General features: G+C 45.4%; 54 protein-coding genes and 1 riboswitch (2 of these 55 running past the window's edge). Of the genes, 31 read left to right on the plus strand and 23 right to left on the minus strand.

The annotated features are described in order from the left end of the window. Positions 1–35: the start of a DUF3549 family protein gene (locus FS373_RS01125; RefSeq protein ID WP_152828878.1), read on the minus strand. 979 nt of this gene lie to the left of the window's left edge; 35 of the gene's 1,014 nt are visible here — the first part of the coding sequence; it begins with the start codon at positions 33–35; its stop codon lies beyond the left edge, outside the window. A gap of 147 nt (positions 36–182) precedes the next feature. Here FS373_RS01125 and FS373_RS01130 point away from each other — a divergent pair, with 147 nt between their 5' ends. Then, positions 183–503: a YqcC family protein gene (locus FS373_RS01130; protein ID WP_152828879.1), complete on the plus strand. Its 321-nt coding sequence runs from the start codon at positions 183–185 to the stop codon at positions 501–503. 22 nt (positions 504–525) lie between these two features. Further along, the gene (gene truC, locus FS373_RS01135) at positions 526–1,344 is read left to right on the plus strand and encodes a tRNA pseudouridine(65) synthase TruC (RefSeq protein ID WP_144049060.1); all 819 of its coding nucleotides are present in this window, start codon (positions 526–528) and stop codon (positions 1,342–1,344) included. Here truC and FS373_RS01140 read toward each other — a convergent pair. Next, positions 1,341–1,526, minus strand: coding sequence for a hypothetical protein (locus tag FS373_RS01140; RefSeq protein ID WP_152828880.1), 186 nt, complete (start codon positions 1,524–1,526; stop codon positions 1,341–1,343). The two genes, truC and FS373_RS01140, sit on opposite strands and share 4 nt — an antisense overlap. Before the next feature lie 100 nt (positions 1,527–1,626). Here FS373_RS01140 and FS373_RS01145 point away from each other — a divergent pair, with 100 nt between their 5' ends. The 3 genes from FS373_RS01145 to purU all read left to right on the plus strand — a co-directional run bounded on the left by FS373_RS01145 (position 1,627) and on the right by purU (position 4,415). Continuing rightward, on the plus strand, positions 1,627–2,091 hold the full coding sequence (locus FS373_RS01145; RefSeq protein WP_144047484.1) for a flavodoxin: 465 nt from the start codon (positions 1,627–1,629) through the stop codon (positions 2,089–2,091). Next, positions 2,043–3,512, plus strand: a complete 1,470-nt coding sequence (locus FS373_RS01150) for a PTS transporter subunit EIIC (protein WP_144047483.1) — start codon at positions 2,043–2,045, stop codon at positions 3,510–3,512. Before FS373_RS01145 ends, FS373_RS01150 begins: the two co-directional genes overlap by 49 nt. Positions 3,513–3,581: 69 nt before the next feature. Then, positions 3,582–4,415, plus strand: a complete 834-nt coding sequence (gene purU, locus FS373_RS01155; protein WP_144047482.1) for a formyltetrahydrofolate deformylase — start codon at positions 3,582–3,584, stop codon at positions 4,413–4,415. Positions 4,416–4,479: 64 nt separating this feature from the next. Here the strand turns inward: purU and FS373_RS01160 are convergent, their stop codons facing one another. The 5 genes from FS373_RS01160 to map form a co-directional block, all read right to left on the minus strand. After that, positions 4,480–4,824 (minus strand): DUF3718 domain-containing protein, encoded by a 345-nt coding sequence (locus tag FS373_RS01160; RefSeq protein WP_144047481.1) that lies wholly within the window; start codon positions 4,822–4,824, stop codon positions 4,480–4,482. Positions 4,825–5,199: 375 nt separating this feature from the next. Continuing rightward, a complete protein-coding gene (locus FS373_RS01165) occupies positions 5,200–5,544 on the minus strand; it encodes a DUF3718 domain-containing protein (RefSeq protein WP_144047480.1) in 345 nt (114 codons plus the stop codon). A gap of 242 nt (positions 5,545–5,786) precedes the next feature. Continuing rightward, the gene (gene dapD, locus FS373_RS01170) at positions 5,787–6,611 is read right to left on the minus strand and encodes a 2,3,4,5-tetrahydropyridine-2,6-dicarboxylate N-succinyltransferase (RefSeq protein WP_144047479.1); all 825 of its coding nucleotides are present in this window, start codon (positions 6,609–6,611) and stop codon (positions 5,787–5,789) included. Between the two features lie 66 nt (positions 6,612–6,677). Then, positions 6,678–9,257 carry a bifunctional uridylyltransferase/uridylyl-removing protein GlnD gene (glnD, locus tag FS373_RS01175; protein WP_152828881.1) on the minus strand — a complete coding sequence of 860 codons (2,580 nt, stop codon included), beginning with the start codon at positions 9,255–9,257 and terminating at the stop codon, positions 6,678–6,680. A gap of 91 nt (positions 9,258–9,348) precedes the next feature. Beyond that, on the minus strand, positions 9,349–10,146 hold the full coding sequence (map, locus tag FS373_RS01180; RefSeq protein ID WP_144047477.1) for a type I methionyl aminopeptidase: 798 nt from the start codon (positions 10,144–10,146) through the stop codon (positions 9,349–9,351). A 339-nt stretch (positions 10,147–10,485) separates the two neighbouring features. Here map and rpsB point away from each other — a divergent pair, with 339 nt between their 5' ends. The 17 genes from rpsB to tilS all read left to right on the plus strand — a co-directional run bounded on the left by rpsB (position 10,486) and on the right by tilS (position 30,306). Beyond that, positions 10,486–11,214, plus strand: a complete 729-nt coding sequence (gene rpsB, locus FS373_RS01185) for a 30S ribosomal protein S2 (protein WP_144047476.1) — start codon at positions 10,486–10,488, stop codon at positions 11,212–11,214. A 116-nt stretch (positions 11,215–11,330) separates the two neighbouring features. Then, complete coding sequence (tsf, locus tag FS373_RS01190; RefSeq protein ID WP_144047475.1) at positions 11,331–12,179, plus strand: translation elongation factor Ts; 849 nt, start codon at positions 11,331–11,333, stop codon at positions 12,177–12,179. Positions 12,180–12,268: 89 nt separating this feature from the next. Continuing rightward, entirely contained in the window at positions 12,269–13,009 is a 741-nt protein-coding gene (gene pyrH, locus FS373_RS01195; protein ID WP_144047474.1) for a UMP kinase, read from the plus strand. 98 nt (positions 13,010–13,107) lie between these two features. Beyond that, entirely contained in the window at positions 13,108–13,665 is a 558-nt protein-coding gene (gene frr, locus FS373_RS01200; protein ID WP_144047473.1) for a ribosome recycling factor, read from the plus strand. Between the two features lie 79 nt (positions 13,666–13,744). Further along, positions 13,745–14,539: a polyprenyl diphosphate synthase gene (gene uppS / locus FS373_RS01205; RefSeq protein ID WP_144047472.1), complete on the plus strand. Its 795-nt coding sequence runs from the start codon at positions 13,745–13,747 to the stop codon at positions 14,537–14,539. A 19-nt stretch (positions 14,540–14,558) separates the two neighbouring features. After that, positions 14,559–15,416, plus strand: coding sequence for a phosphatidate cytidylyltransferase (locus tag FS373_RS01210; RefSeq protein WP_144047471.1), 858 nt, complete (start codon positions 14,559–14,561; stop codon positions 15,414–15,416). A gap of 4 nt (positions 15,417–15,420) precedes the next feature. Continuing rightward, positions 15,421–16,608 carry a 1-deoxy-D-xylulose-5-phosphate reductoisomerase gene (ispC, locus tag FS373_RS01215; RefSeq protein ID WP_144047470.1) on the plus strand — a complete coding sequence of 396 codons (1,188 nt, stop codon included), beginning with the start codon at positions 15,421–15,423 and terminating at the stop codon, positions 16,606–16,608. 18 nt (positions 16,609–16,626) lie between these two features. Further along, the gene (rseP, locus tag FS373_RS01220; protein WP_144047469.1) at positions 16,627–17,994 is read left to right on the plus strand and encodes a sigma E protease regulator RseP; all 1,368 of its coding nucleotides are present in this window, start codon (positions 16,627–16,629) and stop codon (positions 17,992–17,994) included. A 31-nt stretch (positions 17,995–18,025) separates the two neighbouring features. Beyond that, on the plus strand, positions 18,026–20,509 hold the full coding sequence (gene bamA, locus FS373_RS01225; RefSeq protein WP_144047468.1) for an outer membrane protein assembly factor BamA: 2,484 nt from the start codon (positions 18,026–18,028) through the stop codon (positions 20,507–20,509). A gap of 81 nt (positions 20,510–20,590) precedes the next feature. Further along, on the plus strand, positions 20,591–21,085 hold the full coding sequence (locus tag FS373_RS01230) for an OmpH family outer membrane protein (protein WP_144049059.1): 495 nt from the start codon (positions 20,591–20,593) through the stop codon (positions 21,083–21,085). A gap of 19 nt (positions 21,086–21,104) precedes the next feature. Further along, positions 21,105–22,130 (plus strand): UDP-3-O-(3-hydroxymyristoyl)glucosamine N-acyltransferase, encoded by a 1,026-nt coding sequence (gene lpxD / locus FS373_RS01235; protein ID WP_152828882.1) that lies wholly within the window; start codon positions 21,105–21,107, stop codon positions 22,128–22,130. A 28-nt stretch (positions 22,131–22,158) separates the two neighbouring features. Next, entirely contained in the window at positions 22,159–22,617 is a 459-nt protein-coding gene (gene fabZ / locus FS373_RS01240) for a 3-hydroxyacyl-ACP dehydratase FabZ (protein ID WP_144047467.1), read from the plus strand. Then, the gene (gene lpxA, locus FS373_RS01245; RefSeq protein WP_144047466.1) at positions 22,614–23,381 is read left to right on the plus strand and encodes an acyl-ACP--UDP-N-acetylglucosamine O-acyltransferase; all 768 of its coding nucleotides are present in this window, start codon (positions 22,614–22,616) and stop codon (positions 23,379–23,381) included. The genes fabZ and lpxA overlap by 4 nt, the downstream gene beginning before the upstream one ends. A gap of 72 nt (positions 23,382–23,453) precedes the next feature. Beyond that, positions 23,454–24,599, plus strand: coding sequence for a lipid-A-disaccharide synthase (lpxB, locus tag FS373_RS01250; protein WP_144047465.1), 1,146 nt, complete (start codon positions 23,454–23,456; stop codon positions 24,597–24,599). A gap of 43 nt (positions 24,600–24,642) precedes the next feature. After that, on the plus strand, positions 24,643–25,299 hold the full coding sequence (gene rnhB / locus FS373_RS01255) for a ribonuclease HII (RefSeq protein ID WP_144047464.1): 657 nt from the start codon (positions 24,643–24,645) through the stop codon (positions 25,297–25,299). 122 nt (positions 25,300–25,421) lie between these two features. After that, positions 25,422–28,895 (plus strand): DNA polymerase III subunit alpha, encoded by a 3,474-nt coding sequence (dnaE, locus tag FS373_RS01260; protein ID WP_144047463.1) that lies wholly within the window; start codon positions 25,422–25,424, stop codon positions 28,893–28,895. A 1-nt stretch (position 28,896) separates the two neighbouring features. After that, positions 28,897–30,306 carry a tRNA lysidine(34) synthetase TilS gene (gene tilS / locus FS373_RS01265; RefSeq protein ID WP_152828883.1) on the plus strand — a complete coding sequence of 470 codons (1,410 nt, stop codon included), beginning with the start codon at positions 28,897–28,899 and terminating at the stop codon, positions 30,304–30,306. A 78-nt stretch (positions 30,307–30,384) separates the two neighbouring features. Here the strand turns inward: tilS and FS373_RS01270 are convergent, their stop codons facing one another. Beyond that, complete coding sequence (locus tag FS373_RS01270; RefSeq protein WP_185977086.1) at positions 30,385–31,266, minus strand: GGDEF domain-containing protein; 882 nt, start codon at positions 31,264–31,266, stop codon at positions 30,385–30,387. 184 nt (positions 31,267–31,450) lie between these two features. On the opposite strand from FS373_RS01270, the gene FS373_RS01275 reads away from it, so the two are divergent. From FS373_RS01275 to FS373_RS01285, 3 genes are all read left to right on the plus strand, one after another. After that, positions 31,451–33,400, plus strand: coding sequence for a monovalent cation:proton antiporter family protein (locus tag FS373_RS01275; RefSeq protein WP_144047461.1), 1,950 nt, complete (start codon positions 31,451–31,453; stop codon positions 33,398–33,400). Between the two features lie 138 nt (positions 33,401–33,538). Next, on the plus strand, positions 33,539–35,413 hold the full coding sequence (locus tag FS373_RS01280) for a DUF885 domain-containing protein (protein WP_144047460.1): 1,875 nt from the start codon (positions 33,539–33,541) through the stop codon (positions 35,411–35,413). A 384-nt stretch (positions 35,414–35,797) separates the two neighbouring features. Next, on the plus strand, positions 35,798–36,532 hold the full coding sequence (locus tag FS373_RS01285; protein WP_229380949.1) for an SGNH/GDSL hydrolase family protein: 735 nt from the start codon (positions 35,798–35,800) through the stop codon (positions 36,530–36,532). Between the two features lie 116 nt (positions 36,533–36,648). Here FS373_RS01285 and FS373_RS01290 read toward each other — a convergent pair whose 3' ends face one another. The 6 genes from FS373_RS01290 to FS373_RS31795 all read right to left on the minus strand — a co-directional run bounded on the left by FS373_RS01290 (position 36,649) and on the right by FS373_RS31795 (position 41,531). Beyond that, on the minus strand, positions 36,649–37,776 hold the full coding sequence (locus FS373_RS01290; protein WP_144047458.1) for a patatin-like phospholipase family protein: 1,128 nt from the start codon (positions 37,774–37,776) through the stop codon (positions 36,649–36,651). 183 nt (positions 37,777–37,959) lie between these two features. Continuing rightward, positions 37,960–39,669: a proline--tRNA ligase gene (locus tag FS373_RS01295; RefSeq protein ID WP_152828884.1), complete on the minus strand. Its 1,710-nt coding sequence runs from the start codon at positions 39,667–39,669 to the stop codon at positions 37,960–37,962. 129 nt (positions 39,670–39,798) lie between these two features. After that, on the minus strand, positions 39,799–40,359 hold the full coding sequence (locus tag FS373_RS31785) for a methyl-accepting chemotaxis protein (RefSeq protein WP_229380948.1): 561 nt from the start codon (positions 40,357–40,359) through the stop codon (positions 39,799–39,801). Positions 40,360–40,419: 60 nt separating this feature from the next. After that, on the minus strand, positions 40,420–40,551 hold the full coding sequence (locus FS373_RS32395; RefSeq protein WP_265575318.1) for a hypothetical protein: 132 nt from the start codon (positions 40,549–40,551) through the stop codon (positions 40,420–40,422). 26 nt (positions 40,552–40,577) lie between these two features. Beyond that, complete coding sequence (locus FS373_RS31790; protein ID WP_221937433.1) at positions 40,578–40,772, minus strand: HAMP domain-containing protein; 195 nt, start codon at positions 40,770–40,772, stop codon at positions 40,578–40,580. A gap of 261 nt (positions 40,773–41,033) precedes the next feature. After that, the gene (locus FS373_RS31795; protein ID WP_227992501.1) at positions 41,034–41,531 is read right to left on the minus strand and encodes a hypothetical protein; all 498 of its coding nucleotides are present in this window, start codon (positions 41,529–41,531) and stop codon (positions 41,034–41,036) included. An 834-nt stretch (positions 41,532–42,365) separates the two neighbouring features. On the opposite strand from FS373_RS31795, the gene FS373_RS01310 reads away from it, so the two are divergent. Continuing rightward, positions 42,366–42,998, plus strand: coding sequence for a class I SAM-dependent methyltransferase (locus FS373_RS01310; protein ID WP_152828885.1), 633 nt, complete (start codon positions 42,366–42,368; stop codon positions 42,996–42,998). A gap of 354 nt (positions 42,999–43,352) precedes the next feature. On the opposite strand, the gene FS373_RS01320 is transcribed toward FS373_RS01310, so the two are convergent. The 6 genes from FS373_RS01320 to FS373_RS01345 all read right to left on the minus strand — a co-directional run bounded on the left by FS373_RS01320 (position 43,353) and on the right by FS373_RS01345 (position 50,252). Beyond that, on the minus strand, positions 43,353–43,967 hold the full coding sequence (locus FS373_RS01320) for an acyltransferase (RefSeq protein WP_144047451.1): 615 nt from the start codon (positions 43,965–43,967) through the stop codon (positions 43,353–43,355). A gap of 15 nt (positions 43,968–43,982) precedes the next feature. Continuing rightward, positions 43,983–44,747 (minus strand): tRNA (N6-threonylcarbamoyladenosine(37)-N6)-methyltransferase TrmO, encoded by a 765-nt coding sequence (tsaA, locus tag FS373_RS01325; protein WP_144047450.1) that lies wholly within the window; start codon positions 44,745–44,747, stop codon positions 43,983–43,985. Between the two features lie 40 nt (positions 44,748–44,787). Further along, on the minus strand, positions 44,788–45,174 hold the full coding sequence (rcsF, locus tag FS373_RS01330) for an Rcs stress response system protein RcsF (RefSeq protein ID WP_144047449.1): 387 nt from the start codon (positions 45,172–45,174) through the stop codon (positions 44,788–44,790). An 83-nt stretch (positions 45,175–45,257) separates the two neighbouring features. Continuing rightward, a complete protein-coding gene (locus FS373_RS01335) occupies positions 45,258–46,535 on the minus strand; it encodes an amidohydrolase family protein (protein WP_416221749.1) in 1,278 nt (425 codons plus the stop codon). 83 nt (positions 46,536–46,618) lie between these two features. Continuing rightward, on the minus strand, positions 46,619–49,693 hold the full coding sequence (locus tag FS373_RS01340; protein WP_152828886.1) for an amidohydrolase family protein: 3,075 nt from the start codon (positions 49,691–49,693) through the stop codon (positions 46,619–46,621). Between the two features lie 166 nt (positions 49,694–49,859). Further along, positions 49,860–50,252, minus strand: coding sequence for an H-NS family nucleoid-associated regulatory protein (locus FS373_RS01345; protein ID WP_144047447.1), 393 nt, complete (start codon positions 50,250–50,252; stop codon positions 49,860–49,862). A gap of 305 nt (positions 50,253–50,557) precedes the next feature. Between FS373_RS01345 and FS373_RS01350 the strand changes: the two genes are divergently transcribed. From FS373_RS01350 to FS373_RS01365, 4 genes are all read left to right on the plus strand, one after another. Beyond that, the gene (locus FS373_RS01350) at positions 50,558–51,307 is read left to right on the plus strand and encodes an electron transfer flavoprotein subunit beta/FixA family protein (RefSeq protein ID WP_144047446.1); all 750 of its coding nucleotides are present in this window, start codon (positions 50,558–50,560) and stop codon (positions 51,305–51,307) included. Next, on the plus strand, positions 51,307–52,230 hold the full coding sequence (locus FS373_RS01355) for an electron transfer flavoprotein subunit alpha/FixB family protein (protein ID WP_144047445.1): 924 nt from the start codon (positions 51,307–51,309) through the stop codon (positions 52,228–52,230). Before FS373_RS01350 ends, FS373_RS01355 begins: the two co-directional genes overlap by 1 nt. A gap of 204 nt (positions 52,231–52,434) precedes the next feature. Continuing rightward, a riboswitch (Lysine riboswitch) is annotated at positions 52,435–52,652 on the plus strand. Positions 52,653–52,730: 78 nt separating this feature from the next. Beyond that, a complete protein-coding gene (locus tag FS373_RS01360) occupies positions 52,731–54,299 on the plus strand; it encodes a Na+/H+ antiporter NhaC family protein (RefSeq protein ID WP_144047444.1) in 1,569 nt (522 codons plus the stop codon). Positions 54,300–54,507: 208 nt separating this feature from the next. Next, complete coding sequence (locus FS373_RS01365; RefSeq protein WP_144047443.1) at positions 54,508–55,086, plus strand: thymidine kinase; 579 nt, start codon at positions 54,508–54,510, stop codon at positions 55,084–55,086. Between the two features lie 43 nt (positions 55,087–55,129). Here FS373_RS01365 and FS373_RS01370 read toward each other — a convergent pair whose 3' ends face one another. After that, the gene (locus tag FS373_RS01370; protein WP_144047442.1) at positions 55,130–55,564 is read right to left on the minus strand and encodes a hypothetical protein; all 435 of its coding nucleotides are present in this window, start codon (positions 55,562–55,564) and stop codon (positions 55,130–55,132) included. Positions 55,565–55,797: 233 nt separating this feature from the next. Between FS373_RS01370 and FS373_RS01375 the strand changes: the two genes are divergently transcribed. Next, complete coding sequence (locus FS373_RS01375) at positions 55,798–56,328, plus strand: TlpA family protein disulfide reductase (protein ID WP_144047441.1); 531 nt, start codon at positions 55,798–55,800, stop codon at positions 56,326–56,328. Between the two features lie 38 nt (positions 56,329–56,366). On the opposite strand, the gene FS373_RS01380 is transcribed toward FS373_RS01375, so the two are convergent. Further along, complete coding sequence (locus FS373_RS01380) at positions 56,367–56,933, minus strand: type II secretion system protein (protein ID WP_322619448.1); 567 nt, start codon at positions 56,931–56,933, stop codon at positions 56,367–56,369. A gap of 200 nt (positions 56,934–57,133) precedes the next feature. Beyond that, a protein-coding gene (locus FS373_RS01385; RefSeq protein ID WP_152828888.1) for a hypothetical protein crosses the window boundary here: on the minus strand, positions 57,134–57,671 show its 3' end. 3,251 nt of this gene lie beyond the right edge of the window; the window shows 538 of its 3,789 coding nt (coding positions 3,252–3,789); its start codon lies beyond the right edge, outside the window; the stop codon is at positions 57,134–57,136.

Consider the following 57,671-nt stretch of genomic DNA (forward strand, 5'->3'; position numbering starts at 1 on the left):
GATAAAAACTGGCTAAGGGTGGTGATTTCTGTCATTTTTCTGCCGTAACACTGAGATCCGTGATGTAATGGCGTCTAGTATAGGGTGAAGTGGGTTGAGATGGTATTATTTACAGGTCTCAAATTAGAGAAGCGGACATGGTTCGGCTTAAGGCCTATTTACGCTAAAAATAAGGTTACTATTTGTTGTATATAAAAACGACTCAGAAGCTACAAGAGTTAGAAGAAGAATTAAAGCGTCGTTCTCTATGGAATCTGGATGTGCCCTCAGCAGAAGCCATGGCCGATACATCACCTTTTAGCTGTGAGGCCATGTCTTTTGAAAGCTGGGTGCAGTTTATTTTTATTCCTAAAATGCGTGCCTTGATTGCCAGTAGGCAAGTGTTACCCAATAACATAGCCATCGCACCTATGGCACATCATGTATGGAATGATGTAAAAGAGCGGCACACATTAATTATGATTTTTGATGATTTGGATAAATTTCTCAGTGAACCAAGATAAAGAAGACAAACAAGTGAGTAATATGACTCACTTGAAACAAGTAGAAGAGAATCTTGCTGGCGAAGAGACAATCGAGGAAGCGCCCCCTGAGATTGAAATCTTATTTGAAGATGACGATATCGTTGCGATTCATAAACCTGCAGGTTTACTGGTTCATCGATCATATTTGGCTCGTCGGGAACGATTCTTTGCGATGCAATTGACTCGAGATAAAGTCGGCTGTCATGTTTTTCCCGTTCATCGCCTCGACCGGCCAACCTCAGGGGTATTGTTATTTGCTAAGAGCAGTGAAATGGCCAATGCGTTATGTGAGCAATTTGCTGATAAGACCATTGAAAAGCATTATCTCGCCATAGTGCGTGGCAATATGCATGAAGCGGCTACCTTAGATTATCCATTGAAAGTAGAGCTCGATGATTTGGGTGATAAGGATGTAGCTCCAGATAAACCGGCTCAAGATGCGGTGACCAGTTATCAGCCTTTGTTAAATACTGAGATCCCTTTTTCTTCTGGTCGTTATGCTTCCAGTCGTTATGCGCTGGTGAAATTAACTCCTCATACGGGGCGTAAACATCAGCTGAGACGACACATGGCGCATCTCAGACACCCAATCCTTGGTGATACAACCCATGGAGATGGTAAGCAGAATAAGTTTTTCAGGGAACATTTTTCGGTAAACAGGCTTTGGCTTATTGCTAAGCAACTCACTTTTAATCATCCCAGGACGGGAGAGCGTATGGTTATCGAAACCGAGTTAGAACATCAATGGTTCGATCTATTTAAAGGTTTAGGTTGGGACGAAGAGGCTTTGGCATCAGATACTTCATATCTGTTAGCTTAGCCAGTCTTATCCACAGCGACTACAAGATCATCAGACGTGGAGAGATCATTTTCTTGAACTTGTTCAGCAAGGCCAACAGGAATGTAATTGCTAGTATGTTGTGATGTGAAATAACGCATACGCCTGATATGAGCAGAGCGGTGAACATGCTTTATGTGCTTGCGTCTACTGAAGTGGTGCATCTTAAGGCCCTTGAAGATTCAGCCGAATAAGTTGGCATGAAGCTATCAATAAAGTATGTTTGAAGTATAAATCTAATTTAAACGCAGGGCGATCTGAAACATGAAAAAAGTGAATTTGGTTTTTGGGACTGTCTATGGTAATGCACAGTTTGTTGCAGAGACCCTGTTTGGAGTGCTAAAGGAAGAAGGGAGGGAGGTGTCGCTGTTGATGCATGATCAACTGGACGGTTTTGTCCCTCCACAAGATGAGCTGTTATTGGTGATTTGTTCCACCACAGGCCAAGGCGATGTGCCTGAAGATATACAACCATGGTTTGAAAATTTAAAATCTACAGCGCCATACATGCCCCAATTGAAATACGGGGTGATAGCCTTAGGCGATTCCAGCTATGAGACCTTTTGTGGAGCTGGGGTCAAGTTTGATGAACTGCTTACAGAATGTGGTGCTAAACGTATCGGTGAAGTACTGAAAATCGATGCATGTGAAACAATGGAACCAGAGGTAGAAGCGAAGGCATGGCTGCAAAGTTGGAACGCATTAATCGATATGGAAATGGTTGCCTAAGATATATTAGTCAACACTGGTTTAAATTTGCGCAGAGGCTGAGTCAAGCGCTGTTAATCCCGATTGCAATTTTACCCGCTGCTGGCGTGATGATAGGTTTGGCATCGAATCCTCTGCCATTTATTCCTGACGCAATCTCTTTGGTCATGCTTGCGGTGGGGAAGCTCATCTTTACCATGATGCCCATGCTATTTGCCGTCGCCGTATCCATCGGATTTTGTAAGGATCAAGGTATAGCCGCATTCACTGCGGTTTTTGGCTTTGGTGTCTACCTTTCAAGCATGGCTGCGCTAGCCGAGGTCTATGGCATATCGACTCGGATGCTATGGGGGATTAATACCATAGACACTGGCATTGCTGGTGGCATGCTAGTTGGGGCCGTGACTTGTCTCGCCGTTAAACAGAGCGAAAATGTACGGCTTCCTGCCGTATTTTCTTTCTTTGAAGGAAGGAGAAGCGCTCCGTTACTGATGATCCCTCTCTGTATCGCACTCTCATATCTGCTCATAAATATCTGGCCTAGCTTATCACTGCAAATAGAGCGATTTTCTGATTGGGTTGTTTACCAAAAACCAGCACAAGCGTTTGCGCTCTATGGAACCGTGGAGCGGTTACTTATCCCATTGGGTCTGCATCATATATGGAATGCACCATTTTATTTGGAGATGGGACAATTTGTGAAAGAGGGGGAGGTTATCAGGGGGGAGGTTGCTAGGTATCTTGCCGGCGATCCTTTGGCCGGTAATTTAGCCGGAGGCTATCTGATTAAAATGTGGGGGCTCCCTGCCGCTGCTATTGCCATCTGGCGATGTGCAGATAAGACTCAGAGAAATCGAGTCGCAGGCATTATGATCTCAGCCGCTTCAGCCAGTTGGTTAACGGGGGTGACCGAACCCATAGAGTTTGCCTTTATGTTTGTCGCTCCTTTTCTATTTTTACTGCATGCTTTAATGACCGGGCTGGCATATGCAGTTTGTATCTCGTTGGATATACATCACAGTCTGGTATTTTCACATGGGTTGGTCGATTTTACTCTTTTGTTTAATAACTCACAAAATAGCGAATGGTTTCTGATTTTAGGTCCGATCACAGCATTGATTTATTATTTAGTCTTTCGGGGCTCTATTTTATTCTTTAACCTTAAAACCCCTGGCCGGATGGAAGAGGAGCTGCAGCCGAAGGCTAGCCTAAGAACCATAGTTAACGCGCTGGGCGGTGCAGATAATATCTTAGATCTCAATGCATGCCTGACTCGGCTTAGGATCAGCGTAAAGCAACCGGGTTTAGTCGATAAACTCAGGCTAGAGCAGCTTGGCGCTAAGGGGGTCGTGGTCGTTGGCAAGGGTATACAAGTCGTTTACGGCACTAAAGCGGAAAGCTTACGCAGATTATTACAGCGATATATAGATACTCGCTCTTGATCCCCACGATAGTATGTTGACATTTCACTTTAGATTTATGAATTAATTTTACGAATTATAGGGGGAAGAATGGAAAGGAAAGTCTTGATAACAGACTGTGCCGATGCACAGGGACTGATCACAAAGATAACGGGTGTATGTTTTAAACATCAGCTTAATATCATTAAAAACAGTGAGTTTGTCGATAACGCTCAGGGGCGCTTCTTTATGCGAACTGAGCTTGAAGGGGTGTTTGATGATTCACTGATCTTATTTGACTTGAATGAAGTGCTTCCTGATTCGAGCCATGTGAAGCTAGTGAGCTTAAGTAAGAAGCGTATTGTGATCATGGTGACTAAAGAGGCACATTGTCTCGGTGATATCTTGATGAAGGCCTACTATGGCGGTCTAGATGTTGAAATTGCTGCGATAGTGGGGAATTATGAGACTCTTGAACCGCTAGCGGTTAAATTTGATATACCTTTTCATTTTATCTGTCATCAAGATATGACTCGCCTTGAGCATGAGAAGAAGATGATCGAGGTGATAGAGGCTTATCAGCCCGAATATGTGGTGCTCGCCAAGTTCATGCGTATCTTAACCCCTGAATTTGTAGCAAGGTATCCCAATCGCATCATCAATATTCATCATTCTTTTTTACCGGCATTTATAGGTGCCTCCCCCTATCGTCAGGCTTGGGAGAGGGGGGTGAAAATCATTGGTGCAACGGCGCATTTCGTGAATAACTGTTTAGACGAAGGGCCTATCATCAAGCAAGATGTTATTCCGGTGGATCATAGTTTTAGTGCCGAAGACTTAGCTAAGAACGGACGAGATGTTGAGAAGAGTGTATTAAGTAAGGCGCTACAGTTGGTATTACATGAAGAAGTTATCGTGTATGGGAATAAGACTGTGGTATTTTAAGTCACATAGGGTTTTAAAGGCGCAGGTGCGCCTTTAAATTATTCAGGAAATATTATGTGGAGTATTAAAAGTTCACGGGTAATACTTTAGATCTAGTGTTGTTCATAGCCAGATCAGTTATCGATGTCGTTCCTTGAATAAATGGAGCTATTTTTTTTGCTACGTGATTTGAGCCATTGGAAATAGCAAACTCATGAAAACTCTCGCCATTACAGACTAATCTTGGAAATATTCTGCGTTTGTTTATTTTATTTTTCATCATGGTTCTATTAAATCTGTATAAATTATCGGTTAATCCGGTCTTACAAATTTCTATAAGCTTCTGTTCCAGCTTAGGTTCCATTGCAGCCGAGGCGTTGAATGTAAGAGAGGTTAATATCAATGCCGTTAGTGTCATTACTTTTTTCATGTGTCGCTCCTAGCGTTACGTTATTAATACTTGAATAAATAGTTTGTTTTTGACATTGGTATATTAAAGCGGAGTTTTATAAATATAGCTTTATTGTATTTGTATCTAAGTGTATCTAAGTGTATCTAGACGTAAAGGTGGGTTCAGGAGGTTTCTGAAGGTAACAAAATATTATTGATTATTACTCTTAGTTATTTTAAATTTAGTTTTATTATATAGAAAAGCAAGATTTTTAACGATTGGTAAGTATCATACTTTAATATTCTTATAATCTATTTGTGTTAATGGTTTTCAGGTGAAGTAAGTATTTTTTATAGATAATAAAAAAGAGCCAGTAAAGGCTCTTTATGACATAAGTAATATAGAATATTAACTTTAATAGTTAACGGCCATTATTTCATCCGAACCATAGGTCATAGCAATATCTTTAATTGTTACCGTTCCCTTCATATAAGGGGAGATCTTGTTCGCCGTTTTATCTGCTCCATGGCTCAATGCAAATTGATGGAAGTTTTCGCCATTACAGACTAAGCGTGGGAAAATTCTCTGCTTGTTAATGTGGTAGCTCTTCATGGTATCTCTAAACTTATAAAGGCTGTTACTGGCTCCGGCTTTACAGACGGCCACAAGGGTGTTTTCCATATGAGCCGTCATGCCAGCTGAAACTGAAAATGCCATTGGAGATAGAGCGAACACTGCGATAGCGAGTAGTTTTTTCATGGGTTGCTCCTAGCGTCTTTTTCTTTAAGGGTTGTTATGATTTAAGCTGGTTTCTGCTAGGAATGCTGTAAGCTAGTTGTATACAAGTGTATCAGGATGTGGCGCTGGGAACAGAGTGTTTCACTGAGTAACAATTTGTGTTTTTAACTGAGTTGGCATAAAAAATCCCACCAAAAGTGGGATTTTAAAGATTGTCATCTTATCTATCAGCAAAGGTGACTAGCAGAGTAAACGGGCTAATTTTAGTCAACGATTCTTAGTAGTTCATTGATACCGACTTTACCGCGAGTCTTAGCATCTACTTTCTTGACTATGATGGCGGCGTAGAGGTTATATTTGCCACATTTTGAAGGTAAGGTACCCGATACCACGACAGAGCCGGCAGGAACGCGACCATAGTGGATTTCGCCAGTTTCACGATCATAGATACGTGTGCTTTGACCAAGGTAGACGCCCATAGAGATCACGCTGCCCTCTTCGACGATAACACCTTCCACGACTTCAGAACGTGCACCGATGAAACAGTTATCTTCGATGATAGTTGGACCTGCTTGTAATGGCTCTAATACCCCCCCTATGCCGACGCCACCTGATAAGTGGACATTCTTGCCAATCTGGGCACATGAACCTACTGTGGCCCAAGTATCGACCATGGTGCCTTCATCGACATAAGCACCAAGGTTTACGTAAGAAGGCATTAGCACTGTGTTTTTGCCGATGAAAGAGCCTTTACGTACTGTTGCCGGTGGTACGACACGGATAGCCTCTTCTCTGAAGCGCGCTTCATCATAATCGGCAAATTTCATCGGGACTTTATCGAAGTATTTAGTCTCTCCGCCATCGATAACACCGTTATCGAAAATTCTGAAGGAGAGCAATACAGCTTTCTTCAGCCATTGGTGTACGTGCCATTGGCCATCAATCTTCTCAGCGACTCTGGCTTCACCCTTATCAAGCATGTTAATCACTTTCTCAACATCAGCACGTACACTTGCATCTACTGTGCTAGGGCTGATCTCGGCGCGAGCTTCAAAAGCCGCCTCTATACGTTGGCGTAAAGCCTCCATTTACTTCTCCAGAATAAGTTATAAGTGAATGTTATATTAAAAACAGTGAATATTTATATGTTTGAGCTAATTTTGCTGTGGCCGATCTAGCGCTTGAGTCAAGTTATCACTCAACTCCTGCTGTTGAATCTGGCTCAATTGTTCTCCATCGGCATTCTGTAACATGAAGAAGTCCTCTGCACGCTCGCCTATGGTGGTTATCTTTGCGGCCATCAGCTTTATGTTACATCGGTATAATGTATCGCCGACTTTGGCTAATAGCCCCGGGCTATCTAAAGTGATGAGCTCCATCATGCTGGTTCCATGACGGCGTGATGGCAGGAAACTCACCTGAGTTTGCACTTTAAATTGCTTCATCTTGCGAGGGAGCTTCTTAAACTTAGGTAATTTAGGTGTGTCACCACTTAGGGCTTTTACCAGTGCCTTTTTAATTCCTTGAATACGTGCTATCTGTGCGACTGGGCTCCCATCCTGCTCTAAAATGACAAAAGAATCCAGCGCATAATTATCTTTTGAGGTCATGATGCTGGCATCATGGACATTGATGTTTTTATTGTCGAGCAAGGTCATCACTGTGGCGAACAGCTTAGGTTTATCCTGTCCATAGACAAATAGCTCGGTGCCGCCTCTGGTCGTATGCTTGGAGAGTATGACTAATGGCTCATCATGTTTGTGCTTGATGATGGCTTCTGAGTGCCAGGCTATCTGATTGGGCTGGTGGCGTAAAAAGTAATCGGCTTTAAATCTTTGCCATAACGCATCTAAACTCTTCTCTTTAATGCCTCGTCTGAGCAACTCTTTCTTGGCTTTAGCTTGATTTTCTCTCACCCGAGCCCTGATATCGACGGGTTTTTCTTTGCCTCTGGCTAACACCCTTTGGGTCGAAAAGTAGAGATCTCGCAGCAAAGAACCTTTCCAGTTGTTCCATGTTTTCTCATTGGTAGCACAGATATCGGCTACCGTCAGGCAATAAAGGTAGCTGAGGTGGACCGCATCACGGACCTTATCGGCAAATTCCGCCACCACATCGGGATCTGAAATATCGCGTCGTTGAGCCGTGATTGACATAACCAAGTGATTTTCTACCAGCCAGGACACTAGTCTTCCATCGTGATCATTGAGGCCGTGAAGTTTACAGAAGTCCCTCGCATCTATGGCGCCTAACTTACTGTGATTACCACCTCGCCCCTTAGCGATATCGTGAAAGATAGCGGCTAAAACCAGTAAGCCTTTCTTGGGCAGTTGATTGATCAGCACTGATCCCAGAGGGAACTCATCTTTCTGCTCCGGGTGAGAGAAGCGATCTATGTTTTGTAGCAGCCTGTGAGTATGTTCATCGACCGTATAGGCATGAAAGAGATCAAATTGCATCTGCCCCTCGATATTTCGCCATGCCGGTAGGTAGGCAGATAACACACCGTGACGATGCATCAAGGACAGCGAGGCAATGCCTCTGGGGTGTCTTAATATCTCTAAAAATATCGCTCTGCAATCGGCGTGGTTCATCAAGGGGTGGGGCTGCTGACGTCTGGCCTTACGCAGGCTTCTCAATGTCGGTGCATATATCCCTTTGATGTTAGAGTTTTTTGCCACATGCAGGAAAAGCTTCATTATTTCTACGGGCTGCTCGAAGATATCGGCGGTCAGGGATTCGATATAGGTGCCGCGTAGTTGATAATTATCATTTATCTTCTTTATTTCCAGTGCCTTGGTATGGCCTAGGGTTGCACGCTTAAACAGTTGTAATAGCATCTGGTTAAGCTCCATCACACGTCTGACCGTGCGATAGTAGCGTTTCATCATCTGCTCGACACCGAGTTGAGTCGAATCTTCATAGCCCATAAGATCGGCAACTTGGCGTTGAAGGTCGAACAAGAGTCGGTTTTCATCTCTGCCGGAGATAAGGTGCAGGGCAAACCTGAGTTCCCACAGGAAATACTGGCATTCGAGTAGCTCCTCGAGCTCATCCCTATCGAGAAAACCATGTTCGACCAGATCTTCTGCCTTGGCAGCATCGAAGTGCCTCATCGCTACCCAAGCGACCGTATGTATGTCTCTCAATCCCCCCGGGCAGGTCTTAAGGTTAGGCTCAAGATCGAATGCACTGGCCCTGGCGTGGCGAGCTAATTGCTCTTCTCGCTTGGCGATAAAAAAGTCACTTGCCGGCCAAAAATCGTCTTTGCGAATGCTCTGATACAGAGATTGGTAGAGCGTCATAGGGCCACATAATAATCTGGCCTCGAGCAGGTTAGTCACAACAGTGACATCATGACGACCTTGCTCTAAGGTTTGTGCCACAGTTCGTACACTATGCCCAACTTCTAGGCCTGCGTCCCACAGGAAGGCGATATACTGGCTGAGGGCGGTCTCCGCATCAGGACAAAGGTCAAACTCGACTAAAAATAGCAGGTCAACATCGGAATGTGGATGCAATTCGGCTCGTCCATATCCGCCAACGGCGATAAGTGCGATAGAAAATTTGTCAAGTCCGTGGCTTAACCACTCCTGTTGCAGTATCGAATCGACAAACTGACTACGCTGGGCGACGAGTTGTTTGATGGGGTCTTTATTGCGAAAGCGAGTCAGTAGTTCATCATTTTGATCGAACAGTGCCACCTTGGCAATTTGCGCCGATTCAATGGTCATATAGTTCCCTTAATCCCTAAGCTAGCGGGTTGAGCACACAAAAGTACCAATTAACTTAACTGGTACTCAGTATGGAAGAGGCTGACTATTATCAGTGGTTGATGATTCTTGGGAAATCTTCCTCTGAGCGTAGGGTCAATACTTCAACACCAGTCTTGGTGATCAGCAAGGTATGTTCCCATTGGGCGGAGTTTTTACCATCGGAAGTGGTCACTGTCCAGTTGTCATCCTTATCTAAAATACAGGTGTGACGACCCGCATTTATCATGGGTTCAATAGTGAAACACATGCCTGGACGTAAAACTGTTTTATCGCTATTTTTGTAGTGCATGACCTGAGGCTCTTCATGGAAGCCTGCACCTATGCCGTGACCACAATAATCTTTGACTATGGTGTATTTTTCCAGGCCGGTTTTCTTGGTCTTGATAAACTTCTCGACTATGGTGCCAATTTCACCCAATTTCATTCCCGGACGCACCTTACGTATGCTGGCATATAGACTTTCTTGAGCGACACGGCACAGGCGCATATCCTTGGGGCTAACATCACCAATTAAAAACATCTTAGATGTATCGCCATGGAAGCCATCTTTGATCACGGTAATGTCGATATTGATGACGTCACCGTCTTTCAGGGCTCGGTCGCTGGGAATACCATGGCAGATCACCTCATTGACAGAGGTGCAGATAGACTTGGGAAAGCCATGATAATCGAGAGGGGCCGATATCGCGCCATTATCTTCGGTAAACTTGGCACAGATATCATTTAGCTCGTTAGTGGTGACACCGGCTTTTACGAAGGGGCCCACCATCTCTAAGACTTCGGCCGCTAACTTGCCTGCAGCCCGCATTTTCTCTATCTCTTCAGCAGTCTTTATCACTATACTCATTTAGCTATCTCTCGTGTCTCGATTTATGAGGGTTTTAGTGCGCATTTTATTAGTGTAAAACACACGGAAAATTTGTGTTCTCGGTCCTAATATGGTATAAAGCGCGCCGTTATGTTTGACTCTAATCTCATCTTTGGTGGTGTGAAGATACTCACTATTCAATGTAATAGGGATTCTAGCAAAAAACCTAGGATGTAGAGTTAAGATGGCGGCCATTATACATGGCTATTTATTAAATACTAAATCACACACGTATCGACACATTCTTCGGGGTGCCTGTATAGGTCGAAGATATGGGATGCGTGGAGGTCTAACCCCCAAATAATTTAAGGTAATAAAATGACTACAGTTTCAATGCGCGACATGCTTAAAGCCGGTGTTCACTTCGGTCACCAGACTCGTTACTGGAACCCAAAGATGAAGCCTTTCATCTTTGGTGCCCGTAATGGTGTTCACATCATCAATTTAGAGCACACTGTGCCTATGTTCAATGAAGCGCTTGCTTTCATCAGCAACGTTGCTTCAAAGAAAGGTAAGGTTCTTTTTGTTGGTACTAAGCGTGCTGCAAGCGAAGCAATCAAAGAGTCTGCAATTTCTTGTGACCAGTACTATGTTGATCACCGCTGGTTAGGCGGTATGTTGACTAACTGGAAAACAGTGCGTCAATCAATCAAGCGTCTTAAAGATCTTGAAAGCCAGTCTGTAGATGGTACTTTCGACAAGCTTACTAAGAAAGAAGCTTTGATGCGTACTCGTGAACTTGCGAAGCTAGACAAGTCTCTTGGTGGCATTAAGAACATGGGCGGTCTGCCTGACGTTCTTTTCATTATCGGTGCAGATCACGAGCACATCGCTGTTAAAGAAGCTAACAACCTGGGTATCCCAGTTGTTGCTATTGTTGATACTAACTCTTCACCAGACGGCATCAACTACATCATTCCTGGTAATGATGACGCTATGCGTTCTATTCGTTTGTACACTGAGTCTGTTGCTTCTGCCGCTAAAGCTGGCCGTGGTCAAGATCTTGCTGTTCAAGCGGAGCAAGACGGTTTCGTAGAAGCCGAATAATAGGGTCGATGATTTTCATCCCTTATTAACCAAGATACATGATTGGTGAGCAGGGGCCTTAAGGCCCCTGTTTTATATCTAGTGAATTTGTAGACTTATCTATAGAGGATTTAACAATGGCAATTACTGCTGCCCAAGTTAAAGAACTTCGTCAACGCACTGGCGCTGGCATGATGGATTGTAAGAAAGCGTTGGTTGAAACCGATGGTGACATCGAACTAGCGATTGATAACATGCGTAAGAGCGGTGCTGCGAAAGCTGCTAAAAAAGCAGGTAACATAGCTGCTGAAGGTACTATCCTGATTAAAAATGGCGAAGGTTTCGCTGCACTTTTAGAAGTTAACTGTCAAACAGACTTCGTGGCAAAAGATGCAAGCTTCCTAGCATTCGCTAACGGTGTACTAGAGGTTGCAGCTGCATCTAAAGTATCTATCGAAGAGTTGAAAGCTCAGTTCGAAGAAACACGTGTTGCATTAGTGACTCAAATCGGTGAAAACATCAACGTTCGTCGCGTTGAGTACATTGATGGTGCAAACCTTGCCTCTTACCGTCACGGTGAGCGTATCGGTGTTGTTGTAGCCGGTGAAGCTGACGAAGAAACGCTAAAGCACGTCGCAATGCACGTTGCTGCTTCTAAGCCTGAATTCGTTAACCCTGAAGATGTTCCAGCTGATCTAGTGGAAAAAGAAAAAGCACTTCAGATCGAAATCGCTATGAACGAAGGCAAGCCTGCAGAGATTGCAGAGAAAATGGTTTTCGGTAGAATGAAGAAGTTCACTGGTGAGATATCTCTTACTGGTCAAGCTTACATCATGGAGCCTAAGAAAACTGTTGGTGCAATTCTTAAAGAGAAAGGCGCTACTGTATCAGGCTTCGTTCGTTTAGAAGTTGGCGAAGGTATCGCGAAGAAAGAAGAAGATTTTGCTGCTGAAGTTGCTGCTACCATAGCTGCTACTAAGGCTTAATCTCCTGTTGTAAGCACTCCTAAGACCGCGGCACTTGCTGCGGTCTTATTGTATTATTTTACCTATCGGCATCAATCGGGACTATAAAAATGAGCACGAATCCTAAACCTGCATTTCGACGTATTCTTCTCAAACTCAGTGGTGAAGCCTTAATGGGCGAAGAAGGCTTTGGCATAGATCCTAAAGTCTTAGATCGCATGGCTCAAGAGATTAAAGAACTGGTTGAGCTCGGTCTTCAGGTAGGTGTTGTTATTGGTGGCGGTAACTTGTTCCGTGGTGAGGGGCTTGCACAAGCGGGTATGAACCGCGTCGTTGGCGATCATATGGGTATGCTAGCCACAGTAATGAATGGTTTGGCGATGCGTGATGCTCTACATCGTGCTTACGTCAATGCTCGATTGATGTCAGCTATCCCGCTCAAAGGTGTCTGCGATGATTATAATTGGGCCGAAGCCATTAGCTTGCTAAAGTCCGGTCGAGTCGTCATTTTTGCTGCCGGTACGGGTAACCCTTTCTGTACCACAGATTCAGCAGCTTGTTTGCGGGGTATCGAAATCGAAGCCGAAGTCGTGATTAAAGGCACTAAGGTAGATGGCGTCTACTCAGATGATCCAGTGAAGAACCCTGATGCAGTAATGTATGATGAAATGGGTTACGATGAAATTCTGGAGAAAGAATTAAAAGTGATGGATCTTGCTGCATTTACCATGGCAAGAGATCACAACATGCCTATATTGGTATTTAACATGAACAAGCCTGGTGCCCTGCGTCGAGTCATTATGGGTGAACGGGAAGGCACCATGATCAAATCAATGACAACAACCAACTAAAATTATTGTAATATCCAGTCAGCAAAAAGTTATCGACTTAGTGTGACTGGCTAGTCCTATGACTAAGAATTTAGTGACTCATTTAAAGGATATTTAACGTGATAAACGAAATCAAACAAGATGCTCAAACACGTATGGCTAAATGTATAGAAGCCACTAAGACTCAGATGGCTAAGGTTCGTACGGGTCGTGCTCATCCTAGTCTTTTAGATTCGATTAAGGTCTCTTATTACGGTTCAATGACGCCGCTTAAGCAAGTGGGTAACGTGACTATCGAAGATTCACGTACTCTGGCTGTTTCTGTGTTCGATGCGACTATGATCAAAGCGGTAGAGAAGGCAATTATGACTTCAGATCTAGGTCTGAACCCTATGTCTGCCGGTGCCGTCATACGCATTCCACTTCCAGCATTGACAGAAGAGCGTCGTAAAGACCTTATCAAGGTTGTTCGCGCCGAAGCTGAAAATAGCCGAATCTCTGTTCGTAACGTGCGTCGTGATGCTAACTCGGAAGTTAAAGCATTAGAGAAAGAGAAAGAGTGTACCGAAGATGACGTGCACCGCACCGAAGATGAGATTCAAAAATTCACCGATGCGCATATTAAGCAGATCGATGATCTTTTGTCTGCAAAAGAAGCAGAGTTGATGGAAGTCTAATCTAGGGCTAAGAAACTAGAGTTCAGACGCCGTGTAGCGGTATACTACACGGCGTTTGCTTTTTTAAGGGTTGTAATAGATGTCAATCGATTCCCAGTCTGGTTCTGAGTTCTCTCCCGAGGAGATTGCAGAACTTGTTAAACAGTCTAAGCCTAAACACGTCGCCATCATTATGGATGGTAACGGACGTTGGGCGCAGGCGCAGGGGAAACCCAGAGTAATGGGGCACAAGGCGGGAGTAAAAACCGTCAGACGAGCAGTGAGTACCGCCAGAGAGATGGGGATCGGCTCGTTAACGTTATTTGCATTTTCGAGTGAAAACTGGCGCCGACCCGATAAGGAGGTTTCCCTCTTGATGGAACTCTTCTTTACAGTGTTGCAACGAGAAATAAAGCTGCTGCATAAAAATGGTGTCAGGCTCAATATTATCGGCGACATCAGTCGTTTTTCTGACCGTTTACAGAAACAAATTGCCGCAGCTGAAGCGAAAACAGCCGGTAATAGCGAGCTAATACTCAATGTTGCGGCTAACTATGGTGGTCGTTGGGACATCATGCAGGCGGCACAGGCACTGGCTAAAAAAGTGGAAAATGGTGAAATGAACAGCAGTCAGTTCACCGAAGAGGCCCTAAGTCAGCATTTATGCATGCAAAACCAAGCCGAAGTTGATTTAATGATACGAACGGGCGGGGACTATCGTATCAGTAATTTCATATTATGGCAGGCAGCCTATGCCGAGTTGGTTTTTACTGACACTTTATGGCCTGATTTTGATGAAAATGCTTTTAAACAGGCTGTTGCAACTTTTGCATCTCGTCAACGAAGGTTCGGCCTGACTGGTTGCCAAATAGAGACGATACAGTCCGAGTCATAATTTTTTTGAGGGTTTTTTTTTGCTAAAACAACGAATAATAACAGCAATGTGGTTAATTCCCTTGGTTTTGGGAGCGGTTTTTTTCCTCCCTACAGAATACTTTGCATGGGTATTAGTGCCGGTATTTCTGATTGCAGCCAAGGAGTGGGGACAGATCATCGATAAACGCTGTCAAATAACGCAGTGGAGCTTTACCATCACCATAGGTGCGCTATTAATCGCACTCAACCTGTTTGTTCCTAGCGATGAGCTTTGGTTTAAAGGTCATCTGCATCCGGTCTACCTGGCTATCATCTTGATTGGAGCCTTGTGGTGGGCTATCTCACTCTTATTGGTGCTCTCTTTTCCGAAGAGTTCGGCTCTGTGGCAAAAGAGCCACATGTTCAAGTCTATGTTTGGGCAGCTTACCCTGATTCCTTGCTTTGCAGCCTTGATTGCGCTCAAGGGGCTAAGTTCTGAAACAGACCCTTATTACGGTGGGATCTTAGTCTTCCTGGTTATGCTTGTGGTCTGGGCTACCGATAGCGGAGCCTATTTTGCGGGCAAAGCCCTTGGGCGTACTAAGTTGATGCCTAACGTGAGCCCGGCCAAGACTATCGAAGGATTAGTCGGCGGTTTAATAACCAGCATGATTATTGTGATCGGCGTGATGCTGGTTTCACCAGAGCAGGAGCTAGGCTTGGTCGTTGCTGTGACTTTATTTATCGCCCTAGTCTCGGCGGTGGGAGACTTGTCAGAGAGTATGTTCAAGCGGGTGGCCGACATTAAAGATTCAGGCACCATCTTGCCCGGGCATGGTGGCATACTCGACCGAATAGACAGTCTGACAGCTGCATTACCTGTATTTACACTTATTTATATCGCATTTTGGATGTAATCTAATGCAAAAAATGGTCATACTTGGTGCAACAGGATCGATAGGTGCGAGCACCTTAAGTGTCATTGGCAACAACCCTGAGGCATATTCCATATATGCCTTGGTGGCGAATACCAATGTAGATAAGATGTTAGCTCTGTGCATAGAGCATAAGCCATCGATTGCCCATATGGTCGATGTAGACTCCGCCAGGCTCTTGCATCAGCGGTTACCTGCAGGTTCTGGTGTTGAAGTCACTACAGGGGCTGCTGAACTCGATGATCTTGTCAGTGCACCTTGCGTCGATACCGTTATGGCCGCAATTGTTGGCGCCGCGGGTTTACTGCCGACTTTAGCTGCTGTTAAAGCGGGTAAACGAGTCCTACTTGCTAATAAAGAGTCGCTGGTGATGTCTGGCAGGCTGTTTATTGAAGCAATGAAGGCCTCTGGTGCGCAAGTATTGCCTGTAGATAGTGAGCATAATGCAATATTTCAGGCTTTACCTGAGTCGATTCAGAGCAATATTGGCTATTGTGATCTAGATGGTGCGGGAATATCGCATATTTTATTGACTGGTTCTGGGGGCCCTTTTCTTACTTCTCCTCTGGATTCCCTTAGCGCCATGACACCGGCGCAGGCTTGTAAGCATCCTAATTGGTCTATGGGCCGCAAGATATCTGTCGATTCAGCCAGCATGATGAACAAGGGGCTCGAGTATATTGAAGCGCGTTGGTTGTTTAATACTACTCCTGAGCAGCTGAAGGTCGTCATTCATCCTCAGAGTGTGATTCACTCTATGGTTCAGTATCGAGATGGTTCAGTTTTAGCTCAGTTGGGTAACCCGGATATGCGTACGCCAATCGCTCATTGTATGTCTTATCCCCAAAGAATTAACTCAGGAGTTGAACCTTTGGACTTTTTCAAAGTCGGACAGTTAAGCTTTCTTGAACCGGATTTCGAACGATTCCCCTGTCTTTCTCTTGCTATTGAGGCTTGTAAGCAAGGTCAGGAAGCGACGACGGTGTTAAATGCAGCAAATGAAATCTCGGTTGCTGCATTTTTGGAAAATAAGTTAACGTTTACTGATATAGTCAAAGTAAATGAAACGTGTTTAAGTAAGGTATCTATGAGCTCTTTAAAGAGTCTGGATGATATCATCGCATTAGATACACAAACACGCAGATTTGCTTTAGAGTTGGTAGCAAAGATTTAACTACCTCAAAGGATGGGAATGATCGACTTTCTATGGAACTTAGGTTCCTTCGTTATTGCATTAGGTATCTTGATTGCCGCACATGAATATGGCCACTTTTGGGTAGCCAGGCGTTGTGGTGTAAAAGTAGAGCGTTTTTCTATCGGCTTCGGTAAGGCGATATGGCGAAGAGTCGGTAAGGATGGCACCGAATATGTGTTAGCCATTATTCCCCTTGGCGGCTACGTCAAAATGCTTGATGAACGCGTGGATGAGGTTCCGGAAGAACTAAAAGATCAAGCGTTTAACCGAAAAACAGTATGGCAGCGTATCGCTATTGTTGCTGCTGGACCAATGGCTAACTTCATGTTTGCCATTGTTGCACTCTATTTTATGTATCTTATTGGCGTACCGGCACTCAAGCCTGTCATCGATGCTACGCGTATCGATAGCCCTGCGGCGCAAATTCAAATTCATGAACCTATGCTGATAACTTCGGTCGAAGGTAAACGTGTTCGCAACTGGGAAGAAGTGACTTATGCCTTGGTGAGTGAGATTGGTGAGCCACATATTGATATCACCTTAACTCCTCTGGAATATAGTGCAGATGGAACGCTAGGCACTAAATATAGATTAAACACGGAATCTTGGAAGTTCGATCCGGATAAAGAGTCGCCAATCGCTTCATTAGGACTCGATTTCTATAGACCAGAAATAACACCTGTTTTAGGATTAGTGAGTCCTGATGGCGCCGCCGCGGCAGCAGGCCTGGAAGTCGGAGATACCTTAATTGCCGTTAATGGCACGCCCTACGGTGGGTGGGACGATTTTGTCAGCAAGATAAAAGCATCGGCCAACCAAACTTTGTTTATTACAGTCAAACGGGCCGGTGAGCAATTTAAGCTAAAAGTGATCCCTAGTGAACGCAAGGGGCCCCAAGGTCAAATCGAAGGGGTTATCGGTGTTGCGCCGACTCAGGCAGATTGGCCTGAAAATATGAAGTTACAGCTCGAATATGGCTTCATCGATTCATTTGGCGTGGCAGCGGATAAAACGTGGCAACTTATCTCTGTCAGCTTTAAGATGATTGGCAAACTGATCACTGGCGATTTGTCTGTTAAAAATTTAAGTGGACCCATATCTATAGCACAAGGTGCTGGCAGCAGTGCTAGTTATGGTTTGGTTTACTTTTTAGGTTTCCTCGCATTAATCAGCGTTAACTTAGGTATTATCAATTTACTGCCTTTGCCCGTGCTAGATGGGGGACACTTGTTGTATTACTTCATAGAAGTGATCACAGGAAGGCCTGTGCCAGAAAAGGTACAGGAAATTGGATTCAGATTTGGGGCAGCCATGCTGCTGATGTTGATGAGCGTCGCGCTTTTCAACGATTTCTCCCGACTCTGAGCAAGGACACACACATAATTAGAAGTGCTCTATGAGATTTAATAAACTTTTTGCCTCGATGGTATTAGTCGGTGCGTCTTTATCAGGGAACGGTTGGGCAGAAACATTCCAGCCATTTGAAGTCACAGATATTCAGGTCCAAGGACTACAACGCGTAGCTCTAGGTGCTGCCTTACTGACCATTCCAGTCAAGGTAGGTGATACTGTCGATGAACTTAAACTTCAACAAGCGATTAAAAGCTTATATGCCTCGACAAACTTCGAACATATCGAAGTCAGTCGAGATGGCGGTGTTCTGATTGTTACAGTCAAAGAACGTCCGACCATCAGTTCGGTTACCTTCGAAGGTAACAAGGACATTAAGGATGAACAGCTTCAAGAGAGCCTAGATGGCTCTGGCGTCAAGGTGGGTGAGTCATTAGACAGAACCATGCTCGCCGGTATCGAAAAGAGCCTACAAGATTTCTATTATGGTGTTGGCAAATATGGCGCTAAAGTGGAAGCAGAAGTGGTTAATTTGCCTCGTAATCGAGTCGAATTACAATTTAACTTCACCGAAGGTTTAGCCGCCGAAATCAAGCAGATCAACGTAGTGGGTAACGAAGTTTTCACCGATGCCGAGTTGATTGGCATGCTGGAACTTAAAGATTATGTCGCTTGGTGGGATCTGTTTGGTGAGCGTCGTTATCAGAAGCAGAAACTTCAAGCGGATCTCGAGACTGTAAAGAGCTTCTATCATAACCGCGGCTATATTCGCTTCGACGTGACTTCGACTCAGGTCGCTATGACCCCAGATCGCAAAGGCTTGTATATCACCATCAATGTCGATGAGGGTGAACAGTACACTGTGACTGAAGTTAACCTGACCGGCGACCTGATGGGGCGCGAGAAGGTGATGAAGGCCATTCTGCCTATCAAGGTTGGTGACACTTATAATGGTGCCGACGTGACATTTGCCGAAGAGATGTACGGTAAGTATCTAGGTCGTTTCGGTTACGCATACCCAGAAGTTCAGACTTACCCTGAAATTAATGATGAGACAAAAGAGGTGAGCCTCAATGTCAATATTAATCCGGGTAAACGCGTCTACGTGCGGAGCATTAATTTTTCCGGTAACCAAGTGACTAAAGATGAAGTCTTGCGCCGTGAGCTGCGTCAGATGGAAGGTGCCTGGCTTAACTCGGCTCAAGTCGAACAGTCGAAGGCGCGTCTGAATCGTCTGGGTTACTTTGAAACTGTCGATACCGAAACGGTACAGGTTCCCGGCACCGACGATCTGGTAGACATAGCGTTCAACGTGAAGGAGCAACCTTCGGGTTCATTCAATGCCGGTGTGGGTTATGGTACCGAGTCTGGCATGAGTCTGCAGTTTGGTGTGCAACAGAGCAACTTCTTAGGCACGGGTAACCAGGCGGGTATTAACCTCAATACCAACAAGTACTCTAAGAATGTGAACTTGTCCTTTACCGACCCCTACTTTACCAAAGATGGGGTCAGCTTAGGCGGCAGCATCTACTGGAACGAGTTCGACGCCCACGAAGCTAACCTTGAGCGATACAAGAACAGCTCCTATGGTGTTGCACTTAACTCGGGATTCCCGATCAACGAATATAACCGTATCAACGGTGGTATAGGTTACCGTCATAACACCATCTCGGAAATTTCGGCCTATGAGCAGGCACTTAGGTTTTATAACATCTACCGGGATTCGGATGATCCTAATGCCGATCTGGCTTTCAATAACTTCGAGGCTAATTTAGGTTGGTATCGCAGTACATTGAACCGAGGCACCTTCCCGTCGGACGGTTCATCTCAGCGTTTAAGTACTAAGGTGACGATTCCAGGCTCAGATCTGCAGTATTTTAAGGCAGATTTTGATACTAGTTTCTATTTCCCACTCACTCGCAGTCACAACTGGGTAGTCTTAGCGAAAGCACGTTTTGGCTATGGTAATGGTTATGGACAATTTAACGATAACGACCAAATCCTACCTTTCTGGGAGAACTACTATTCAGGCGGTAGCAGTTCACTGCGTGGTTTCAAGTCTAATTCGGTTGGGCCTCGTTCATTCTATTTGAGCCGTGGCTTAGAGCCTTGCTCTCCTGATGCTTCAGGAGATGGATGTTATCTGCCGGGGGATCCAAACAAGATCCAGGTGAGTGATGGTCGCTCTATCGGTGGTAATGCGATTGCAACTGCCAGTTTTGAAGTGATTGTGCCTACACCTTTCTTGGATGAGGCTTATTCAAACTCGGTGCGTACCAGTTTCTTCTTCGATGCGGGTAACGTGTGGGATACCGAGTTTGATTATGATTCATATAGATACCTTCCGGCTCATGAATTTGATAAACTTGCAGATTATTCTGATCCCAGCAGAATTCGAGCTTCTGCGGGCATGAGTGTTCAGTGGTTATCTCCTATGGGACCTATGGTATTCAGCTTGGCGTGGCCTGTTAAGGAATACGAGGATGATGAAACTGAAATCTTCTCGTTTAACATTGGTAAAACTTTCTAAACTAACATTTTCAAAAATGAAATAGTTTACATACAGAATAATCGGCAAGTTTTGCTGAAAAAGGAGTTTATTGTGAAAAAGATGTTTAATCGCGCGATGATGGTATTGGTTCTTCTTAGTGCACCAATTGCGGCGCAGGCAGAGAAGATTGCAGTGGTAGATATGCAGGCTGTTTTCGAGCAGTTACCTCAGCGTGAGCAGGTGAGTAAGACATTGAAGGCTGAATTTGGTGATCGGGTTGCTGGCGTACAGAAAATGCAGGAAGAGCTGCGTGGCATGCTTGAGAAGCAGCAACGTGATGGCGCATTAATGAGCGAGTCTCAGAAGACTGACATGGTACGTAAGATGGAGTCGATGAAATCTGAGTTGCAGCTTAAGGGCAAGGCGCTGGACGAAGATATGCGTCGTCGTCAAGGTGAAGAGCAGAATAAGCTACTGGTTAAAGTTCAGCAGGCAATCAATGCTATCGCAGAGAAAGAGAGCATTGATATGGTGCTTCAGCGCGGTGCGGTGATCTATGTTAAACCAACATCAGATATCAGCAGTAAAGTTGTCGAAGCACTCAGTAAAGGTTAATGGTAAAGGCTAATCATAAATGAAAAGCTATACCCTAAAAGAGCTAGCTAGTATATTAGGCGCAGAGATTCGAGGTGATGAGGCATTGGAGATATCCAGTGTCGCGACTCTGGAGAATGCGACTCAAGGTCAGCTCTCTTTTTTAGCTAATGCTAAATATCGCGCTCAGCTGGAGAATACTCAGGCGAGCGTAGTGCTCATTTCAGCCCAAGAGGTCGAAGGTTTTACCGGTAATGCTCTGGTATTAAACGATCCCTATGTCGGCTTCGCTCGAGTTTCTCAGCTCTTGGACACTACACCCAAAGCCGCTATTGGAATACATGACTCTGCGGTGATTCACCCTTCGGTTAAGTTAGCCGAAGGTGTTGCAATAGGCGCTAATGCGGTGATCGGTGAAAACGTTATCCTTTCTGAAAACGTTCAAGTAGGCCCAGGTTGTGTTATTGGCCAAGACTGCATCTTAGGTTCAGGTACTCGTCTGTGGGCGAATGTTACTCTGTATCATGATGTACATCTGGGGCAAGACTGCATCATACATTCGGCTGCCGTTATTGGCTCCGATGGCTTCGGTTACGCCAATGAACGTGGTCTATGGATTAAGATCCCCCAAACGGGCGGCGTTCGTATCGGCAATCGAGTCGAGATAGGTGCCAGCACTACGGTGGATCGCGGTGCTATCGAACATACCCAAATACATGATGGTGTGATACTGGATAATCAGGTACAGATAGCCCATAACGATATAATCGGTGAAAACACTGCAATTGCCGGTAACTCGACAATTGCGGGTAGCACGCAGATTGGTAAGTTCTGCATCATAGGTGGAAATAGTGCCGTTGCCGGTCATTTAAGCATCGCCGATGGTACTCATATCTCAGGTGGCACTAATGTCACCAGTATTATTCGCAAGCCTGGGGTGTATACATCTACAACTGTCGCCATGGAAAATAAGTTATGGCGTAGGAATACCGTAAGATTTAGACAGTTAGATGAACTTTTTCAACGAGTTAAAAAGCTTGAGAAATCGAATCAAACAGAAAATTAACTGCCGAGCGGCAGCCTAAGGAAAATGTGTGTCAAATGAATTAAATACCATGGATATCAAAGAGATAATGAATTCTCTGCCCCATAGATATCCTTTCTTATTGATCGATCGGGTTTTGGATTATACTCCGGGGGAGTCTCTGCACGCGATAAAGAACGTCACAATCAATGAACCTTTCTTTCAGGGACACTTCCCGGTTCAACCTGTGATGCCAGGTGTATTAATTCTAGAAGCCATGGCCCAAGCAACGGGTCTGTTGGCTTATAAATCTATGGAAGCTGCGGCAGAGGAGTCTCTCTACTACTTCGCCGGCATAGATAAGGCGCGTTTTAAGCGTGTGGTTGAGCCTGGTGATCAACTACACTTTGTTGTTAACTTGATTAAAGAGCGCCGTGGGATTGGGGTGTTCGCTGGTGAAGTCCGAGTTGATGGTGAGCTAGTATGCTCGGCACAAATCATGTGTGCTCGCAGAGAGATTAAAAAGTGATAGATAAATTAGCGTATATTCATCCCGATGCCAAAATTGGTAACAATGTGACCATAGGTCCTTGGACCTATATTGGTGCCGATGTGGAGATTGGCGACGATTGTTGGCTAAGCTCTCATGTCGTTGTCAAAGGCCCAACGGTTATCGGCAAAGGCAATAAAATCTTTCAATTCGCCTCTGTAGGTGAAGATTGCCAAGACAAGAAATATTCGGGTGAAGCAACGCGACTCATCATGGGCGATAATAATATCGTGCGTGAATCTGTGACCATTCATAGGGGGACCACTCAAGATAAGGGTGAGACTCGTATAGGGTCAAACAACTTATTTATGGCTTATGTACATATCGCCCATGATTGTGTGGTGGGTGATAATGTGATCATGTCGAACAATGCTTCTATTGCCGGTCATGTCCATGTCGGAGATTGGGCTATATTAGGTGGACTCACAGGTGTGCATCAGTTTGTTCATATCGGCGCCCATGCGTTTACAGCCGGTTATTCATTGATCTTGCAAGACGTGCCACCTTTCGTGATGGCATCGGGTCAACCTGGTATTCCTCGTGGATTGAACAGTGAAGGCATGAAACGCCGTGGCTTCTCGAAAGAGAGTCAGATAGCGGTTAGAAGGGCCTATAAGACACTCTATCGTAAAGGTTTGACAATCGATGAGGCTATCGCTGCATTATCGGAAGAGTCAGATGATGAGCAAGTTAAGTTTATGATTGATTTTGTCTCTAATTCCAATCGTGGCATCATCCGCTAGGCCTCTCTTTAAAGAGCCCTATACTAAGGGCTCTCTATTCTCCATTCGTTACTATTTTAAGACTCGTATCCTATGAGTGAAAACAGACAGATGATATTTGCTATGGTTGCCGGAGAGATCTCCGGTGATATTTTAGGCGCCGGTTTAATCGAGGCGCTGCAAGAATGCTACCCCAATGCTCGATTTATTGGTATTGGCGGACCTCGTATGGAAGCCCTAGGTTTTGAATCTCTGTTTTCTTATGAAGAGCTTGCCGTGATGGGCATAGTTGAAGTCTTGTCTCGTCTTCCTCGATTATTGAAAGTTCGTAAAACCTTGATCGATGAAATTTGTGCTATTAAGCCCGATTGTTTCATCGGTATCGATGCCCCAGACTTTAATATTGGCCTCGAGCTCAAGCTAAAAAATCGGGGGCTCAAGACGGTGCATTATGTCAGTCCTTCGGTGTGGGCTTGGCGACCGAAACGCATTTTCAAAATAGCCAAGGCGACAGATATGGTATTGTCATTGCTGCCTTTTGAAAAAGCGTTTTACGATGAACATCGAGTACCATGTACATTTGTGGGCCATACCTTGGCGGATGATATTCCGCTTATCAGTGATAAAATTGAGGCGCGCACCGCGCTGGGGTTAGCGCTTCAAGCGGAATATCTCGCGGTTTTACCCGGTTCTCGTGGTGGTGAACTTAAGCTGTTAGCCGAGCCTTTCGTTCGCGCGGCTAAGATAATCAAGCAGAAATACCCCGATATTCGTTTCGTGACTCCAGTTGTGAATGCTAAGCGTCGTGCTCAGTTTGAAGCGGCACTGAAAACATATGCCCCGGATCTTGAAATCCATATCATAGAAGGCCACTCGAGAGAGGTGATGGCCGCAAGTGACTGCATCTTGTTGGCTTCAGGGACCGCGACTCTGGAAGCCATGCTAGTTAAACGGCCCATGGTCGTTGCCTATCGTGTTAGCCCGATCACTTATCGCATAGCAAAATCATTGATGCTGATTGACAAGTATTCTCTACCGAACCTGCTCGCTGGAGAGGATTTGGTGACCGAACTCATTCAGGAAAACTGTACTCCAGAGAAAATTGCATCGGCAGTCTCTATGCAGCTCGACGGTGATTTTAGCAAACTCGAGAAGAAGTTTCTTGAACTCCATAGTCAGTTGAGATGCAACGCGAGTGCTCGCGCCGCAGAGGCCGTGGTTAAGCTCATCTCCCACTAGCTATACATTTTCAGTTTTAGCGCTCAGTTAGCAGGTATTAGGCATGGCAGTATTTAAAGGTATTACTCCCCAGCAGATAGACATCTTGAGTTTGGGGTTATACGCAGGCGTTGACGAAGTCGGTCGTGGGCCACTGGTTGGTAATGTGGTCACCGCAGCGGTGATTTTGGATCCTAAGAATCCTATCTTAGGGCTCAATGACTCTAAGAAGCTGACCGAGAAGAAACGTGAGTCTCTGTTCACCGAGATCCATGAAAAAGCGCTTTCCATTAGTGTTGGTCATGCGACGCCAGAAGAGATAGATGAACTCAATATTTTACATGCCACCATGTTAGCCATGCAGAGGGCCGTTGCTGGGTTAGAGATTAAACCCGTGAAAGTGTTAGTCGATGGCAACCGGACCCCCACTTTTCATCATGGCGACAACACAGAGCTCGTCTTAGAGGCTCATGCCATAGTGAAAGGTGATGGTTTGATTGCAGGCATCAGCGCTGCTTCAATTGTCGCCAAGGTTATCCGTGACAGAGAGATGGAACTGCTCGATATGGAGCATCCTCAATATGGTTTCGCTAAACATAAAGGCTATCCAACCAAGGCTCATTTTCAAGCCTTAGAGCAACATGGTGTGCTAGCTGAACATAGGAAGAGCTTCCGCCCGGTAAGAGATAGATTAACAAAGGATCTGGAAGCCAGAAGCTAGGTACACATTTTGTTCCTTTTACTTACCATTCTGGCTTGGTTTGTCTGACTCTGTTAATCTTTCTCAGGCTTCCATCGTCCCTTTTTTACTAATTTGTTTTACTAATTTAAGTACTCAAAAATATGTCTGATCCTAGTTTTGTGCATCTGCGCGTCCACAGCGACTTTTCCATGTCTGATGGCCTGGCCAAAGTGAAACCTATCTTAGCTAAGGTGTCGGAGCTAGGCATGCCAGCTGTGGCGTTAACCGATCAGACTAACTTATGTGGTTTAGTTAAATTTTATGGTGCCTGTCATGGTGCGGGTATCAAGCCCATCATAGGTGCAGATTTTTGGGTTAGAGTCCCTGGTTTCGACAAAGAGCTGTGTTCGGTCACTGTGTTAGCCATGGATAATGACGGATATCTGAATTTAACCTTATTAATCAGTGATGCTTACCTGAGAGGCCATATAAACGATAGGGCCGTTATCGACCAAGATTGGTTGGTTAAATACAGTAAGGGACTATTACTGCTCTCGGGTGGACGTCATGGAGATATTGGCAGGGCGCTGATAAAGGACAACCAGGTTCAAGTGGATTCACTGGTTGAGTTTTATCAGACTCATTTTCCCGACCGATATTATCTGGAGCTGCTACGTACTGGACGTCCAGACGAAGAGACCTATCTTCATCTGGCTGTGGCGCTGGCAGAAGAGAAAGGCTTGCCTGTGGTGGCCACTAATCAGGTGGTGTTTAATAGTCCTGACTTCTTCGACGCCCATGAGATCCGTGTCGCTATCTCCGACGGTTTTACCTTAGGCGATCCTCGTCGTCCGAAAAAATACAGTGATCAACAGTATTTTAAGAGCAGCGAAGAAATGTGTGCGCTGTTCGAAGATATTCCCGAAGCCATAGCCAATACGGTGGAGATTGCCAAGCGCTGTAATGTCACCGTGCGCCTAGGTGAGTATTTTCTGCCGAACTTCCCTACGGGTGAACTTAGCATCGAAGACTTCCTGGTAAAAGTGTCAGAAGATGGCTTGGAGGATCGCTTAGAATTTCTATTTCCCGATCCTGAGGTTAGGGCACAGAAGCGTCCTGCATACGATGAACGTCTGGATATCGAGCTTAAGGTGATTAACCAGATGGGTTTCCCTGGCTACTTTCTTATCGTGATGGAATTTATTCAGTGGGGAAAAGATCAAAATATTCCAATCGGTCCGGGTCGTGGATCCGGAGCGGGGTCCTTAGTGGCTTATGCCCTCAAGATCACCGATCTCGACCCGCTGGAATATGAACTCCTGTTCGAGCGTTTCCTTAACCCAGAACGTGTTTCCATGCCGGATTTCGATATCGATTTCTGTATGGACAGACGAGATGAAGTGATCGATCACGTGGCCGAACTTTATGGCCGTGATGCGGTATCGCAGATCATCACCTTCGGTACCATGGCTGCCAAGGCCGTTATTCGAGATGTGGGTCGGGTATTAGGGCATCCCTATGGCTTCGTCGACCGTATCTCTAAGATGGTGCCTGCCGAACCTGGTATGACCCTGGCTAAAGCCTTCGAGGTCGAACCTGCGCTGCAGGAGTCTTACGATGGCGATGAGGAGGTCAAAGATCTCATCGACATGTGCCGAATATTAGAAGGTGTGACGCGTAACGCGGGTAAGCATGCGGGCGGCGTGGTGATATCGCCGACCACAATTACCGATTTCGCCCCCATCTACTGTGACTCGGAAGGGAAAAACCCGGTTACCCAGTTCGATAAGAATGATGTCGAGACCGCGGGCCTGGTCAAGTTTGACTTCCTGGGGCTGAGAACCTTAACCATCATCGACTGGGCACTGCAGATGATCAATCCCAAACGGAAAAAATTGGGTAAAGATCCTGTGCGTATCGAGTCGATCCCCCTGGATGATCATAAGAGTTTCAAACTGTTGCAGCGTTATGAGACTACGGCGGTATTCCAGCTGGAATCCCGTGGTATGAAAGACTTGATCAAGCGTCTTCAGCCAGACAGCTTCGAAGATATGATCGCTCTGGTGGCCCTGTTCCGTCCCGGTCCACTTCAGTCCGGCATGGTAGATAACTTTATCGAACGTAAGCACGGTCGAGAGGAAGTCTCTTTCCCCGATGCCGAGTATCAACATGAGTCTCTTAAGTGGGTACTCGAACCCACCTATGGCATTATTTTGTATCAAGAGCAGGTGATGCAGATCGCTCAGGTGCTCGCGGGTTATTCACTTGGTGGCGCGGATATGCTGCGTCGAGCCATGGGTAAGAAGAAACCCGAAGAGATGGCCAAGCAGCGTGGTACCTTCGAAGAGGGCGCCATCAATAACGGTATCGACGGCGAACTGTCGATGAAAATTTTCGATCTGGTGGAGAAATTTGCCGGTTACGGATTTAACAAGTCTCACTCGGCCGCCTATGCGCTGGTCTCCTATCAGACACTCTGGCTAAAGACCCATTATCCGGCCGAGTTTATGGCAGCGGTAATGTCTGCCGATATGGATAACACGGACAAAATAGTCATCCTGGTGGATGAGTGTGAACGCATGGGCCAGCCTCTGCTACCACCAGATGTTAATAAGGGTTTGCTTAAATTCAATGTCGATGATGAAGGCAACATCGTTTATGGTATCGGCGCCATCAAAGGGGTCGGTGATGGACCTGTGGAGTCGATACTGGCAGCGCGTAAGGATGGTCCGTTCAAAGATCTATTCGATTTCTGTGCCCGGGTAGATCTTAAAAAGTTAAACAAGCGCATCATGGAAAAACTCATCTGCGCCGGAGCCTTGGATAGCTTAGGGCCTCATCGCGCCGCCATGATGGCAACCTTACCCGAGGCTGTTCGCGCCGCGGATCAAAATGCCAAGGCCGAAGCGATTGGCCAGCATGATATGTTTGGTTTACTCAATAATGACGCCGAAGATATTAAGCAGCAATTTGTGCAGTGCACCCCTTGGCCGGATAAGGTCTGGCTTGAAGGTGAGCGTGAAACCTTAGGTCTTTATCTCACTGGTCACCCTATCAATCAGTACCTCAAAGAACTGAAACACTATACATCAGGCCGACTCAAAGATGTGCATCCTACCGAGCGCGGCAAGACCATGAAAGCCGCGGGTCTTGTGATTGCGACGCGGGTGATGATGACCAAGCGAGGTTCTAAGATGGGGCTTGTGACTCTGGATGATAAGAGTGCCCGTTTGGAGGTGATGCTATTCACCGAGGCGTTCGAGAAGTTTAACCACCTGCTGGAGAAAGATCGCATCTTGATCATCGAAGGTGAGGTGAGTTTCGATGACTTCTCCGGTGGCAACCGTATGACAGCCAGAAACATCATAGATATGGGGGAGGCGCGTAATCATTTTGCCAGTGCTTTAGAGGTGGATATCACCAGTGATTCGGTCGATGAAACTTGGCTAGATAGCTTTAAACAAGTGGTGGAACCATGGAAAAAGGGCGCAGTACCTATCATAGTCAATTATGCTCAACCACAGGCTAAGGCCCAGTTTAAGTTGGGGGATAACTGGAGGGTGAACCCGACAGACGAACTCATGCTGGCGCTGGAAACCTTAACCGGAGCGGGTAAGGTGAGGATCTTGTTTTAATATGTCTCCCATAAAAGACTCTGCAGTCAGTGGATTTAATCCAAGCGGTTTGATTGGTGAGCTTGTCGACCAAACAGGAGTTAAAGATGGGGCTAAGTTAGTCCTCGCTTACAGTGGCGGCGTTGATTCCGAACTGTTAGCGCTAGGTTTGTCTGAGTTTGCCCGTGAGCACTGTGAGTACCGATATCTGTTGGTTCACGTTCACCATGGTTTGAGTGATAATGCCGATGTTTGGGTCAGACATTGTGAGTCCAGGGCTAACGTTTATGGATTACCCATTAGTATCAAACGGGTCGTAGTGGATACCGGTCCGCGTAAGAGCATAGAGGCCGAGGCGAGAAACGTACGCTATGATGCGATTCAATCTCAAATGGAGCCCGGCGATGTATTGTTGACAGGACATCACCTGGATGACCAGCTCGAAACTGTGCTGCTGGCATTAAAGCGAGGCTTAGGTCCCAAGGGGCTATCGGCGATGGGAAGCACGCAAGTTTTCGACGGCAATAAGCAATTAATTCGACCTCTTTTATCTATCAGCCGTGAATTAATTGAGGCGAAAGCCAGTGCTCTTGGTCTGATTCACATTACCGATGAGAGTAATAGTGATGCTCAGTATGACCGAAACTTTTTACGCTTAGAGATCATCCCCAGGCTCAAAGCCCGCTGGGGGGCCATAGCGACGACTGCGAGTCGTAGCGCATTTTTATGTGCCCAGCAACAAGCGGTTATCGATGATGAGGTGAGTGAACGCTTACCGGCTTTTATCTCATCCAGAAAAGAAGGGGGTCCTCTCGACTTAGGGCTTCTCGCGGCGCAGAGTGTCCACTGGCAATCATTGCTCTTCAGAGGCTTCATCGAAAAATTAGGTTTTGCGCCACTATCTCAGATTCAATTAGTTCAAGCATTGTCACAATTACTGACGGCAAGGCGTGATGCTAAGGTCGAGCTTAGATTGGGAGACTTGTTGATTAGACGTTACCAAGGGCTTGCTTTTCTTTCGTCGCTAATCGATGAAAAAAATGAGTCACCAATCCAGACGTGTATCGAGGTCGACTCCAGCAGTTTATTGGATAAGGATGCAGAGGTTAGTCTCTCCCTATCCAAGCGTAACAGGCTCTCGATAATTAAAGTTAGCCTCTCAGATAGAGTACGATTACCCGATAGATCGCAGCTTGTTAGCATTCGTTTTTCGGTGAAGGGAAGTACCCGATGTCATCCTGTTAATAGAGATAAAGCCAGAGAGCTGAAAAAATTATGGCAGGAGTACGGTATTCCGCCATGGGAGAGAGAAAGAGTGCCCTGTATTTTCTACGGTGAGCAACTGGTGTGCGCCGTGGGTTATTGGATAGAAACCGGATTCTTGTGTGAACAGGAGGAACGCGGGTTAGTGTTCAATTCACATCAGGTTTAACACATCCAGTACCAACGGCATTAGCTAAGTCTAACTTCATTATCGGCTCAAGTATTCGGTATTAGTATCCGTATTGGATTAACTCAAGTCGGCTCTATAACATCTACGGCCCGCTGCTTTTGCACGATATAGTGCTTTATCGGCTCTCTCATACAATGAACAGGCAGTTTCATCGCTCTTCCATTGCGAGATGCCTAAGCTGGTTTGCACTTGATGTTTTTCGAACAGTGGCAATCCAGACATATCATGCAATACACGCCTACATAAAACTTCGGCAGCAGCCAGGTCTCCGCGGACCACCACAATAAATTCATCACCACCGACACGAAATGCCTGATCTGTATTTCTGATGGCTTTAGTGAGCAAGTGACCAAACTCTGAAAGCACAGTGTCACCAAATTGATGTCCATGTACATCATTTAGCATTTTAAAGTTATCGAGATCTAAGATCACAATCGACAATGCATTATCGTGTCGAGTCGATGTTGCAATGGCCTTCTTAAGACTCTCGATATAGTAATGACGATTGCCCAGCCTAGTGAGTGAGTCATACATGGCTTGTTGTGACATCTCTTGAAATTGAGTGGCATTAAATAAGGGTAAAATTACTAAGGTTTGCAGCAACTGTAATTGTTTTGCTTGTGAAGGCAGCAAAGGAGCGGCTAAGCTGTATTCGAGGCGCGCCGTTTTACCTTGGTGCACTAGTTGCTGCTGTATGGATAGCCCTTGGTGTGTGCCCCAAGTAAACTGGTGTTTGTTGTATCTCAGTTTTATACCAAGGATAGGCAAGTTTTGACCCATTACTTTGCCGAAGCAGGCAAAAACTGTCCTGGGATCTAAACTTTCATGTAGCTGCTGAATGATCTGTACGAGATCAGGATCCCGACTCTGGGAGCCAAGTAATTCAGGTTGATATCTCGGTTCATCAGAATAAAAATCTGTCGCTAGTCCTAAGTCCATCATGATTGCTCCATCAATGGCTGTATTGCTGAGGTTAATTCTCCTCGCTCATATAAGATTACTAGCAAAAAGTGTGCCTAAAATAATGTTAATTAAATTTGTCTTTATTTGTCATTCAGTTAATCTTTCAGTGGTAGTGATATAAAACCCATGCCAGTTTTTTGACTCGGAGTTCGAATTTAGAATGGAACATAGTTTTCTTATCCAGGTTCTGTCGATGCTTGTCATCGCAATCATCTCAATAGCCTTGCTCAGGCGGGCTGGCTTACCTGCTATCCTGGCATATCTGGTCACTGGGGTGATAAGTGGTCCTTCAGGTTTCAATTGGTTCAGTCAGCATCAGATGCAGTCGGTGGCGGAGCTGGGCGTTGTCTTATTGATGTTTAGCCTTGGCTTAGAGTTTTCTCTGCCAAGACTCTGGGCCATGAGACGTACGGTATTTGGACTCGGTAGTGCTCAAGTTGTGGTGACGACCTTGTTGGCGACCTGTATCTCACTACTCAGTTCCCTGAGCCTAGTGGAGTCACTGGTCGTGGGCTCTGCAATTGCGCTCTCGTCGACGGCCATAGTGCTTAAGCTGCTCAACGAGCAAGGTTGGCTCAGACGCCGCCATGGCGAGCTCTCAGTCAGCGTGCTGTTATTTCAAGATCTCGCGGTTGTCCCTCTGCTCATCTTGTTGCCTCTACTTGCCTCTGGTGGTGAGACCCTATCGATACAGGGTATAGGCTATGCTCTGGCGGAAGGGGTATTAGCCTTTATCGCCCTGATGGCGTTCGGTAAGTGGGGTTTACCCAGATTATTCGATGAGGTGGCTCGTTCACGCTCCAATGAGCTGTTTATGCTATCGACGCTGGTTGTGGCCTTGTTGACAGGTGCATTAACCCAATGGCTAGGCTTATCGATGGCGTTAGGCGCCTTTATGGCGGGTATGTTGTTAGGAGAAAGCCAATATAAGCGGCAGTTAGAGGCGGATATTAGACCCTTCAGAGACCTCTTGATGGGGTTGTTTTTCATCTCTATCGGCATGTTGATAGATTTCTCCTTAGTATTACAGTTCTGGTGGCAGATTTTAATCATCCTGATCGCCGTGATAGTAGGTAAAGCCTTAGTGGTATTTGCTTTACTCAGACTGGCTAAAGAGTCCTTTAGGATCTCGGTATCAACGGCTTTGAGCCTGGCTCAGGTGGGTGAATTTAGTTTTGTGGTGCTGGCACTGGCGGTGAATTATGAACTGCTCGATATCGAGCTCAGTACTAAGCTGGTGATGGTGGCGGTATTATCCATGGCCATTGCTCCCTGGCTGGTGCGGCATAGTCCGGATATCGCTCGCAGGCTGCAAGGGGTGAAGTCTAAGGGAGAGAAAACCTTAACAATAGAACCCCAAATCGAACATCAAAATGATCTGGTGTTGATATTAGGTTATGGCCGGGTTGGTCAGACTATCGCCCGCTTTATGAAGACAGAGGCTGTGCCCTTCTTAGTGCTCGACTTAGATCCTACCCGAGTATCTGAAGCACGAAAGGCTGGTGAACCTGTGTATTTTGGCGATGTGTGTAAAAGGAGCATACTCAAACAGGCCAAGATCAGGGAGGCTAAGTTAATCGTATTGACCTTCAGTAGCAGTCGTATTTTGGAAGAAGTATTACCTCTTTGTCGTCAACTGGCACCCGAGGCTAAAATTTTAGTGCGTACCCGAGACGACACTGGCATGGAAGAGCTCGAAAAAGCCGGGGCGAGTCAGGTGATCCCTGAAACCTTAGAAGGCAGCTTAATGTTGGTCTCCCAAGTCTTGTATCAGTGCGGAGTCCCGCTTACGCGTATATTAAAGAGGTTAGAGTATGAGCGTCGTAACCATTACAAGTATCTTCATGGCTTCTTCTCCGGCGCCGAGACTGATTTTACCCTAGAGCATCTTCACGCCGTGGCTCTACCTAAAGGCGCCAGCGCAGTTGGCATGACTTTAGCCGATATCCCCTGGGAGAAACTTAGAGTCGAGCTAAGGGCGGTGAGGCGCAGTGGGGCTGAAGTCGAAAGCCCGGCACTCGATTGGAGCATACACTCCGGCGATATCCTGATTATTCTGGGTAAGCCAAGACGCATCGAAAAAGCCGAAATTTATCTACTACAGGGATAAATCTAAAAATAAGACAACTTGAGTGCCTGAGTGTCAGGGACTCATAGGGCATAATTTAGTGTTACAGTTACTAACTTGTTAATTTTTTAGCTCTAATGATACCCTGTTGTCGGCAATAATCAGACAACAGGGAATGTCATGTTCAAAAAACTCCTCAAATATTCTGGGCTAGTCCTGCTCATTATCTTGGTATCAGCCAGTGCTTTTGCGGCCCATGAATGGTTCGCTAAGAAACCTGTCATGTTTCGAGCCTTCTTAGATCGCACCTTGATAAAAATAGCATTCGAGAGTCCGGAAACCTTAACATCCTTAGGCTTCCTCGAGTCCGTAGGTATCAATGGTCATAACGCAGAGCTGGATGATGATAGACCAGAGAAGGCCGATGAGCTCTTTGCTCAACTCGAGGGCATTCAGCGGATCTTGCTGACATATGATGATGCCTCTCTCGATGAGAATGAGCTGCTGACTAAGGAGATAGCCCTATATTTGCTGAGTTTTTCTGATGATGCGAAAGCCTTCCGTTATCATAACTATCCGGTGAATCAGCTTTTCGGTATTCAAAATGGCTATCCTAGCTTTATGGAGTCTCAGCATCAGGTTAATTCAATTGAGGATGCCGAGCATTACCTGTCTCGCCTGCAAAAGGTGAAAGTGAAATTTGAGCAAAACCTACAGGGATTAAGGATCAGAGAACAGAAGGGGATCATCCCCCCACGTTTCGTTATCGAACGTGTACTGACTGAGATGAACGGGTTTGTCGACACACCTATCAAAGAAAATATTCTCTACACGTCATTGCAGAGCAAGTTAGCCGAAGTGGGGGATATCCCTATTCAAGAGCAGGCACGTATCTTATTGGCGGCGCAGGAACGTATTCGAGACTATGTTCACCCAGCTTATGCACTATTTATCGATTATTTTTCTGAGCTTGAGGCTAAGGCGGGAACCGATGACGGGATCTGGCACCTCCCCGATGGCGAGTCTGCTTACCGGCTATCACTCAAATTCTTTACCACCACAGATTATACCCCGGATGAGATTCACACAATGGGCCTCTCAGAGGTTGCTCGACTTCAGTCTGAGATATTAGCTATCTTAGAATCTGAAGGTTATGGGGTCGATGATGGCTTCTTTGCTGCGATTGAAACTATGGCAGCAGATCCTAAGTTTTATTATGAAGACAGCGATGAAGGTCGCGAGCAGATCTTATTGGATTATCAAAAAATCCTCGATGAGATAAATATGGGGCTGGATGATGCATTTAGAATTCGCCCACAAGCGGGCATGGAAGTCGTACGTATCCCAAAGTTTAAAGAGAAAACGGCTCCTGGTGCTTATTATCAACAGCCGGCGCTCGATGGTAGTCGTCCCGGCCGTTTCTTCGCCAACCTCTATGATATTAAGGCAACGCCAAAATACAGTATGCGAACTCTTGCCTATCATGAAGCAATACCCGGGCATCATTTTCAAGTCGCGGTAGCGATGGAGTTGGAGAATATGCCGTTTATTCGCAAGATGGCTCCCTTTACCGCTTACTCGGAAGGTTGGGCACTCTACTCTGAGCAGGTGGCTTGGGAGCTGGGTTTTCAGGACGATCCTTTCGATAATATTGGCAGGCTGCAAGCCGAGCTATTTCGCGGGGTGCGTCTGGTGGTGGATACAGGTATACACCATAAACGTTGGACCAGAGAAGAGGCCATAGAGTATATGAAGCTCAATACCGGTATGGCTGATAGCGATGTGGTGTCTGAGATTGAGCGTTATATTGTTATGCCAGGTCAGGCAACTTCTTACAAGGTCGGCATGATGAAGATCTTATCTCTGCGTGAAAAAGCTAAGCTGGCTTTGGGTGATAAGTTTAATTTACGAGACTTTCACGATGTGGTGTTGAAAAATGGTGCTGTCCCTTTAGACATACTAGAGAGACTCGTCGATCGGTATATATATACCCAAGCCACTTCAAAATTCTCGTTTCAGAGCTCCCGTAGGATAGCTGGACAAGGCAGTGATTAAGAGAATGGTTACTCCCTTTTCAATATCACTAACGCAATGCAGGTATTCTACGGGAACTCCCGTAGGGCAAGGCGATAAGCAACATTTTTCTACGTTATGAAATATTGAATTAGTATAACTAGTACTACTATTTCATGCCTTAAACTCTGTCACTTCTCGACATGCTGAATCCTGTATTTCGAGGTCGTTTGGGTATAGGAGATTCACTTATCGCAAAAATTTAGACTAGGCTAATAGGGTCTGTTTAATTTTCAGCCCGAAAGATAAACAGACCCCCTAAGGTTTATATCCTGAGGTTTACATCCTGCCAGGCAAGGAGAAGCCATGTTCTATTATTTCGTGTTTTTGATACTTGGACCCTTGTTACTTATACAGGGAAGGCTAGTGCGTAAGAATATACCCATATTGGCTGAAGCCACAGGAGGGCGCAGTGGCCGCTTAGGTGAGGGTAGACCTCTGAGTCTACTGGTCGTTGGAGATTCTGCTGCGGCAGGTGTTGGTGTAGAGACTCAAGATGATGCCCTCAGTGGCTGTTTGACCCGGGAACTGGCACAGAAGTATTGCGTGGATTGGTCTCTGGTGGCGAAATCAGGTAATACGACGGCAGATCTTATCGAGACGTTACAAGGGCGCCCTTTTCAAACCGACTCCTTATCAGTGGGCAGCTTGCCAGCCAAGGTGCTTGATGACAATTGGTTAGACAAAAGGAGCGCACCTGATATCGATGTGGTATTGGTCTCGCTTGGAGTCAACGATCTCTTGAGTCCGATAGGGGAGAGTCATTGGATAGCTCAGCAGGTACGGTTAATTAAACTGCTTAAATCAAAATTTTCCGCCAAACATATCTTGATGACAGCCGTCCCGCCTATGCACTGTTTCCCTGCCTTACCCCAGCCATTAAGATGGTTTCTGGGACTGAGAGCGTCGGAGTTTAACCGTAAACTAGTGTCGCTTATCGAGCTTGAAAGTGAGTGTGAGCTGGTCATTATCCCCCTTATGCCGATAGCATCGGATATGGCCAGTGATGGCTTTCATCCCAGCGCAAAAGTGTATCGACTCTGGGGAGGCACGGCAGCTAAAGCCATCGAAAAGAGAATTGAGAGCCTTCTGCATCGTTAAGAGTCTTTAGCGTCATCAAGAGTTTATAGGAACCTTCAGTTTGATAAAAAGCCCTCAGCCTAACGAAGAGCCTTTAGCGACTAGCTCCTGTGACTCGCTTATCGCGATTTAGCTCTCTATTTAGTTATCATGAAGAAATCACGAAGCTCATCTATCTGACACATGGCATCCTGATAACCTAAGTCAATAAGGGCACTGCAGTAGGCCTGCTCGAATAACAGGTAGGACACGATACTCGAGTCGGTATCTTGTTTTATGCCGATAGGTCTGAGCATAGCTTTTACTGCCGTCGGCATCTCCTGATAGTAATAAGATGCCAGCTGACTCAAGTCTTCACTGGGCTTGATGACTAAGGTTTCTATCTTTGTCAGAGGCAGCGACTCTCTCTTCTCCTTAGGGATTAATTCTAGCGTGGCATTGATCCGCTCCAGACGTTCCAGATCGCTATTTAAGGTATCGGAGAAGATGGTATCGAGCAGATGACCGGTAATGGTCGCCGTCTTAGGGTGGTGGGCTAGCTCTTGGGGCTGCTGCTTGTGGGGGCTCTCTAAATTTATCACCAAAATTTTCTTGGCCCCAAGATGAATCGGACTGCTCAAGGGGGCGAGTTGATGCACTGAGCCATCGCCGTAATAGCCCTGATTGAGCTTAATTGAGGGGAAGATTAGCGGGATGGCCGAACTGGCGAGTAGATGGTCTGTGTTGAGCTGAGTGCGTTGGCCGCTGCGCCTGTCCCTATGCCAGTCAGTAATATCATGACTGCCCTGGAAGAAGGTGACCGATCTCGATGTGTTATAGCAGGAGACATCGATGCTCAAAGCGTTGAGAGCACCACTGGCGATATTTCTGTCGATACGAATGAAGTTGATAAGCTGATTGAGCATGTCGCGTAGGGGATCGCTGTTAAACAGGCTGCCGGCATTGGTGTTGATCCTGTCATCTTGCAAGCTCATGAGTAACATCTTACATAAGTGCCCGAGTATTCCCCTGGCCGAAGACTTATATATCTTCTCGGTTCGAAAGTTACGCCATACCCATTCGAGTTTACGCACCCCTAGATGAAAGCAGGAAGCATGAGTGGCGATAGAGGTACCATTGATGGCCCCGGCTGAGGTGCCGCAGATTATTTTGAAGGGAATACCGTGATTTCGTGGGTAAAATTGCACGATGGCCTTGAGTACACCCACCTGATATGCGGCCCTTGCACCGCCGCCGCCGAGCACAATCGCTGTTTTTTCTGGCAAAGCCTTCTCCATTCACAAGTCTCTGGTTTAATTAAAGCCTCTAATGTGGAAGAAAATCAAGCAGATTAATGGATTAAAATTGTTCGGCAGCTTTCTACAAAGATTCCATAAAAAAACGCGCACTCCGATGGAGTGCGCGTCTGGTGTCAACACCAGCTAAGCTAGCGGCTTAATTGTTGGCGATTACTCGGCAGACTTAAGGAAGTCGAGCAGTTGATCGAATGGGATCTCCTGCTTCTCACCGGTGCGACGGTTCTTATACTCGAACACGCCATTATCGATATTGCGATCGCCGATAACGACAACATGTGGCAGACCCACAAGTTCCATGTCGGCAAACATCACGCCCGGACGCTCTTTACGATCGTCAAATAGGACTTCGATGCCTGCATCATTCAGATCTTGATACAGCTGCTCGGCAATATCTTTAACGCGATGAGACTTATGCATGTTCATCGGTAAGATACCTACGGTGAACGGCGCAATGGCTTTTGGCCAGATGATGCCGCGATCGTCATGGTTCTGCTCAATCGCAGCAGCCACGATACGGCTCACGCCCACACCATAACAACCCATAAGAAGAGTCTTAGACTTACCATTTTGATCCAGTACATTGGCATGCATAGATTCAGAGTAGTTAGTCCCTAGCTGGAAGATATGACCGACTTCGATACCGCGAAGTAGGGCGATAGTGCCTTGACCACAAGGACTCGGCTCACCTTCGATGATATTACGTAGATCGGCTACTTCTGCCTGAGGCAGATCGCGCTCCCAGTTGATACCGAAATAGTGCTTGTCGTCCTGGTTAGCGCCGGCGCCAAAATCACTCATCACATTAACGCTGTGATCGATATACACAGGGATGTTCAGGCCGACTGGGCCGATAGAACCAGGTCCTGCACCAATCGCCTTACGAATATCGGCTTCATCGGCAAATTCAAATGGAGCCAGTACGGCTTCAATTTTTTCAGCCTTAACTTCGTTGAGCTCATGGTCGCCACGAACCACAATAGCGACTAAAGGTACTTCTTCAGTTGCGCCCTTAACGATCAAGGTCTTCACTGTGTTCTCGATGGCGATATCGTGTTGTTCGACGAGTTCGGCTATGGTCTTAGCATTAGGCGTATCGACCAGAGTCATCTCTTGGGTTGCTGCTCCACGGGTACCCGTAGGCATCGGCGCTTCGGCTTTCTCGATGTTTGCGGCGTAATCGCTCTCGGTCGAGTAGGCGATCAAGTCTTCACCGCTATCGGCCAGGACGTGGAACTCATGGGACATGCTGCCACCGATAGAGCCAGTGTCAGCTAAAACCGGGCGAAAAGACAGGCCCATACGCTCGAATATGTTGTTATAAGCCTGGAACATGGCGTCATAGGTGACATCCATAGACTCTTGATCCAGATGGAAAGAGTAAGCATCTTTCATCAGGAATTCACGAGAACGCATCACACCGAAGCGAGGACGAACCTCATCACGGAATTTGGTCTGGATCTGATACAAGGTCAGAGGCAGCTGCTTATAGGAGTTGATCTCTTTACGTATGATGTCGGTGATGACCTCTTCGTGGGTCGGACCCAATACGAAGTCGCGGTTGTGACGATCTTGGAAACGCAGCAGTTCGGGACCGAACTTCTCCCAACGACCCGTCTCAACCCAAAGGTCTGCCGGTTGAACCATAGGCATTAAGATCTCTACTGCACCTGCCTTGTTCATCTCTTCACGGACGATAGCCTCTACCTTACGCAGAACGCGAAGTCCTGTCGGTAACCAGCTGTATAGACCCGAAGCATTACGGCGGACCATGCCCGCACGTAACATTAATTGATGACTGACCACCTCTGCATCTGCAGGGGTCTCTTTTTGTGTTGAAAGCAGGTACTTGCTTACGCGCATTACCGATATCCAGTTCAGAAATAAATAGGCCGACATTTTATCATCTGAGAATATGATGTCACCAAGTTTATTGGCCCTTGGAATGAAGGGCTATTTCATTTTCTGGTTTAGCTTCTGGCTATTTTGTCTCTAGCTGAGTTTGAAGCCTCCAACAACGTCGTTTAGCTGCACATTAGCCTGTATTAATCTCTGTGTGCTTTTGACCGTATCAACAGCATTACTACTCAGTTGGCGGATCATCTCGTGAATTTCAATCATATTGATATTTACATCTTCCGTTATCAGACTCTGCTCTTTTGCTGAAAATGCGATCTCTGTAGTTAGGTCATTGATTCTAGTGATTGAGGAGGTCATATTTTCAAGGGAGCTCATTACCCGTGAGGTGGTGTCTACTGTTTTGCTACAGCTTTTTTGGGTGGAATCCATCGAGGAGACCACTACTCTCGTAGCTGAACGTAAATCGCTCAGCATCCTATCAACCTCTGAGGTACTCTGCTGAGTACGAGCGGCTAACGCCCTGACTTTACCAGCAACTACCGCAAAGCCTCGCCCCTGCTCACCAGCTCTTGCCGCTTCAATCGCAGCATTGAGTGCCAATAAGTTGGTCTGCTCGGCAATTTCATCGATAACTCTGAGTACGGCATCTATTTTTTCAAAGTCTTGGCTCATGGTTCCAATCGATTGCGTCATGCCGTCGACCTGCTGAGCCAGTTTAGATAAGCTGTCGGTCGCCTCTTGAACAACGATTTTTTAACGCTCAGCCTCATCGCTAGTCGATTGAGTAAATTCAGCAGCCCTTGCGCCGTTTTGTGCTACAGACTCTGCTGTTGCGCTCATCTCATTGATGGCGGTAACGACTTTCTCAGTCTCTAGTGTGTGCATTCAATAGGGCCTTATTTGAATCAGTTTTATTCTGTTAGCTCATTAATCTCGAGCTGTATCCCTTGATTGGACTGAGACACATCCAGCATTATTTTCTGTAAATTTTCGATGAAACTATTGATCCCTCCTGCAATCTTGCCGAGATCATCTTGACTGTATACATCAAGACGGCGAGTTAAGTCTGCATCGCCTCTGGAGAGGCCAACAATAATATCACGCAATGAACTGAGGTGTTTAAATGTGCCGTAAATAATAAAGAAACTGACAGGAAAAGTAATAATAGAGACAATAAATAAGGCTAGTGTAATATTCTACTTAAGCTATTTGTATTATTTACTATACGCTCGTTATCTAGAAAGGCTGTGAGCGTCCAGGTTTTATTGCCAATATTCAGATTGTGGACAAATGGGGTTAACTCGCCATCGACCTTATTGGAATGTAAAATCTGGTTGAGAGGATCGCTAATTTTAATGTATTGCCCATTAAGGCTTACTTGTGATAGGTGTTTTTGTTAGGTCTATATAGAATATATTACCGTTACCCAGCCCCTTTGGGATGGTAATACTTAATAACGGTGTTTTATTCTGGTAGAAGATATTACTTAACTCTGTACCTGTAGCTTGAGTTAACTGCTCTCTAACCTTCTTAGCTTGCCTTACATCGGGAATTGGCCCTTTATCACTAGTCACTTCATTGTTAATTATTCTGATTATCGAAGCGGATTCGCTGTTTTTTGTAGTTTTAATCAGAGGGTTACCTTCTAAGCTTAGGCTCTCGGTCAAGAGTATCCAACTGTTAAAATTTTCGGTTGTCTGAGCATCTACTAACCCCATCAGAACATTAATATTCCTCTCTTCGTTTTCTAAAATATAGCTACTGACATAGTAGTTAGCACTTAAGAATGAAGTGAAAATGGTAGTTATAAATATGAGTACTAGGGTAGAGAGTATTTTTACTTTGAATGATAACTTGTTTGCCATTACATTTCCTATAGTGAAATTTATTTTAGCGTAAGTTACAACTGACAATCACAATAAACTACAGAGATCTTTATACAATAAATGTCGTATCGATCAATAAAATGAAAATATCTATTGTGGGGATCATTAAAAATACAATTTGTAAATGTTTATTTTAAATAAATATTAAATGTTTTATATAGGTGTAAATCCGGGCGGTCATAATTTATGGGTTATTTTAATTTCTTACTAAATATTAATAAAAAGCTTAATTAGGAGGCTATTATGGCCGGTCCCCGGAGTACTGAAATAAGCCTCGAAGACACACCTTAATATCACTGTTGTAGCCACATTGTCCGCCACGTCCATCTCTGTGGAGGTGACAAATATACAGGTAAAGGCTATGACCATCGGCGAGCTTGGGTAGAAGCGCGGATAGTTAAACTGACACCGAAGTTTGTTAAGGGAGAGATCATTGATGGCATCAAGTTGCTTAGTTAAAGCATCTCAATGCAGTCAGTATTTACAAGCAAGCTGATACTTTCAAACATGTCTGATTCCAACTAACCGATTTATTTATTGGGTCAGCAGTCCCGCATTTAATTCACCATTTAGCTAAGATCTCTTTGTTTCTGATTCAATCTCAAATGACATGGATCAAGAAAAATTCTAGATGGACTAGAATATCTCTTAGGGATGGAAAATCTGAGTATAAATTTTGCTCTTGATACCCTACAAAATAGATTGGGTGCTGACTCTGATATTGATTCATTTAGTGACCTGTTTATTCAATCGTTTGCCACTGTTTTGAAAAAGTGAGGTTGTATATTTCACACATGCAGGAGAATACGAACTATGGGCGTTTTGCAAAAACTATCAGAACTCAATTTAGTCATAAAATATCGAAAACAGCTAAAGCCTGTTTTAACATCCTACTTACATTTTTTCGAGAATACCGAAACGTCGGTGTGGGGCTCGATCACCGAGGATGATGAGCAGGGGATCAAACATGCTGTTGTTCAATCAGGCAAGCATAAAGGTCCAATTGTTGAAATAGGGGCGCTTTTTGGTCACACAACGAATTTACTCGCATCAATGAAGCGGACTGGGGTTATTCTTATTACGGTGGAAAATTTTACTTGGAATCCTTTTTCTCTGCCTCCTGAGGTACACCGTCAGTTTACAATGCGCACACTTCGTTACGCATTAGAACATTGTTCAACCCAGGTTTTTGATGGTAATGCGGCGGATTTCTATTTGGCCAATGGGACCCTCAAACCAAGTTTGATTTTCATTGATGCAGGACATGACTACGAATCCGTGAGGAAGGACATTGATTGGGCCGTTTCTACCGGTTGTCCGGTTATATCTGGTCATGACTATACGGTTGCTCATCCTGGTGTGGTCAAGGCCGTTGACGAGACATTCGGCAATAACATTTCCCTTTACGGCTCAGTATGGATCCATCAAAGGCGCGAATGTGAATAAGGTGAAGCTGCGGATGGCGAAAATGCCGCTGCACTTCTACTTTGAGCAATGGCATTATGTATGTTGTTCATTAGTAATGAGTGACTCTCATTGCCGAGGTAATAATAAATGAGCATGTCGAAATGACGTTAACAATGGTAAAGCAATACCATGAATTTCTACTTTCACATTTAGTCAGTCCATTTTCTCTACTTATCAATAAAGTAAACGCCTACACATATGATTTTGATGCACAGGTAAATTTAGCTACATTAAAATAAATCAATGCAATGGCCGTTGTAGTATATACTCGCTCTGCGAAAATCAGTACGGAATCCGACATGTCACTTAATTGCTCTACACATAAACACACACCTACACCTTATCCCTTCTATCCCCAATCACCCTCGCTGGGTTACCGGCAACGATGGCATAGTCTGGTACATCTTTAGTGACGGTGGCATTCATGCCTATAACGGCGCAGTCGCCTATAGTGACGCCATCGACTATGGCGGCTTGAGCACCTATCCACACATCTTTGCCTATGATCACACCTTGAGATTCGGAGCTTTGCCGATAGATAGCTGTGTCAGGATGCATACCATGGTTGAAGGCATAAATGGTGACGTTATTGGCGATGCGGGTCTGAGAGCCTATGGTGATGCCTGCGCTGCCGCCATCGAAAGAGCAGCCATGGTTTATCGCGACTTCATTGCCCATTATTATCGGGCCGTGGAGGAAGCTGTCGGCGGCGATCATGCATTTATTACCGATTGTGATACCTCGGTTTGGTTCGGCAAACAGGTTTGCCTCCGGGGCGATGAAACAATTAGCACCTAAGCTGATGGTCTCTAAGGCTATCAAGTTGGCTTGTACTTCCTGCTGCCAAGGCTCGGCCCAAGCCAGTAACTTGGGTTTGAGATTGAAGTAGAGCCAAGGCATGTAGGCCATGCGTTTCTTATGCTGGGCTTGATAGTCGTCTTGTGTCATCAATTATGCAGTCAGTTAAACACTGACCCCCGTCTTAATCTCTTGCACAACAATGGTGTCTTCACTATCACTATCGTTATTTTTAGCATGAGCATGAGTAGCTTCGACAACGTGCCAAAGAATATCGAGATCGTACAGGGCGACTTGATAGATCTTAGGGTCGGCTTTAGCTTTCTTATAGGCGGGACGCGGGTCTTGGGCAAGGACACCTATGATGAGCTCTTCGAGGTGTTGGTATTGCTCGAGCCCCTCATAGCTTGCTAGCTGCTGCTTAGCATCTTGACTAAATTCTACCTTGGTCAGTTTTGGCGCTTCATGGGCGATGCCGCCTAATGCATCAGGAACCGAATCTGAGAAGGGAATATAGGGTTTGATATCTATGATGGGTGTGCCATCTAGGAGATCCATTCCCGAGATCTCTAAAGCCAGATAGCCTCTGCGCTGGTGAATTTTATGTAGCTTAACTACTGACTGGCCTAAGCCGTTGGGCCGGAAGGTGGAGCGAGTAGCGAACACACCCAGCTTTTCGTTGCCGCCTAAGCGGGGAGGGCGAACCGTAGTTTTCCAGCCCTGGGCAAGGTTTTGATGGAAGCAAAATACTAACCAGAGATGAGAGTATTGCTCCAGGCCTCTGACTGTATCGATATCATTATAGGGGGCCTGGAGTTCGACAAAACCGCGGGCGGCGTTGACGAGTCCCGGTTGTCTGGGGATCCCAAATTTTTGTTTATAGGGCGTACGACAGTACGCCACAGCTTGAATTTGACTGCTAAAACTCATTGATGACTACTTTGAAGTGGAGATTAAATATTTAAGCAGATTACTGCTTGTCTGTTACTGGCGTTTTGATTGCCTGGCCGACACAGATGGCGCGGCTGAAACAGCCCTGGCCTTGCTCTTCAAATACCAGACACTTCTTGATAACCAGTCCGTTAGCCCCTTTATCGGCAGCAGCTCTGCGGGCTAGAGTTCGTGCTTCACTTATCGCAGCCGGCGCATCATTGGCTTGCTCCTGGCATGTTTCGCCTTCAACTAAACCTATGATCTCATAAGGAAGTTTTGGTGCTGTAGCATTATTATAGACAGTGACATCCGATGCCTTGAAATAATCGTCGATGGCTTCACCATTGAGGTTACTGTTAAATTTATATTCGCCGGCACAGGCGCTAAGCAGTAAAACTAGTGCAGAGATTAATAGGGTCTTCATTATTCAGGCCTGTTATTAGAGTGACTGACGTACTCATATTCGTGATATTGGAATTTATTTTTATGATCCTAACAGTAGGAATTCTAGCGCTTTAGATACTTTTGATAAAGCTGTTGTTGACGATTATTGAGATCTATCTCGCGTCCATTGATATAGACTTTTTCTATCTTGGTTTCCATGGGATCTAAGATATCGCCTTTAGACACCACCAAGTTAGCTTTATAACCTACGGCTATCGCTCCCATATTATCTACGTCGAGGATTCTTGCGGCATTCAGGGTGACACTTTTCAGTGCTTCTTGCCGAGTGAGTCCATAAGCCACGGTTTGACCCGCAGCCAGTGGTAAGTTACGGCTATTCCAATCCGATGAGAAGCCTAAGGCGAAGGGGATTTCGGCTTGCTTGAGTAGGGCGGGGATCTTAAAGCTCAGGTCAATAGGCTCATCTTTTCTCATCGGCAGGCTTAAGGTGCGAGTATAAATCACTGTAGCCTGTATTTCGTTGAGCAATTCACCTAAGCGCCAGGCATCGTAACCACCGACGATAACCAGTTTGAAATGGTATTGCTTGGCCAGAGATGCCGCTTCCTCTATCTGCTTTTGGGTGTTGGCGTGTACAAATAGCTGAGCTTCTCCCTCGTAGAGGGGAAGCAAGGATTGCCATCTTAAATCGACTTTGTTGATTTTATTAACCTTACTTGCCAGAAAGTAACGGTATCCGTCAGAAATAGCTAAGGAGATATCGACGATTTGATCATTATATTTATCTATCTGCTCCTGGCGTTTCTCTTTATCTTGAGAAAGACGACCGAATTGGGGCCAATAGAGGTGAAAAGCGGCTTGAGTCGGCACTAGCGCATCTTCCACTGTCCAGCTATCGAGAGAGACCAGAGAAGACTGCCCGGCTAAACTATCCCCCTGAGGCACGACTTGGGCATGGGTAATACCATTGACGCGTATGGTAGGTATGATCTCCGAATCTGGGTTGAAGGCGGTGATGACTTCGAGTTGGGGGTTGATCTCGCCAACTTCATAACTGTCATTACTGGGGCGCATCATCTCAACTTCGACAAGGCCTAGGCTGGTATCTAGGGCGATGAGCCCAGGATAGATGTGCTTGTCTGTCATATCTAAATGTATCGCTTCTGGAGCGATAAGATTTTGACCTATGGCTATAATCTTGCCATCTTCTATTAAGAGATCTGTGTTTAGCTTCACCCCATCTACGGCGGTATGTAAGCTGGCATTGGTAAATAATATCGCGGTCGACTGTGCCTCGGCGGGGATCATATCGTGGCCATGGACGGGCAAGGTGACAATGCAGCCTAAGCCTAGAGAAAGCAGCACTCGCTTGGCAGCCATAGACATCTTCTTACTCACTATGTGTTGTATTTGTGCATGTTCAAGCGCTTTATTTCGCTCTTTAGTTACTCGAGTCACAGGCTTCATAACGCAGCTCTCATTTGGTGTGCTTGATGCCAAACATCGTATTGAGTGTCGCAGTGCCATTCTGGCTCATTGCTCTCTATGACCGCTTCTCCGGGAGGCAGCGTGCTGGGTTTGGACTCACTGAGCAGTATCTTTTGTATTAGTGCCGCTCTTTCTTTAGCGATATCAGTTTGCAACTGCTTGTCTGTTTGACGGTCAAAATAGCGTTTGCCTTCTATCCAGGTGGCATCAACTTTTGCGTAAACAGATAATGGCGAGTGATCCCATAATACGATATCCGCTTGCTTACCTTTAGTTATCGAGCCTATGTATTGATCGACGCCCAATTGAATCGCCGGGTTGATGGTGACCATCTTCCACGCATCTTCTGCCGACATATCACAATACATCATAGACTTGGCGGCTTCCTGATTTAATCTTCGCTGCATCTCATAGTCATCTGAGTTGATGCTGGTGAGCACGCCCTTGCTCTGCATCAGGCAGGTGTTTTGGGGAATAGCATCATAGACCTCAAATTTATAGGCCCACCAATCAGAGAAGGTTGAGGCCGAGGCGCCGTGTTTAGCCATCTCTTCTGCGACTTTATAGCCTTCCAATACATGGGTGAAGGTTTTTACCTTGAAGTTATAGGCTTCTGCCAGGCGCAGGAACATCAAGATCTCAGATTGAACATAGGAGTGAATATGGATATCCCGTTTTTGCTCTAGCACTTCGGCGATAGCGGCTAAGCGATAGTTGGGTTTAGGCGCGATACGTTTGCGCTTCTCACTGCCTCTGAGGCGACGATAATCATAAATTGATTTTTGATAGGCGCTGGCTTCGTTGAATGCCTCGATGAACAGAGATTTAACCCCCATGCGACTTTGTGGGAAGCGTCTGTCGAAATTATCACCCCAGTTACTCTGTTTCACGTTTTCGCCCAGGGCAAACTTGATGCTGGGAGGCGCCTGAGTATATTTAAGCGTGTTGGCATTCTCGCCCCAGCGCATTTGGATCACCTGGGCCTGACCACCGATAGGGTTCGCACTGCCGTGTAATAGCTGCGCTGTGGTGACGCCGCCGGCTAAGGCGCGGTAAATAGCGATATCATTGGGATTGATGATATCGCCGATGCGCACTTCTGAGGTGATGGCATCTGTACCTTCATTGGTACCGCCATTGATGGCAATATGTGAGTGCTCATCAATAATACCTGCGGTTAAATGCTTGCCTGTGGCGTCGATATGGCGATAACCCGAAGGTGTTTTCAGGTTTGTGCCTATCTTCTCTATCTTGCCGCGCGATATGAGCACGTCGCTGTTTTCAAGCACTCCTTGTTCATCAGAGGTCCAGATGGTGGCGTTACTTATGTGTAGCTTCTCTGTTTTAGCTAAGCTGTCTCTGCCATAGGCGATATTGGGTAAGGTTAACTTAGAGATAAGTTCGACAGGTGTTTCATCTTCTTCAGTTTTTGGCGTTTCGAAGGCGTCTCTCAAGACTCCGGCTACAGGGGTGAGTGCGCCATCCTTATCTGACATGCGGCCACGAATGCCTTGTTCGTCAAACCAGAGTGTGAAACGGTTGATGCCCTCGAATCCAGCCTCTGTCATATCGACATTAAAGGTTAAGCGCTTATTGAGATAGGTCACCTGAGACAGTACCAACTCTTGTTCGCCGCTTGCTAAGGTGCCTGACATCTTGTCATCTTCTTTATTGGTGTTAGAGATAGACAGGTCCAGTGAGACTTGTCCTATCTGGATTTGATAGCTGGAATCCAACAGATCAGTATCCCTATCGATAAGTGCGTGTTCATCACCTTGTAACCAGATGCTGTAAATTACGCCATCTTCGAAGATATTACCTTTAGTGATCACTAGATCCGCAATAAACCCGGGCTTCAATCGACCGCTAAATTCACTGGTGCCGACAATTTCTGCGGCTTCGGTGGTGAGTGCGGCTAATGCCGTTGCTTCACTCAGGCCATATTTTACGGCCTGCTTGAGTCTAGGCCAAAAGTCTTCGGCTGTGATGCCGTGCTGAGTCAGTGAGAAGGGAAGCTGAGACTCTTCAACAGCCATCAAGTTAGCCGGTGCTCGCTCCCAATGTCGCATCTGTGCCAGGCTTATCTCTCTCTCACTGTCGTCATCGCCAACTAAGGGGGCGGCAGGGAAGTTTAATGGCAGAATTAAGCCATAACCATAAGTTTTCAGTTCGTCTAGCCGAGTGTACTCCATACCGTTACCCAGTAAACTTGCTTTATATTCATGTTCATTTAATAAGCTGGCAGCCCTGAGTTGACTGTTGAGGTTGCTAGTATCGAAAATAATCTGTTCACTCTCAATATTGGCTATAGCCAGGAGTGCACTATTAAATTCAATCAATTGAGTTTCAGATTTTGAAAATGACTTGTCTTTATTTTCTTTATACCAATTGGCATCGGCAAAAGTTTGTCTAATAAGCGCTATGCTGCCCATCAAAGAGCTTGGGTAATCTTGGGGGGAACTGCCCTTATCGAATGCTAAAAAATGACCGGAATGAGCACGATAGATAATTTCATTGGCACTTTTTTCAGCTAAAGATAATGTCACCCCACGTCCACGAAAGATGCCATCTAAATTACTGCTCTGAACACTGGTAAATCCATTTTTGATCCAAGGTTCTGCATCATTTTTATTAGGGTGAACATAATTGAACCAAGATTTTTCAGAGTGAATAGCGCCATTTTCAGCATTTCCACCTATACGTTTTATCTCATAGATAGGAGGTCGCACTTCATCTTGTGGGTATTCAAATTCGATGGCGTAGTCGGTAAAAGGGTCGATAAACCCCGGATAGATGGTATAACCATGCAGATCGATAATGAGTGCATCCTCTGGCACTTTATTATTTTTTATGACCTCTATAATCTTATTGTTTTGAATGAGTAAACTGGCATTTATTATTTTTTTACCTGGCTCAATCATTAAGGTCGCATGAGTGAGAGCGGTTAATTTGGGGGTGTTATCAGTGAGTTGATCATTTGCCTGCGCTTGCAATGAACTGATTGACAATAATGTCGTGATTATCGTTATTATTTTTATTTTGTGATGCATTTTAGACATTAACTATGAATAGTGAAACCTAGCCAGAGGTTATCTGAATTTTAGTGTAAATACCAAGTGGCAATTGTAATGATTTTTATCAATAGTGTTAAATCCAAAGTATAAAAAAACCGGCATAAGCCGGTCTAATATACTACTTCTGTTTGATAGAAGTGATTTAGATTAGGAAGTCATCCATAGAACGGCCTTTATCTAGCTCAGTCTTAAATACTGTCGGCATACGGCCTTGACCAGTCCAAGTGATTGCCTCGCCATTCACGTCGATAGCATATTTAGCTGGACGTGGAGCGCGCTTCTTAGGTGCTGGTTTTACCGCCGATGCACCCAGATCATCAATTGATAAGCCAACGGCTTCCATCTGTTTGCGGATTTCATCTATCTTGGCATTTCTTTCTGCCGTAGCTTCTGCTTCAGCTTCTGCTTGAGAGTCTCTTTCTGAGATAACTTTATCAAGTTTTACCGCTAATTCTTTTAAGTCTTCAATCGATAGTTCTTTTACTGCGGCTTTAAAACGGCGGCCATGAGTTAGTATTTCAAGAAAATCGCTCATAATTATTTGGTCCAATTATATTAAGTGAGTTATTAAATATCAGACTAATAATAGGAATTATTAGAACAAGTTTCAAATGTTATTTTAATTAAATTAATGAATATATATTTATATTCATATTATCTGCTGTTTATTGTTATTTTATTCGGTTAAAAATCACCAGAATATGATATGTATCAAAAAAAATACAAACAAGCGTTTGAATCCTTATTGACGTTAACGTTAACAGCACGTAAAGTGGAGCTACTTTGTGTAGGTGTTAACCTATACTCAACCCTCTAAATATGACGTAAGAAGGAAGCCCTATGAAAGTATTGGTGCCTGTTAAGCGCGTCGTCGATGCCAATGTTAAAGTCAGAGTGAATGCTGATAATACCGATGTCGATACCGCTAACTTGAAAATGGCGATTAACCCTTTTTGTGAGATTGCCGTAGAAGAAGCCGTGCGCCTAAAAGAAGCTGGTGTAGCTTCTGAAATTGTGGTTGTTACCGTGGGCCCTAAAGCCGCACAAGAGCAACTACGCACGGCAATGGCTTTAGGTGCCGATCGTGGTATTCATATCCAGACTGAAGAGGCGTTAGTACCTTTATCTATTGCTAAGCTGCTCAATGCAGTTCAGGAAAAAGAGCAGGCACAACTGATTATCTTAGGTAAGCAAACTATCGATGGTGATAATAACCAGACCGGACAGATGCTGTCGGCACTGGCTAATATGCCTCAGGCGACATTTGCTTCAGAAGTTAAAGTCGAGGGCGACTCTCTTGCCGTGACACGTGAAGTCGACGGCGGCCTACAGAGTGTCACCATTTCGCTGCCAGCAGTAGTGACGGTTGATTTGCGTTTAAATGAACCCAGATACGCTAAGTTACCTAACATCATGAAGGCAAAGCGTAAGCCATTAGAGACCCTTTCTATCGATGATTTAGGTGTAAGTCTGAAGCAGCATCAAACAGTATTAAAAGTGACTCCACCTGCCGAGCGTAAGGCTGGAATTATGGTGGCTAGCGTTGCAGAACTGGCCGATAAGTTAAAGAATGAAGCGAAGGTGATCTAATGGCAATTTTAGTATTAGCAGAACATGATAATGCCAGCTTGAAGCTGGACACCGCCAAAGTTGTCGCTTGTGGTCAAGCCATTGGTGGCGATATCGATGTCTTGATTGCCGGTCATGAATGTGCCGCAGTGGTCGATGCCGCCAAGCAACTTGCAGGTGTCAGGCATGTTTTAGTCGCACAGTCGGCGCAATATGCTCACGGGTTTGCCGATAATGTGGCACAGCTTATCGTGGATCTTGCCGGTGATTATGAACACATTTTGGCTGCAGCTACTAGCCAAGGTAAAGACACATTACCACGAGTATCGGCGCTTTTAGATGTCGCTCAGTTATCTGAAGTGGTAGAAGTCGTTAGTGCCGATACCTTCGTCCGTCCAATATACGCAGGTAATGCATTAGCCACGGTTCAGAGCCATGATGCTAAGAAGGTATTAACCGTACGTTCAAGTGCGTTTGATGCGGTCGCTAATGATGGAGCTGCGGATGTTGTTGCCATAGATAAGGTATTCGATTCTGTGACTCAGTTTATTTCTCAGAGCCTATCAGAATCTGAGCGCCCCGAACTTGGCGCTGCATCTGTTGTGGTATCGGGTGGTCGTGGTCTGGGTAGCGGTGAGAATTTTGCTATCTTAGAAAAGCTTGCCGATAAGCTAGGTGGCGCACTCGGTGCTTCACGCGCTGCGGTCGATGCAGGTTTTGTGTCTAACGATCTTCAAGTGGGTCAAACTGGTAAGATTGTGGCACCTGACTTGTATATTGCCGTGGGTATCTCGGGGGCAATTCAGCATCTGGCTGGGATGAAAGACTCTAAAGTGATCGTCGCCATCAACAAGGATCCTGAAGCGCCTATTTTCCAGATTGCCGATTACGGCTTGGAAGCGGATCTGTTTGAAGCGGTTCCCGAGCTAACTGATTTGCTATAACTTATCGATTATATGCTGTGTAAATGTAAGTTTTAGGTGAAATCCCTTTTGATTTACACTAAATAAGCGTGATCTTAGTCACAGTGAGCGGCTTTGGGGTAGAATCCTCAAAGCCGCTTGTGTTTTTATTAACTTCACGTTTTCATGTTTTCCTGAGTTTAGTACCTCTGTTTGGTACTATCAGTTCGGCACATGATAAACGTCCTGAGAAGTAGAGGTGCATTAAAGATCAGTAGTGATAGTCAGGGTGATACCGCTTATCTATCATGAAAGGCTTTGATGCCGAAGTAGTAATACATATCACGGTTTACTGCTGGGGCTGTATCGAATAGGTACAGCACTGCCATAGTATTTCTTATCTGGATGATAAGAAAATTTATACCTTTTAACTAACGGTATTACTATGGAGCGCTACTGATAGGACAGGTGTTTTCAGATATCTTTAATATCCCACCAGTTCAGCAGCCTCCATTCGTACTTAAAACTAAGATTATAATTAAATGACAACTTTAAGTTACGCCGATTCGGCGCTCTCATTGCTGCCACCTGTGGTTGCGATTCTGATGGCGATTGTTACACGTCGTGTATTGCTCTCTTTAGGGCTGGGAATATTACTCGGCGCTATTTTGATAAACGATTTCTCTGTCATAGCATCTGGGCAATACTTAGGCGAGCAAGTTGCTGGCCTATTCTGGGATGATGGTGCTCTCAATGCCTGGAACATGTATCTGCTAGGCTTCCTGGTACTATTGGGGATGATCACCGCGCTTATTACGGTGAGCGGTGCGGCTAACGCTTTTGCCGATTGGGCAAGGGGTCACATAAAGTGTAAACGTGATGCCAAGTTGATGACCATGTTCTTAGGCTGCGTGATCTTTATCGACGATTACTTCAACAGCTTAGTCGTCGGCAGTGTCGCCAGACCTCTGACCGACAGATATTATATCTCTCGCAGCAAGCTCGCCTATATTTTGGATTCGACAGCTGCACCAATCTGCGTGATCTCTCCCGTGTCGAGTTGGGGGGCTTATATCATCGCCTTGATCGGCGGTATTCTCACCGCCCATGGTTTCACAGATTCAGGACATCTGAGCATCTTTATCCAGATGATCCCGATGAACTTCTATGCCATATTTGCACTGCTACTTTTGTTTTGTGTCGCCTTCATGGATCTCAATGTCGGCCCCATGCGTCAGCATGAGCTCAATGCGCAGAAGGGTAACTTATATGATGAGGCTAAAGGCTTACCCCCCGGAGCTAATTCAGATCTGCCTGAGGCCGATAACGGTAAGATTCTGGGATTATTTCTGCCCATTATCGTACTGGTTCTTGCGACCTTCTATTTCATGGTGAGCAGCGGCGGAGACGTCTTAGCAGCAGACGGAAAACCTTTCAGTATTCTTGGTGCATTTGAAAATACCGATGTAGCTTCGTCTTTGTTCTTCGGTGCCTTGGTCGGTTTTATTGCGACTCTGGCCTTAGTCTTGATACAAGGATTGGATAAGTCATACCTAACTAAAGGTCTGGTTGCTGGTGCTCGCTCTATGCTGCCAGCCATCTATATCTTGCTATTTGCCTGGACGATTGCCGGCGTGATTGGTCAATTAGAGACAGGTAAGTACATGGCGAGTCTGGCATCGGGTAATATTCCGTTTGCGCTGTTACCCGCCGTCTTATTCGTGCTTGCAGGACTGACGGCGTTCTCTACCGGCACCAGCTGGGGGACGTTTGGTATCATGCTACCTATTGCCGCGGACATGGCGATGGGTACTCATACCAATATGATGTTACCTATGCTTGCGGCAGTGCTCGCTGGTGCAGTATTTGGTGATCATTGTTCACCTATCTCAGATACGACGATCCTCTCCTCCACGGGAGCTAACTGTCATCATATCGATCATGTGGTCACTCAACTGCCCTATGCCTTAATCGTGGCGGGGATCAGCTTGGGCGGTTATATCGTGCTGGGATTCACCGAGTCTCTGATGGCTGGACTCGCTACCTGTAGCATCTTATTTGTGATTAGCGTCTTGGTTTTGAAGGTTAAATCTACTCAGTCTACCAGCTAGCCATGCTACCAATGTTGTTGCTAGCCTAAGGCAAGACTAGCAAGTGAAATACCGCTCATATGAGCGGTATTTTTTTGTCTAGAGTTTCGCAGTAATCCAGTCGCTGTTTATCAGAATTAGTGAGTATTGGCTTGAATAGCACTGGCACATGATTTTCGTTATAAAAATTGTTAAACTGTAGCCGAATTCACGTATAAGGAATATCAGTTTGGCACAGCTCTATTTTTATTATTCGGCGATGAATGCCGGTAAGTCTACTTCACTCTTGCAGTCTTCATATAACTATCGCGAACGTGGCATGAACACCTTAGTGATGACGGCCTCAATCGATGACAGATACGGTGTGGGTAAAGTGTCTTCACGCATTGGTATCGAAACCGCTGCGCAGGTATTTGGTAGTAGCGATGATATTGCCAAGATGATAACGACGGCTCATGAAGAGCAGAAACTGCATTGTATCCTTATCGATGAATCTCAGTTTTTGAGTAAAGAGCAGGTCAAACAGCTGACCTATATCGTCGACATATTGGATATACCTGTGCTCTGTTATGGCCTGAAAACAGACTTTCAGGGAGAGTTATTTACCGGTAGCCAATATCTACTGGCCTGGTCAGACAAACTGGTCGAGCTTAAAACAATCTGTCATTGTGGTCGCAAGGCGAACATGGTGGTGAGATTAGACGATGAGGGCAAGCCTATGCGTGAAGGTGAGCAGGTCGCCATAGGTGGCAACGAGAGCTATGAATCTGTTTGCCGCAAGCATTTCAGAGAGTTTTTGTGGGATTAGCATCAGCGTTTAGGTCCTAGTATCTAAGTATTAGGACCTCTCATTAATCCAACTTGGACAGTAACTGCCTTACCTCTTCCCGTGTGTTATCTATCTTGGCGATTATTTGTTTTACACTCGTTTCGTCATCTCCTATCGAATCCCAATCTTGCTGCCATTCTTGTTTTAGTTGTTGAGTCGCTTGCTGCAATTCCGGTTCTGTGATCATGCTCAAGTCTGCAATCAGGTTTACTTTAATCCAACCTTTTCGCGGGTTTCCGGCGATTTGATCTTTATCGTAATAGGCCGCGTAGATGATCCCTTCCAGCTCAGACAGTTGTAGCAAGAGCTCAAAGCTTGCCGAGCGCATTGTTGAGTTATATTCAGTGACCTCCATTCGCCAGACGTTGTAGCTAAATCCTACAAGCGCAAATACCATGCTAAAAATGGCGGTTATTTGGAAAATGTGTTCTTTACTCTTCGGAAATGTCGGCTGCATATTGTTAATTTCATTGCCTAGCTTATAAACAAAGATAGTGTAAAGCCCATAAAAATTTCATTTTATCTGCTGAACATATTTTATTTTTACTGAATGTTAATTGCTAAGTATTCGGTCTATAGCTATGAATTAACTGCAAGTGAGTTCATAGCTTGGACTGCCAGTAGTCGGTTTGCCTTCGGTGATTGTTTGGAGGCTTACACCAGTTGATATTATAGGGAGGATTTATTCAAATGAAATTTGGCATCAAGGCTTTTGGTTTAGCGGCTGTAGTTTTTACTATCTTGGGTTTAATAACCTTTGTTTTCATAAACTCGGATGTAAACTCATTAGAGTTCAGCGAGGATGTGAAACTGGCACCTAACTTCGCATTAGCCGATCCCCTAGGCAAGGTTCACCAATGGTCAGAATATAAGGGTAAGCCGACTATCATACACTTCTGGGCGACCTGGTGCCCTTATTGTAAGAAACTGCAGCCAGGATTGGAGAAGTTGCGTGTGGACTACAGTGATAGCGACTTGCAGATCTTAGGAATAAGTTTCAATGAAGATGAGGGAGCCGATCCTGCCCAGACGTTAATGGAGCGAGGTATTCAGTTCCCAACCTTAGTGAAAGGGGAGAGTGCCGCTAAAGCTTATGGTGTTCCCGGCACCCCGACGACGGTATTTATCAATCGCCGTGGAGAGGTTGTCTGGGTGACAAATATTTCAGATCCTAACAACCAGAAGTTGAAGCAAGCTGTTGATTATATTCTTAGCCACTAAGTGATAGATGCAGCCTAGAACTAGGCGCGAGTGGCTAATTAAAAACAATCATCAGTAACAGCACGGGTAAAATATTCAAATTTTGGCACTGGGGAGCGATATTCGACGTGGCATTTGAACTTACCACTTCGAATGTCTGCTAACTTGTCTGCAAATTTTTTGGGGATAATAGCAAAAGAGGAAAATGAACCTATTCCAAACACGAAATCATTATCAGATAATCCCATTACACTTTTATAGTTATCTTCTACTAGCGTATTTGAAGATGAGGTACCAGTAGCTTTTGGATAGCCGTTCGATACATACAGACGTGTATCTGATACATCTATGTAGAAGTAACCTACCTGTCGATCCCAATTTGGATTGTTGTTACATGTGCCATCGCAATCTTCTCTATCGGCAATGCCATCAAGTTGGGTTTTTGAGTGTACAAGTTGATTCATTGAGGCGATGGAACCAGCTATCCCTTCAAGATTGGCTTTCTGAGCGTCACTGCCTAGCGAAAGAAACTTAGGAGTAGCAATAACTGCGAGTATGCCTAAGATTATGATGACAACCACTAACTCGATTAAGGTAAAGCCAGTTTGATTTTTGTTTAAAGACACTTTATATATATCACTAACAAATTGTTCGCGGAATATACTTAGATTAAACTTTCTTATCAAGAATGTATCACTCAAATCGATAAATAAAACTGAACTATTTTAATATGTTGCTGGTTTTATTTATTGTGTGCGGGTTCTGTTTTTAACTTGTGTCGGTTGGATTTATTTTGTTGTTCTTAGGTTGGTTTGGCTGCTGGTTTCTAAGGCACTAGCTCAAGACAAGCAGCGTATTCTGGAGTCGTGTCGGCGATGCTCCCTGGCGATCCGGTCACCATATAGAAGTCTCTGTGGCTGCCACCGCCGATATCTGAGCTGCTCCAGTAATATTCGTTATCCACTCCCCAGCCTAGGGCATTACCCACATGAGCGCTGGCAAATTCAGGGTAACTGGCTTCTGCAGCATCATAAAACTGCTTCAAGCCGAAGGGGTTTGAGACATCAGTGTTACCCTCTACGGCGAGTGTCATTCCACGAGTGGTGCACAAAGCATCGGCATTGGGCCAAGTGTATAACCCCCAGAGTACATTGCTGCCAATTTCAGAGTCTTGACCATCATGAAGTGGCGATGCTGGTATTGCCGCATTAAGCAGGACCGACTCGATTATGCTAAGTGGTCGATGTAATCGTTTGGTGACCGTCGCTATGGTCAGCTCGATATAATCAACCGACGCTATGGCCCTGCTGGTTATCTGGTTGCTACCATCGAGTGTCATAGGCAGTCCGCCAGTGACACTCGTT

The organism is Shewanella sp. YLB-07, assembly GCF_009377275.1.

What these genes read in the sequence shown, in the direction of transcription:
- truC (WP_144049060.1), top strand. Translation starts at nt 526, where the DNA reads ATGACTCACTTGAAACAAGTAGAAGAGAATCTTGCTGGCGAAGAGACA.
- FS373_RS01140 (WP_152828880.1), bottom strand. Translation starts at nt 1,526, where the DNA reads ATGCACCACTTCAGTAGACGCAAGCACATAAAGCATGTTCACCGCTCT.
- FS373_RS01145 (WP_144047484.1), top strand. Translation starts at nt 1,627, where the DNA reads ATGAAAAAAGTGAATTTGGTTTTTGGGACTGTCTATGGTAATGCACAG.
- FS373_RS01150 (WP_144047483.1), top strand. Translation starts at nt 2,043, where the DNA reads ATGGCTGCAAAGTTGGAACGCATTAATCGATATGGAAATGGTTGCCTA.
- purU (WP_144047482.1), top strand. Translation starts at nt 3,582, where the DNA reads ATGGAAAGGAAAGTCTTGATAACAGACTGTGCCGATGCACAGGGACTG.
- FS373_RS01160 (WP_144047481.1), bottom strand. Translation starts at nt 4,824, where the DNA reads ATGAAAAAAGTAATGACACTAACGGCATTGATATTAACCTCTCTTACA.
- FS373_RS01165 (WP_144047480.1), bottom strand. Translation starts at nt 5,544, where the DNA reads ATGAAAAAACTACTCGCTATCGCAGTGTTCGCTCTATCTCCAATGGCA.
- dapD (WP_144047479.1), bottom strand. Translation starts at nt 6,611, where the DNA reads ATGGAGGCTTTACGCCAACGTATAGAGGCGGCTTTTGAAGCTCGCGCC.
- glnD (WP_152828881.1), bottom strand. Translation starts at nt 9,257, where the DNA reads ATGACCATTGAATCGGCGCAAATTGCCAAGGTGGCACTGTTCGATCAA.
- map (WP_144047477.1), bottom strand. Translation starts at nt 10,146, where the DNA reads ATGAGTATAGTGATAAAGACTGCTGAAGAGATAGAGAAAATGCGGGCT.
- rpsB (WP_144047476.1), top strand. Translation starts at nt 10,486, where the DNA reads ATGACTACAGTTTCAATGCGCGACATGCTTAAAGCCGGTGTTCACTTC.
- tsf (WP_144047475.1), top strand. Translation starts at nt 11,331, where the DNA reads ATGGCAATTACTGCTGCCCAAGTTAAAGAACTTCGTCAACGCACTGGC.
- pyrH (WP_144047474.1), top strand. Translation starts at nt 12,269, where the DNA reads ATGAGCACGAATCCTAAACCTGCATTTCGACGTATTCTTCTCAAACTC.
- uppS (WP_144047472.1), top strand. Translation starts at nt 13,745, where the DNA reads ATGTCAATCGATTCCCAGTCTGGTTCTGAGTTCTCTCCCGAGGAGATT.
- ispC (WP_144047470.1), top strand. Translation starts at nt 15,421, where the DNA reads ATGCAAAAAATGGTCATACTTGGTGCAACAGGATCGATAGGTGCGAGC.
- rseP (WP_144047469.1), top strand. Translation starts at nt 16,627, where the DNA reads ATGATCGACTTTCTATGGAACTTAGGTTCCTTCGTTATTGCATTAGGT.
- bamA (WP_144047468.1), top strand. Translation starts at nt 18,026, where the DNA reads ATGAGATTTAATAAACTTTTTGCCTCGATGGTATTAGTCGGTGCGTCT.
- FS373_RS01230 (WP_144049059.1), top strand. Translation starts at nt 20,591, where the DNA reads ATGTTTAATCGCGCGATGATGGTATTGGTTCTTCTTAGTGCACCAATT.
- lpxD (WP_152828882.1), top strand. Translation starts at nt 21,105, where the DNA reads ATGAAAAGCTATACCCTAAAAGAGCTAGCTAGTATATTAGGCGCAGAG.
- lpxB (WP_144047465.1), top strand. Translation starts at nt 23,454, where the DNA reads ATGAGTGAAAACAGACAGATGATATTTGCTATGGTTGCCGGAGAGATC.
- rnhB (WP_144047464.1), top strand. Translation starts at nt 24,643, where the DNA reads ATGGCAGTATTTAAAGGTATTACTCCCCAGCAGATAGACATCTTGAGT.
- dnaE (WP_144047463.1), top strand. Translation starts at nt 25,422, where the DNA reads ATGTCTGATCCTAGTTTTGTGCATCTGCGCGTCCACAGCGACTTTTCC.
- tilS (WP_152828883.1), top strand. Translation starts at nt 28,897, where the DNA reads ATGTCTCCCATAAAAGACTCTGCAGTCAGTGGATTTAATCCAAGCGGT.
- FS373_RS01270 (WP_185977086.1), bottom strand. Translation starts at nt 31,266, where the DNA reads ATGGACTTAGGACTAGCGACAGATTTTTATTCTGATGAACCGAGATAT.
- FS373_RS01275 (WP_144047461.1), top strand. Translation starts at nt 31,451, where the DNA reads ATGGAACATAGTTTTCTTATCCAGGTTCTGTCGATGCTTGTCATCGCA.
- FS373_RS01280 (WP_144047460.1), top strand. Translation starts at nt 33,539, where the DNA reads ATGTTCAAAAAACTCCTCAAATATTCTGGGCTAGTCCTGCTCATTATC.
- FS373_RS01295 (WP_152828884.1), bottom strand. Translation starts at nt 39,669, where the DNA reads ATGCGCGTAAGCAAGTACCTGCTTTCAACACAAAAAGAGACCCCTGCA.
- FS373_RS31785 (WP_229380948.1), bottom strand. Translation starts at nt 40,359, where the DNA reads ATGACGCAATCGATTGGAACCATGAGCCAAGACTTTGAAAAAATAGAT.
- FS373_RS32395 (WP_265575318.1), bottom strand. Translation starts at nt 40,551, where the DNA reads ATGCACACACTAGAGACTGAGAAAGTCGTTACCGCCATCAATGAGATG.
- FS373_RS31795 (WP_227992501.1), bottom strand. Translation starts at nt 41,531, where the DNA reads ATGGCAAACAAGTTATCATTCAAAGTAAAAATACTCTCTACCCTAGTA.
- FS373_RS01310 (WP_152828885.1), top strand. Translation starts at nt 42,366, where the DNA reads ATGGGCGTTTTGCAAAAACTATCAGAACTCAATTTAGTCATAAAATAT.
- FS373_RS01320 (WP_144047451.1), bottom strand. Translation starts at nt 43,967, where the DNA reads ATGACACAAGACGACTATCAAGCCCAGCATAAGAAACGCATGGCCTAC.
- tsaA (WP_144047450.1), bottom strand. Translation starts at nt 44,747, where the DNA reads ATGAGTTTTAGCAGTCAAATTCAAGCTGTGGCGTACTGTCGTACGCCC.
- rcsF (WP_144047449.1), bottom strand. Translation starts at nt 45,174, where the DNA reads ATGAAGACCCTATTAATCTCTGCACTAGTTTTACTGCTTAGCGCCTGT.
- FS373_RS01335 (WP_416221749.1), bottom strand. Translation starts at nt 46,535, where the DNA reads ATGGCTGCCAAGCGAGTGCTGCTTTCTCTAGGCTTAGGCTGCATTGTC.
- FS373_RS01340 (WP_152828886.1), bottom strand. Translation starts at nt 49,693, where the DNA reads ATGCATCACAAAATAAAAATAATAACGATAATCACGACATTATTGTCA.
- FS373_RS01345 (WP_144047447.1), bottom strand. Translation starts at nt 50,252, where the DNA reads ATGAGCGATTTTCTTGAAATACTAACTCATGGCCGCCGTTTTAAAGCC.
- FS373_RS01350 (WP_144047446.1), top strand. Translation starts at nt 50,558, where the DNA reads ATGAAAGTATTGGTGCCTGTTAAGCGCGTCGTCGATGCCAATGTTAAA.
- FS373_RS01355 (WP_144047445.1), top strand. Translation starts at nt 51,307, where the DNA reads ATGGCAATTTTAGTATTAGCAGAACATGATAATGCCAGCTTGAAGCTG.
- FS373_RS01360 (WP_144047444.1), top strand. Translation starts at nt 52,731, where the DNA reads ATGACAACTTTAAGTTACGCCGATTCGGCGCTCTCATTGCTGCCACCT.
- FS373_RS01370 (WP_144047442.1), bottom strand. Translation starts at nt 55,564, where the DNA reads ATGCAGCCGACATTTCCGAAGAGTAAAGAACACATTTTCCAAATAACC.
- FS373_RS01375 (WP_144047441.1), top strand. Translation starts at nt 55,798, where the DNA reads ATGAAATTTGGCATCAAGGCTTTTGGTTTAGCGGCTGTAGTTTTTACT.